Consider the following 55,747-nt stretch of genomic DNA (forward strand, 5'->3'; position numbering starts at 1 on the left):
CGCTCTCTATTTGACTTGTCTTCCACAGATGATGAATTGATAACCTTCCTATTAGTACGACGTTCAATCGCTTTGCTGTACGCTCCTACAAATACTGCACGTAATGTACTGGTAACTGTCAGTACACCTTCCTTAATATCCATAGCAATCTTGAAAATAATATTCTTAGCTGCTAAGAAATCTTTCATACTATCAATCTGTGAAGCTATTACAACTTTGTGTAATTCATCTTTTAAGTTATCTGCTAATGGCAATGAATGCATGAAATCAAATAGCATCTGCTGATACTCATTCATGTACTCTTTTTTCTTTTCAGCTTGCAAAGCCAATTCATTTTCCAAACACATAATATTATTTGCTTGTTTAGAACTTAAAAGATTAAAAGAGTTAAAAGATAGGTTTTCAGATTGTGGAGGGCAAACCGCATCATTACTAGCTTCATCAACTGTCTCTCGATGTTTCATTGTCGATGTGTCACTGTAAGGTAAAATTTTATAAATGCTTGCACCTTTGATTCCGTTCAACTTTGTTTGCGCTACTTTTTCGATGATGCCTAATTCAATCAATTTCTTGATTGCTCTCATGACTGTACTTCTAGATGTTCCAGTTGCATCAGCGATTGTCTCTGCTTTTAGATGCGAAGCACCTGGGTACATTAATGAACGCTGCGAAAGTGCGATCACGATGGCACGTTCTGATTCAGTTAAATCGTAGTAATGTGCTGCTATATGGTCCTTCACACTCTTATCCATGTCTGCTACTGAATCGAATGTTGTGTATGTTGCAAGATATTCGAATGTCATTTGCTTTTCACCTCATTTCATGAATAATTAGTTATATTTTTTCCTTATTGAATTAAATATATATCCAATTAGTTATAATTGCAACACTTTATTATAACTTTTTGGATATATTTATTTCCAATATGGATTAATTCATATATAATGAGGATATGAATATAACTGTTAGGAGGGATGATGATGAATGAAATGAGTGAAAAGATACGGATTGCCATTATTAAAAGAGGTATGACTTTGACGCAACTAGCTGAAAAACTAGAAGTATCTCAGCCGAACTTATCGAAGAAATTAAAACGAAATAATTTTAATGAAGAAGAATTACGTAAAATTGCAGGTTTGTTAGATATGAAGTTTGAGGCATATTTCGTGATGGAAGATGGTACGAAGATTTAAAAGACAAGGAAGTAATTAAGTGAACAAGCTAGAAGAAACAACAAAGGAATTACTAGAGGCAGGGTTTACAATAGAGGAAATTACATCTGCTTTCGAGGAAGTAATCAATAAAGCAAAACAGGTCGATATAGATAAAGCAGCAGATAACAATTAATGTTGTCTGTTTTTTTATGTATACTTTCTATACATACTTTCCTAAAATGGTAATTGAAAGGAAGGTTTTGTATATGAAGAAATTATTTTATATCGGAGCACTATCGACATTATTATTAACAGCGTGTGGAGAAGAAGCGACTCCAGCTAAGGATGTAGCACCTGATGAAGATCTGGCAGAAATTAAAGAGGAACCTGTTACAGCTGAGGTTAAGGAAGAAAATCCAATCGATAAAGTTGTTAAATCTGTAACAAAAGATAAATTTGAAGTTAAATCAAATGAAGGTATCGTATCTATTATTATAGATGATGAGAAGGCTCATGAAGGTTCTAAACGTACCATGTTAAATGATTCTGCTGAGATATTTGCGGGCTTATCAAAACTAGATGAAGTAACTTCTGCAACAATTAGATGGCAAGCGCTATTAACTGATCAATATGCCAATGAAGAAATGGGTGTAGTATTAGCAATTATGATGGACGAAGAAACGTTCAAAAAAGTTAACTGGGATAATTACGAAGCTTTAGATTTAGAAGCGATTGCACCAGGCTTCAAACAACATGAATCTTTAAATGACTAGTCACTCACCCGAGTGGCTTTTTATTTACATAAAAAACAGGCCTCACATTAATAATGAGTCCTGGTCATTTGCTCATATAGTTTATTAATAATTGTTCAACTTGAGTTTTCAACGCTTGTTTAGCATAACGAAACACTTCATCTTCCCCCGCTGTAGCTATGCACACTTCACTAAAATGGTCATCGATTTGTTGCCAACCGACAACTCGTATCTTTTGTTTAGCTAGTTGGTGCTTCAAATTGAAATAATCCTGTTTCACATTTTTCATTAAACTTTCCACGAAAGGTAAGTAGATTGCTTTCATTTTCAACTGCTCCAATGTTTTATAGTCACACTGCAAAGATTGAATCGCTAATTCTAAGATTATAAATTGATGCAGTTGATCACGTTGATAGAAATTAATCATACAACCTCACGCTCCTTGTTCAGAACTGGAAGTACCGCTAAAACATTATCAATAATAAATGTACGCTTGGCATGTTTAACGAAACAGAACGATTGAAACGAATCACCGACTAATTTAATGATTTTAATACGACGCTTTGTAACTTCCCCACTCTTTGATACATACATCATGTCAATCAATTGATTACGTTGCATAGCTTTTATTAATTGCTCCTTCACCTTCCACACTCTCCTTTTATAAACACGAACAGTTGTTTGTATATATAATAGAACAACCGTTCTTGTTTTGACAAGTGAAAACTTAAAATTATGTATGTACTTTCCAACTATTACCTAATAAAATATGAATAAGGGAAAGTGTCGAAAATAAGAGAAAGGAGATACTATGAAGAAAAAAATACACAAACAAATCTTTTATCGCGCGCCACTAGGTCAGGAAATAATACGAATAGATGGAGAGTATTTTGTATTGGATGGTTGGAACGAAGAAGTGTATTTACTTTCATATCGAAGTAACTACTTTGGAGCAAGGCTTGATGAAGAAAGCTTCGTGATTAAACCGATATACGAGGCAGATGAATTCGGAAACATCGACATAGATTTACCTGACGATTTCGAAATTATGAGATAAAAAAAAGACCAGCTTGGCTAATTTAGCTTTGCTGGTCATTGTCATTTATTTAGTTGCTCGTCGTTGTTGAACCGTAATATATAAACCGAGCAAACGATCAGTAGTCATTGTGCGATTCTTTAAATCATTTAAATGAACTTGTTGAATAATACCTTCTTTAACAGCTTGCGATAAAAATGCTTCTGCCTCTGTAAACATTGCTGGTGAACCCGGATTCCAATTTGTCATTTTAACTTCCTCCTTTGGTTTGTCTTCCACAATTAACTGAACTTGCATTTTACTATTACTTGGCACAATAACTTTTCCTAGTACATAACCTTTTGGCATTTTCCAATTCACTTTAACTTCAAAGTGCGGTCTGTCAATGTTACCCGTCCAACTGCCACCCCACGTAATACCTAGCTTTTTAGCAATAGCCCCTACTCGATTAAGAGTAGTTACATCATATAGAGATTGCGGAGGACCAACTGCGATATCCCAGGCTAAACGTGATTTATGATTGCTACTTAGCGTCCATGTGACAATCTGTCCTGGTCTTGTTCTGCCTAGCGCATACAAGTAGTTTTGGCGAACTTGGCTACGGTATGTTTCAGTAATAAAGATGTTTCGAATACCTGCCTTGTAGCACTCCTGAAATAGTAATCGACAGGCTTGTTGTGCTACTGGAGTTAATTCTGATAAGTCTCGACATGTAGTAGTTACACTCGTCATTTACCCTCACCATCCTTCGATTTATCATCATTATCCATTTGCAACTGAGTGAAAGCATTTGCTAAGAATTTTGGTACACGAATACCTAATTTACCTAAGTTCTCAATCATACTGATACCTTCCATACCGATTAAAAAGAGTATCATAGCATTACGCATGAAATTACCACTCTCCGTCGCTGTATCTAATTGCACTGCAGCAATCACCATCAATCCCATTGCTGTCTTTTTGATTAAGCCTTTAAACATCTTTTTACTTTCCGTTTTCTTGAAGACTAAACTCACCATGAATCCTAGTGCATAGTCGATAACCATGAAAATAACTAACGCTTTTATCAGGTGGTCGATACCTCCGACAAGGTACCCTATCCAAGCCATTGATCCACCTACGATTGATGTATATAAAGTATCTGTTTTCATATAACACCTTCCTTTTCCTCATAATAAAAGCCCTCCACAGATAATTGTGGAAGGCTTAAAAATTTATTGTATTTTTAATTAGTCTTACTTACTTTAATTTCTTATTTTAAAAAAGAGTACTTTTTTAATTTAAGAAAAATTAAATGTTACTGAACAATATGAAACAATTGTTAAAATACTAGATAATATTCCAAAACCTACATATTAATTATATAATATTCCTATTAATATATAAGGAGTTTAATATTTTGATAAATACACTAACGTCTTTACGATTTTTTGCAGCATTAGCAGTATTCTTTTCTCACTTAGCTATATTAACTACTTTTGATGAAACCAAATGGTTATTCGAAAGAATTTTATATCAAGGCTACTTAGGTGTTACATTTTTCTTTGTATTGTCAGGTTTTATTCTAACATTTAATTATTTTGATAAATTCAAGACAATAAGCAAAGCTAAATTAAAGACATTCTTAATAAATAGGGTAGCACGTATATATCCTGTATACGTACTAACTTTTTTATTATCAATAACTTTATTTTATTTTAATGGATTGCCATTTGATATTAAAACTCTGTCCTCAATAGCATTAGCAAATTTAACTTTGACACAAAGTTTTATACCTGATATGAAATATTATTTTTCTTTTAATTCTCCTGGATGGAGTATCTCTGATGAAATGTTTTTCTATTTATTATTCCCGTTTGTAATATTCTTAATGCACAAATTAAAATTTTTAAAAAACATTAAATCTCTTGTTATTATCTGTGTTTTATTTTACATTTCATGTTTTTTATTTGTTTGGTTTACTAAAGACTCACCGTTGGATCATTGGAAATTTTACGTATTCCCAGTTTTTCGATTTGGCGATTTTTTAATCGGTGTTCTTCTTGGAGTAGCTTTTAAACAATTAAATAGCATTTCTAAAAAAGGTAATTTCGCTTTATTTACATTCCTTGAAGGGCTATCAATTGTATGCTTTGTAATAGCTCTATATTTTGCTCCACATGTTCACGTTTCGCTTACATATGGTGTTTATTATTTACCATCATTAGCTTTAATTATTTGGGTATTCGCCCAACAGAGAGGCTTTTTTTCAAGGTTGTTAGTACATAGAAAACTAATTTATTTAGGTGAAATAAGTTTTTCTTTCTACTTGTTGCATAGAACTGTTTTTAAATATACAGAAAAAGTTCCTCTTTTCACATCTAATGCTTTAATCTATATATTAATAACACTAGGAATAACTTTGGCTCTCAGTCATTTAGTCTATAAATATTTTGAGATACCTATGAAAAACAGAATTAAGTACAAGTTTTCTAGATATTAATAAACTTAAAAGTCGGTTACTGCATTTTTAGCATTAACCGACTTTTAAGATATATCAAATGAATTACCTAGGGTACATATCTCTCCGTTTTTCAGACTCCTCGGATAAACCTTCTATTAAATATACCCAATTAAAGTTAATTCCATCTGATAACAACACTCCGTTGTACTCTTCCCCCACTGCAGTTATACACAATTGATTATTTATAATTGTAATAAAATAAGGTTTGCCTAAAAAATTGAGTTGCAAATAGATATTTTCCCAACTGGCTGATAAATCATCAGTTTTATATATCTTAGAATCCATTGCAGTGATATAAAAATATCCATCAAAATAATTTATATCCACTAGTTGATTTGTGCCGATCGGTAAATCATAACTTTCCACTAAATTATAATTAAAATCAACTTTTAAGATATTGTTAGTAGTTTCACATGCTATATAAAAATAACCGTCTATAACATTCATAGAGCGAGCATAGTCATGACCCATAAAATCTAAATTACCGATATGGTCCAGCACTAATTTATTATTGATATTTTCGTAACAATAGATTTTTTGTGCAAAGCTAGATAAAACATAAAAATGATTATTTGTATAAATAACTTTGTGAGGTCTTCCTTCAATACCTGGTATTGTTTGTATCCTCCTAAAATTTGAATCAAAAACCAAAACTTCATTACGTCCAGTATTATCAACTACATAGACATCTCCATCACTTGCAATCGAATGAGGGCCTGCGAATTCATAATTAATTATTGTCCAATCTTTTATTTCAACATCCAAATCATCACTATAGATAATACGGTGATGGTAACAGTCCACAATAAAATATTTACCATTAAGTTTATTCATTTGTGTTGGTACATACAGTTTATCAATTGGATATCTATAAGACTAAGAAAATCCGGCAATTTTAGTTATAGAAAATGAACTTTCTGCTCCTATCGAAAGTTCTACCCCACTGTCTTGATATGCACGAATTTCAATAATATCACCTACTTCCAAATACTCTACACCTGTACATATTGTTCTTATTGTTAGAGTTCCCACGTCAGAAGTTGAATTATTTTGATATGCTAGATAATTACCGTTTTTAGTAATGTAGATATTTCTATATCCTTTAGCCGTAGCACCTGTGATAACTACATTAGTAGTAATTAAATACTCACCGGACTTATTGATTATAATCGACTCATTATTTGGTTGAGATACAAATTTATCTGTATCAATCCCCATTACATCCCAACTAACATTAGTCCAAGTTGTATTAGGTAAAGTTTTCGGACTTGATGTTTTATATCTTGCACGAGGTATGTTCGTAATTTCAGCCAAGTGTTCAGTAACTGTCTTTTGTAATCCTGTCAAATTCTCACTACTTGCAGCACTAATGTCAGCGGGCGTTAAAGTAACTTCCCCTGTTCCATCCGGCTCTTTACCATTCACTTTAGACACAGCCCCCGAACCACTAGCCCCTTTATCCGCTAATCGATGCCAATGATCATTAGAAATCACCGGATATATTGGAGGTGGATTACCCGAACTCGGGGTAGTGTTAATATAGATATAAGAACAACCATCATCATAAACAATGTTGTTTTTTGAATATGTGACGCCGTTTTCATATACCCCCTTACTACCGAAGTCTTCAATTATGCTTTGAATGTTAGCTATAGCATCTATAGCTTCTTGTGCCGCATTATTAGCATAGCTCGTAGCACTTTGAGCATTCGAAATAACTGTAGTGACATCATTTATTGCTTTTTCCAAATCCTCAAGAATGATATTACTTTGATTAAAAATACTATTTAACTGGTCAATCAACTCTTGGACGTTTACATCACCAGTTAGAACATTTATTTGACCTTGCAAATTAGATAAATAATTTTCGATAATACCCCAGTTGTTATTTAATTTTTCACGTTCTTGAAATGACCAATTCGATGCTATTCTATTTAAATATGCCATCTTGTCACCTTCCTATTTATATAAAAATCTGAAATTAAAAACGATACTGTTTACAGTACCGCCTTCCACAGTTATATGATTATCACCCGGTGCCAAGGTTAGTAATTTATGATTGGTGTGCTTAAACGCACTCAAACTATTCTTTAAAGTCCGTATACCAACTAACTTCAATGAATCTGTGGAGGACAGAGCGTTATTGAATCTGTATGCATCACCTGTTATATGATTCGTGATTTGTACGTAGCTACCGAATGAACCTTTCAGTGTGATTTCTAAATCAGATTTACATGGATCAATAGCTTGATTACCAATGTTTTTCACCACGAAATTATTCGAGTTAAATGTGTAGTTGTATCGTGTATCATAATCAACACCTGAACCGAATCCCCATAAACCACTATCCCATTCACCATGATTTTGTAAATCTAGTGATGTGCCAACCGATTCAGCAAATAGATTATCCATCCGAAAATCTACATCAAAATCTTTCATACCCGGCGTTGGTTCTGTAGCCAATTGTTGAGCTAATCGCACTTTATAACGTTTGTAATGCTCGCGTTTGAAGATAATATAAAACGGTTCATCTCGGGCGAATAGAGCATTTAGTTCATCACGTAACAAGTAATAGCTGTAAATGTCGCTTACCTTATACATTAACGTTACTGGTATTGTACGTTGCTTAAATTGAGTACCGACAACTAAATCCCCTCTGCCTTCCACAGATTCAGTGAGGTGCTCTACTACAAGCGATGGAATACGATGAAATAAGCGTTTCACACCATACTTTTTTTCGACATCAATTCGAGTGTCATTTAAAAATTCGATAATCATGGCAGCACCTCTTTTTTAGTGATTTTAATCTTACGTAAATCACTAGCTATTTTTTGACGCTGGCGAAGATCGTTCTTTTTATTGATTTCTGTAATAACCATAGATTTCAAATACCTTTCTTTTTTACGTTCGGTATCTAACAACTTCTTTGTTTGTAAATCTACGTATATAACGTCAACGTTTCCTTCATCAGTTTTGCGAAGCATCTTGTACAAATTCATCTACCTCGCTTTCGTGCGTTAATTCTAACCTGACATCTTCATATCCCTTACGTTTCGCCTTAATCTCGTAAGCAAAAGGAATGTCGTCACCTTTCACAATAAAGTAATCAGTGTTCATTTCATCCACGTAAATTAAGCCTTTCCCGTACGGTGTGAGAAAGACTTCATAATCGATATTCGTATTAACTGTTTCCGCAAATAGTGATTCTATTTCAATGATACACATGCCGTCCACAACTTCGCCACGACCAATGTCGCCAAAATAATATTCTGCTGTTTCATAAGCCGATATATTCACATAACCAATTGAAGTAGGAACTGTACAGTTTTTAGCACCTTGAACATCAAAACTGCCCATAATTTCAACCGGCATCCATATTTCCAATGCTCCTGTTCCTGTGATACTATTCCTATCATTATAATTTTGAATGTTTAATGAAGAATTACCGTTATTCAAAGTTAATGCCGTACTGATTCCCCAGGTTTCTGTATCTATTGTTATTTTCTTATCATTACTAGTTGCTTCAAATCTTGACCCGCCCATGTAAATCCTAGGTAAATACGGATTGTTGTTTGTTTGAATAACGAATCCAGTTAATATTCCTGCGATAAGCTTTTTTACATCAATGGTATTTGTAGTTATGCGACCACCATCAATCGTTGTAACGCCTTCACTGTTAATTGCACGGATAAGACCCGTTACATCGATATTATTTGCTTTTAATTGACCAATAGCACCTGCAGATAAAACAAACCCATCGGCTGTAATAGCTTCTCTGAAAGTTGCCCCTCCATTATCACTAATGCCAATACCTTTTGAATTTATCAATACTAATCTATTCGGATTGTTTGGATCGCGAGCAATAATGCCATTATCAAAAATCAATTCCGTAGCTGCCGATTGTAAAGCTTCAGTTGCTCTTAATACAGCATCATCGAGTACGTTGTAAGGTAATTTTTGTTCACCATTTAAAATGGCATCCACATTATCTTTTGTTTTCTGAAACCCTGCCATTTCACTAGATAAGCTATTTCGGAAGTTGCCAAATGTATATTCAGCAGGCTTTGATGATTCAGGGTAATCTACAATTTCAAGTACACGTGCTATTAAATCGATACCCAATGGGTCGTAAATTACAAATAATCTATCACCTTCAAACAATTGCTCTGTTAGTACTCCCATCTTTTTAAGTTCCAGGGCATCTACTTTAAAACTAACCTGTGGCTTATCTATTAATTCCGATTGGATACGCGCTAATAATTCCTCATAAACTGTGTATCGCTCATCGTATATAGGCTTTGCATCTCGTATGCCATAAACAGCAGCCATTGGTGAAGTATATTCAGCAGTCACTACATAGCTACCATCTTCATTTTTCTTCCCAAAGCCACGTATACGAGTTGAAAAATTATTTGTATTCACATACTTTTCGAGTGTCTTAATGTTGTATCCGTAACGTATTTGAATTTCTGTATCGGTACCAATTTGACGATAAAGCTTTAAATGTTTGTTGTTTATTTGAACTTCTGCACCAAATACATTTAATGCTTTTTGAACCAATGACAATGAGTTGTCTTCACCAAATTTCTCGAATATTGCACTAGAAAACGAATCAATAACCTCGAAAGTATAACCCGTGCCATCTAATGCAAAAGTTAAACATGATTGTAGATGTTGTGTATTTTCTAAGTAGTCGTATTTATACATATCAACCAAATCGAAAAAGATGTGAGTGGCTTGTACTGTTTTTATAGGTGTGATCCCTACAAGTATTTCCGTCAAATCTTTAATGCGATATTGTTGACCATCGTATTCAACAATGCTTTCTTCTTCCACAAGAGGATAGGCATGTTCATTTTTATCACTTCTTAAAATAGCGAATGATAACGAATAATCACCATTCACTTTTCTAGTGCGTTTCAACCCGTTGTAATCTACTAATAACTCTGATTCTCCGGCTAAATTTGTAATGATCACGTTATCACCCCTTACTGCCTTGTAATCGTAATTGATTATTTAATCTGTTGCCTAATTCGCGCTCAATAATATCAACCATCGCCATTATATCCGGCATTGAAGCATTTCCGGAATAATTCAAATTGACATTAACGGGCATTGAATTGTGTGTTGTATTCCTAGATTGAATAGCTTGATTTCCAGTATTGATATTAGCTGACTTTGCAGCGCTACTTGCTAATGATCCATACGCATTATTCATCGCCTTTTGTAAACGACTTTGCGATTGTTCCATCCCTTTGATTAAACCTTCATTGACGTTGACACCAAAGCCCATTGTTACCCTTGAAGGACTGTGGATGTCCAATGCGGATTGGATAGTATTTTTCACTGAATTTGCAATCTCTAAAGCTTTTTTCTGTATTGAATCAGCTGTGGAAGACAAACCTTGCAAAAGCCCATTACCAGCATCAATACCAACCTGTTTCAAACTAGAAAGTTCTGTTGACGTTGATTTTGTAAGGGATTGGATTTTAGTGTTCCATTCTTGTTGTAATGTATCTAGCTGTTTATTAGCTACGTCACGCAAACCTTTGATTTGCTTATCAGTATCATCCTTCATACCAACAAGCTCTGTTTCAGCTTGTGTACGTGCTAGTTTAGATTTTTCTTTATATAGTTTGCTGTACTGCGTTAGTTGAGCATCCGTTAATTGATTTAAAGCCATAAGTTGTGGAAGTGCATTCGGGCCCATTTGACGTAGTTCTTCAATTAACCCTTTATCGATTGCCTTTTCAGATAACTTCTCGATTTCCACCTGCCACGTTTTAAAACCATCAACTTGCGAGCCTAAGTTAGCTAACAGTTCTTCGCCTGTAACATCAATTTCAGCTTTAAACGCATCAAAAAGCCCCTTAAATGAATTTAGGGACTGCGCTCGTTTATCAACTGCATCTGCATAAGCTTTTGTTAACGTTTCTTCTTGCTTGATTAAATCTTCATTGATTTTGTTAATTTGATTCGAGTAGTCAGTGTTGATTGCTGTAACCTCTTTGTTGATAGCCTGTACAGCTGCTTGATAGGCTTTCTGGGCTTCCACACGCTCTTTTGTGTATAGACCAAACTGATTGAGTGATTGCTCCCAAATGTACGCTTCATCGATAAGTGATAGTTCGTCCATTGTTTTTCTATCTTGGATAAATAGCTTAGTTTGTTCTAATTTATCTTTTTGTTCTTTAGCCATCAAAGATACTGATTCAGCTACAGACTTTTTCTCGATATCGGCAATCTTTTTAGCTGCATCTTCTTGTAATCGCTGAATCTTGATGTTTTCATCTTGAGTTGTTTTACGTTTCTTTGCATACGCATCACGATAGATTTTATCAACATTCTCTTTTGATCGTTGTTCGATTTTTGCAATCTCAGCATTTGCCGTTTCAGAGATTTTCTTTTCTTCACCTTTGTAGTGGTCCGTTATATCAAGCAAGCTATTAGTTAAATCAGTCATAACAGCATCAAGATTTTTCTTTCTGCCTTCCATACCGATTTCCATACCTTCCACAGTATCGGAACCTATTGCCATGAATACTCGTGAAGGCGAATGAATATCTAATAGTTTCTTTGCTTTATTAACAACGCCATTAACAACACCTGTTATAGCTTCGATAGCACCACTGGCCATGGAAGATATACCTTTTATAAGACCGTTGATTATATCCTTACCTACTTGAACTAGATTGATAGCTTTTAGCGTACTGACTATGTTTTTAGCTATGTCAGATACTGTTTTCTTTATTGACTCCCAAGCACCTTTCCAGTCACCATTGATGACCTTCATAGCTGTTGTAATTACGCCTTTCGCTAAGTCCATTCCGGTTTTTATTACACCTTTAATGACTTCAAAAGCCACTTTGACAAAGTTAGAAATTATAGGCCAAGCAACCTGGAATACGCCCTGTATCACTTTCATAGCACCTTGAATAACAGTTTTTATAACTTCGAATTGATTCTTCACTGAAGATACAATTGCTTCACCGTTAGTTGCCCAAAATTCTTTGAAATCAGCAATGATACTTTTACCTAAATCAATAGCACTTTTTAAGATAGACGAAATAACTTCTTTCACAGCGTTAAATGCAGTAGTTGTATATTCTTTGATTTGCCCCCATACTTCATTTACTCCATCCCTGAACCATTCAACTTCGTTGTATGCCGCAACCAAAGCCACTCCAATAGCTACAATTGCCGCTATCGCAAGACTTATAGGTGAAGCTATAGCTGCTATTGCCGCACCGAGTGGAGCAAATACAGCGCTTAATGCACCCATAGCTGCAGTTACAATACCGCCTGCTGATGCTATGGTTGGTAATATGGTTACTACCGCGCCAATCGCAGGCATTAATAACGCAAACGCGCCAACTAAAATTCCAACAACCGTTCCTATAGCTGCAATCGTTAACACTAATCCGGTATTTTCAGAAGCCCATGTAGCTATTTTTGCAATTAGTTCCCCTACGGTTGCTAATACTGGTGCTAATGCTTCTTTGATACCGCCTATTGCTACAGAAAGTCTATAAGCCGGGTCTGATTCCAAAGCTGACATATCACTATTTAATTCAGCGGTATTTTGCGCCGCTGTCCTGATATGTTCATTCATACCCTGAATAGTTTGAGATATTTTACCGCCTTGCTCTTCCCATAAAGTACCGTACATTTTTACACCGATTTCATTTCTCTTGGTGTCGTCATCAATCAATGACAATGCTTGGTTCATTTCTTGAATAGCTTGTACGCCACCCTGACCGCCTGAAGCGACTGCCTGACCCCATTTTTCTAATTGTTCAGCGCTGATATTTGTACCTTTGATTGCATCTTGCATAGCTTTATCAATGCCCTGACCGAATTCAGCGGCGACTATGCGTCCTTCCTTCAATCCATCCATTAATATGTCGATATTCCATGTCCTTTGTACCCTCGGTTTCCCGATATTTATAAGGGGAGTAGACTGTATCATTAACGTTGATATTATCTCGGTTACACCTTGTCAGTCGTTCGAGCGTAGTTCTTACGTTTTACGCTTCGGTGATTGTCTTAGGATAATTAAATCCCTTAGAGTTCCCCCGATATTCGGTGTTCAACATAGCATCACTGCTATGAGGGGCTATAAATTAACCAGTATCGACCCCTGCTGCAAATATGGCTTGGATCTGTTCACTGTTGTAGCCTGCCATTTTTAGTTGATTTCCGTATTCGGAAATAATATCTAGTTGTTCAGGCGGAAAACCAACGTCAAGCAATCCATTAACAAGTCCCAATGCTTCTTGTTGCGAAATTCCAAGTTCTTTACCGATCTCATGTGATTCCTGAATTAATTCTTTAAAATCAATTTCTTTGTACGCATACGCAATAGTAGCAGCACCTTTGATGATTTCAGCGTTCGTTTCTGCTGAAGCATCCTTATTCAAGGTCATTTGTCGGCGTACACCTTCATAGGCGGCTTCTTCATCACCTATTGCCGCTGTTGTTTCCATGATGGACTGTCGAACCGTTTTTGCATCTGCATCATTCAGGTTCATAGAAATTTCTAGTTGAGTATTCAAACTTGAAACATCTAGGGCCTGACTGATGACGGAAGCGATACCACCACCAGCTACGATACCAGCAGCCACACCTTTCAAACTATCGCCCAATCCATCAACAGATTGTTCAGCTTGTGCCGCCGCTGGTCTTATAGCTTCTAAATCTGCTCGTACATCGGTTAACGATGAGCCGTTATCAACATTACGTAAAGCTGCTCTCATTTCATCGATATCTACCCCTGCGCCAAGTGCCTGCCTACCCATTAAGCGTAATGCACGTTCCATTTGGTCAGCAGATGCAGAACCATCTCTAATTGCCTGTGTAAGGCGTGTACCCAGTGTTCCTGAGAATTGCTCAATGTCAGTGCCAGTTGCGGCAAAAAACGTCCCTAATTGGCGTGTAGTTTGTGCTAAACGTTCTTGTTCAGGTCCGATACTATTCAATCGACTTTCTAAGCTAGTCATTTGGTTTTCAGTGTTAACTAATTCGCGTTGGAACGCTCGGTACTGTTCGGCTCCGATGTCACCTCTGGCGAATTGCGCATCGACTTGTGCTTGAGCCGCTCTTAATGTATCCAACCTTTGCGCGGATGCTTGAATACTTTGTGCTAATAACTCTTGTTGCTGACGCACTAGTTCGGTATTGCCAGGATCTAGCCTTAGTGCACGTTCAACTTCCTTTAACTCTTTTTGTAAGTCTCTGGATTGTTGGTTAACATCTCTTAGTGCGTTATCTAGACCGGTCGTATCCCCACCAATCTCGATAGTAATACCTCTGATTCCGTTTGCCATTTATTTCACCTACCTTTATACAAATAAAAAAGCCACTCAAATGAGTGACTATAACCATGGAATGTCTTCAGCGTATTCCACTATTTTTTCGTTTTCTTTCGGCGGATGCTTAATATCCATATATTTGTCTATGTGGTCCAATGCCATGCCTACGCTCATTTGTTCCAAGTCATAAGCGCTAAGTTTACATATCCTACACCATGCAGAATAATAGCTATTGGTTATTTGCTCTTTGCCACTTTTCGCGGCGTTGTCATCTTTTTTCCCGTATTCATTAATTTCCCTAGCATTTCCTGAACTTCGTCAATAGCGCTTAAAATAGGGAATGAGTCAAAACTTTCATTCCAATTATCGATAGGCGGGATTTCTGGGTCTGCAATTTTTGCAGAAAGCCATAAAACGTTATTTAGTACAGAAACATTCATTCCCCCTTTCGACATGCTATTCATATCAGTAAAAAAATCGGTTCCGAAATGTTTTTTATATAAATCAGGAACGTTGCCATGTGTTTTTAATCTGATTTCTTGACCTTCAATAGTTACGATCTTTTCCAATTTAAATTCCTCCAATTAGTAAAAGAGCCGACCGAAGCCAGCTCTCTGAATAAGTTTTTTAAGGTGCAGGTACTGTTGGTTCTTCTTGTACCGTTTTAAACCAATTAGCAACTACTGTTGTGTTTGTTTCGTTCGAATCTAAACGATAACGCCAGTTCCCATCAGCTCGTGACATGAATTTACCTGAAATCGTTGGTGTTTGGAACTCGGTTGAACCTTGTTTTGTCGTATGTTCGCTCGATGGTACGCTGAATTTACCTTTGTAGTACCAATACATGCGTTTGCGACCACCTGTTAAGGGAACTTCAAAGCCTAATGCGATGTATGGGGCAACGTCATTTACGTTATCTAAGACACCGCCATTTGCATCAACAGTTTTACCTAGCAAAAACGCGTAGTCTTCCACAGATAAATCTTTGATGCCGATTTCTACATCGATATCGCCCATCGCTTCTTCAACTTCTGAAGCTTTATCGTCAGCATATAATGTTGCCGTTTCAACATTCGGTGTGATATTTGCTGTGATCGCTTCGCTGATTTTTTTAGGTGTATCATATGTTGTACCTTCTTCTGTATCAGTAAGTACTTTAGTTGCGTAAATATTTTTTAACCCTACTTGTGTCATATAAACGACCTCCTAGTTAATTAATTGAATTGAAAATGTGCATTTAAAAACTCCCTCGTCTTTGATGAATTGCTCATCATAGTCCCAAGGGAGTTCGTTTTCTTTTAGCATTGCTTTTATCTTGCCTTCTGCTGTTAAATTTTTAGTAGATGAGTATAACTCAATATCTACATAAGTCGATTCTGATACAACTGTATCATCAGCAGTAAACGTATCGCCATCCACAACTAAATAACAAATGAATGGTGGTGTTTGCACTGACTTAAAATGCGAGTAAGTGACTGGATAACCGAGAGCTTTTAACTTTTGTGCTAATTCTGTAAGTGTCATCCGCGCATCCTCACTATTTCATCGATTTTATCTTCTAAACTAATAGCCGCCTTTTCTGCAGCTGGTTGAATGTGTTTATAAGCTCTTACCCTGCCACCACCGACTTTGGCATGGCCTTTTTCTAATAAGTGAGTTAACCTGTAGTGATCTTCACTGTGGACAACCCACTTACCTCTTACTTTTCTCATTCTCCAAGATGCAGCATAATCGCCTGTCCTACGAGGAGTTAAAGGTCCGTTTTTTAATTCATCTACCGTTTCTTTCGATACTTCTTTTGTGGCTTTGTCGACATCTTCTTTCAAAACCAAACTATATCTTTGTAATTCTCTAGCTATTGCATCAGCTATTCCTGATATCGGAGTTGCCACCAACCCTCACCTCACAATACAGCTCAATGTTGCCATCATCACGTACAAAAGTGCGGTAAACAGAATACATCACTCGGTTGTATTCAAGTTCCTTTTCACCATCGTACTCATCGTGATTCATGATAATTGTCATTTCAGCTTTTAATCCAGCTTGCATCGTTGCTGTAAATTCCTTTTGACCGACACTTGAGCGACTACAATAAACTAACTCTGGTAAGAACACTTCGATTTCTTGTAGCAGTTCATCAAGAATAATTGTGGAAGACATCAAAAAGCACACATCATCTAGTGATACGTGTTGGTTGCTTCCTTTCGATTGTTTAAGGCTTGGCATTAGATACACCTACCTTTTGAATGATGCGGTTGTTGATGCGGAATTTAAGGTTACGAGACAAGCCTACATCTTCTTGCCGTTTGCGGTATTGCCAAACAGCATAATCTACGACGAGCTTAGCGTCCTCCACAGTTGATGCGGTGAGGTCGACGCCCATCTTTGATAATTCTATTTCTGCTGTCTTCACAGCATTAGAAAAATAGGCATCACGCAAATTATGTGTGATACCCAAATCTAACTTTAATAGTTCTAAACATATAGCAAGAAAGTCTTCAGACATCGCCCTCACCAACTTCTGCTATGAAGGGTTCACCGCAGTTGTTCATTTCTGTTGTTAACGACAATACTCTCTCTTTATCCACTCTACCTTTATGAGGGTATTTGTCCCCCACTTCATAGATATGATTTTTGTCGTGAGTATCTTTGAATCTTTTAATAACACGATATTTCATAAATTAACACCCTTTCATTTTTAAGGAGTTGGAGCATCAGGTGTGAATGTTACATAGTAACCCGCTGCTGTATCGACTGCTTTCACATCAAAGCGTACAAAGCCTGCTAATAATTGACCGTAGATGTCATTGTCAGTCCATTTTACAGAAGCTTGTTTGCGGTCAAATAATGTGATGAATTCGTAAGAATCACCGATGAACGCTTTTAAATCTCCTTCAGCTGCACCAATTACATCATCATCCAAGACAACAACTTCTTTACCTTTGATACGTTTACCAGAAGCAACCGTAATATCATCTTGCAATAGGTAACGGCCGTTTTTATCTTTTAGTAAATCAAGCACGTTGAATAATGAAGATGAAATGAAAGCTTTTACTGTATACACATTTTTGAAGCCTGTGTTAAATAGCGTAACGATGCCATCTAAACCTGTTACCGCTTTGGCTGGTGCTGTTTTTAAGATAGCTGCAATTTGTGCATTTTTTGTATTTAAATCTTGATCACGAATATCATCTGCGATTAATCCTGAAATATCGTAATCTGCATCATCGATAGCTTCTTGTGACACAGGCACATAGCCACGGTACGTTTCAATGTCATAAGTAACTTCATCGAATGTAGGTGTTGCAAGTTTTGGATTAGCCGCTAATTCTGCAACTGCTACGAATTTACCATTTGATTTTTTAATAATTGGGTATTTACCAGAACCACGATTTACCGGCACTCTACGAACGTACTGTGTTAAATCGAGAGTATCTACAAGTTCTTTTTTCGGCTTCATTAAATCTTCTGGAATTAACGCGCCACCTTCTACTGTTGTGAAATCTCCACGTTCTTGGAAAGTACCTTTTGCGCGAACAAATGCATTGATTGCTTCGCGTGTTTCTGTTTGATTTGGCATATTTCGTTTACCTCCTGCTTTTGGTTTTTTTCGATTAGAAGCTTCGAGCTCGCTTTCAAGCCCTGCGATTTCTTCTTCTAAAGAAGTTTTTTCTTCTTCTGCAACTTCGATTGCATCATCATTTTCTTTTACACTTGCTTCAATTGCTGTTAAATCTTCTTCTGTTTCCACGCCATCGATAGACGCTTCAAGCTCACTACGTTTTGCAAGTAATTCCGTTAGTTTGCCCTCCACAGTTAATAAAGAGTTACGTTTTACGTTCAGCTTAGCGCCGATTAATACTGGATTAGCCATTGGATAATCGCTCCTTCAATTGTTTTTTGCGTTGCTCAAATTTTTGTTTCTTCATTGCTTCGACATCTTTTTGACGCGCTGCAATGTCGGTTTGCGGATAGGCGGGAAAAGCCGTAATCGAAACCTCTAACAATTCCGCTTCGGTTACACGCCATTTGACTGTGCCATCATCACGTTGGATGTGTTCTTCTTTTGTAGGGTAGAAGCCAAACGAACAACCTCGTACTTTCCCGGTTTGTACTTTTCGATATGCACTCTTTGCATTTGGATCCTCTAAATCGATAACCGCGCGACCCCATAAACCGTGATTGTCAGACTTTAATTCGAGTGTTTTACTGCCTAGCGAACCAAGCACAACACGACTGTCGTGATTGTCTAAACACATGATGTCGGCACTACGTAAACTTTCCTCAAATGCTCCTGGTGCAACTTCTTCAAATGCTCCTGGCCACAACTCAGTCTCTTGGTCATACACAACAAAATAGCCTTCAATAACAGCTTCATTTTCGTTCTCTGTCGAGCGTGTTTTCAGCTCTGACGTAAAATGCATGTGACGTTTTTTAATCACTATTTTCACCACCCTTCAATTTATTTTGTTGGCCAAGCATCCCTGCCGGAATGTAGTTTTCTAAGATGATGAGCTCTTGCATTTCTGCATCTGGATCTAGTCCGACCCAATCACGTAATTCATTTCGTCGCATTGCATTACGGTCTACCATTTGTGTGCCTGCCGTAACCATTTCGGTTAAATCATAAGAGAATAGGCTCCGTGGGTTTAAACGGAAAAACCAGTTTGGATTGTAAAGTAAGTCCCGCGTTAAAGTTTGCGAGATGATTTGTCCAATTGCATAAATCCGAGTATTAATAAAATTGTTGTACTCTTCTTTTTTGAATTCGCCAACGCCCAAGAAAAAAGCCGGGACATCTAATAGTCCGGCCACTGTTTTTTTATCCAGTTCAACACCCTCATTGATCGCAATATCTTTCAATGACAAAGGCTTCACTTGATGCACATTAATTAAATCAGCTGGCACAACCCATGGTTTACCGCCATCTGTTTCATCAACGTACTTTTTAAGGATGTTGTCACGACCTTCTTTTGTAGCCATTTCATCTGTCATTGCATCAACGGCTAGAATTAATGAAGGCATGTACTTACCACTCATAAAACTATTTTTCGTTTTGTTTGCCTGCGCTAAATTTTTCACAATATCACGCAATGCCACTCGATAACCCATTCCTTTGTACGGATAATTTGGATTCGGATTTATTACGAAATGCAGTACTTCATCAGGCTTGTAATCGTTACCGTTGTAGTTGATAACATAATTACCATCAACATCATTAAAGGTGACTGCTTGCATCTGAAATGGCGTTAAATCATCAATTAAACCTGTTTCAGCATCAACTCCAATGTGGACGACAGAATTGCCATCACCATGTAACAACAAATCTGAAACGATTTTGTACAACCATCCTTTGCGAGTCATATTACGATGTGGCTCAATATCGATTTTCCGCGATAGTGCATTACGTACTCGCTTATCACCTTGCTCCGTATTCTCCATTAAATGAATGGTCATGTTAGATACCAGGTCAGCTATTTTATTCACCGCAATCACAACGTCTGGATGCTCTGATAACTTCACGTAACCGACTGTATCGACATCACCAAACGAAAACGGGATTTGCATGACGCTTTTTTCTTCTGTTTCTACCGTTGACCGCTTCTTGAACGGATTTCGCATTTTCACACCCCCCTTCCACAGTTGATGAAGTGGCAGTAGGCTAACTCTCCAACCACTGACCAGCACTTGATGCTTTGTCCATATCTTCTAACATCTGCACGGCCGCAAATACTGCAGCATCGAAAATATCAATGCGCTGTTCAGTCATTACTTTTTCATACTGGATCATGTCATCTGTCTTTTCGACAGCTGATACGTTTTGCACGCAATACTCAAACGCTTGCGAGTGCAAATAATAAAGGTTTCCGTCTTTTGCTTGTTTCTCCAAGCGACGAAAACCCTCTGATTTTTTATAGAAGTATTGTGGTTGATCTACGATTTTGAAGCCTTTCTTTTTCATACCAAGGAAAAACTCTCGGCCAAACTTTCTATCGAAGCCAACCTTTTTTATTTTGAAACCAATCTGCTTCATCTTGACGAACCAATTGATAATGTCTGAATAGTTGACCGTCGGTGTATTACACATCGTTAGCCAACCATCATCTTTCCAACCGAATAACGGTATGCCATCGTCTTCAGCTTTCGTGGTAGCAGCCACAATTGGGAACCATGCATGTGTAACGGTAATATCAATACCTTTATAATGTCCGTAAAGTGCCGCTGCTGTTAAGTCATGCATCTTGGATAAATCGGCTCCACCATACCAAGTGATAGGTAACTTTGCTAATTCTTCGATTGTCCATTTATATTTACTATCAGATGCTTTAAATTCATCGACATTGAAATAAGCACGGATTGCTGAAGTATATATATTCAATGATTTTGCTAAGAAATCTTTTCGTTGCTGTGGATCATTTTGAGCCTGTAATGCATCATTCAACATGTCTTGTGGACGAATAGAAACGCCATAAGCAGGATTAGCTTTTTCGTGTTCTATCGGATTTGTATAATCCACTTCGCCTTTTTCATCTTCATCTGCTTTTGCAATGAAAACGAAATACTGTTCATCAACTACTGTGCCGTCCAAAATCTTTTTGCAATACTGTAAACGTTGGTAACAGAACGAACTCATGTTATCGCCTGCCGTTGTAATCCCAATCATCAACTTATTCGTATAAGCCTTCATTGCTTCTTTAATAATGTTGTATTGTTTCGGTGATTTATAGGCGTGCATTTCATCAGCAATTCCAATATTACAGTTCAATGAGTCTTGCTTATCTGGATTGGCCGCTAATGCTTGAATGTACAATGAACCGTCACCAAGATCACCGCTGATACTGTGCTCCTGGTTATTATCAATCACTCGGAAATTATCTCTCTCACCCATTTGATTTAAATTAAAATTGATGAAATTGAAACTTTCGAGCGCTTGTTTTAATGCTGCTGCAACGATGTATACTTTTGAACCCGAACGACGATTGAGTATTCCAAGCGCCCACGCTAATGCTGCCGCAAATGATGTCTTAATGTTTTTACGCGGGATATAAATAAAGGCCTCTTTAAACCGACGAATTTCAGTACCGGCATGAAAGAAACCTAGCAAATTATAAACTTGGTATTTATGAAATGGCTCCAATAAAAAAGGCTCACCGCGTAATGGTGTGCCGTCTAATCGCTCGCCTTGAGCATGTACGAATGTTTTTTCAATAATGCCTATAACGAATTCTGCGTCCTTTGGATTAAACTCATAGGCTGGATTTTCTAAATCACGTAAAAAACGTTCGCATCCTTGAATCTGCTCCTTGTTGGCCGGCTTGGTTCCCTCCACAATTGATAGGGCAAAGCGCATTACTAGATCGTAATTCTTAAATTCACTCATGACGAATCACTCAATGCTTGAATCAATTTCGATTTCGGTTTTTCTTCTTCCTTCTTACGCACTGGTACCTCTGGTTTCTTCACACGCTCATATGCTCTAGGATTCAAACAAAGTAAGTCCGAGTATTTAGCGAGATCTTTCCTCAAAGCTTCCATAGCCATGTAAATCGGGGCTTTTCGTTCGTTTGTGGCGCCAGCTTTATTTGTATGAGAGTCCGTAAGTTTGTAACCTGAATCAGCAAACTGCTGCTCAAACATCTTATACTGCACAAGCATATCGACATAGACGTCAATCGTATGCTCAAAATCTTCGCGATATACCCCTAGATGCTTCATGTTTTCAATCACTGTTTCTCGTAGTTGTTTTTTCACTTGGTCGCCACACCCCCTTTCTTAAATTATTTCCAGCGCTCTATTGGAAATAGTCCACCCCCTCGGTCCTCCTGTTTCAATTTAAGAGACTTTAAAGGCGGGGGGATACCTTTGATACCCTTTCTCGCCAATACTCTCCTAACGTTGTGAGAACGTCTGCTGTGCGGTCATGCATTTTCTCATGGCATGTGCTGCATAAGCTTAATAGGTTCCAGGATTCCAAGCGCCACTGCGGATATGACTCCAATGGATTAACGTGATGCACTGTCGTTGCTGTTCGGCTCTTGCCGTATCGTTTACATTCTTGGCATGTGTATTCATCACGGCGTAATACTTTGGTTCGTTTACCTCGCCATGCTTTTGATTTGTAGAAGTTCATTAATCCGAACCTTCCAATCGTGTTGGTAGTTCATCATCTTCAATCGGTTTACCGCACTTAAAGCAAGCGACAAATAACGTTTCGTTATCTATTAAGATTTCTTCCTTTTCATCACAGCCGCAATCACATTGCCATGCATTATCGATCGCATCCAACTCAACAGCTAATGCTTCTGTATGTTTAGCGATTGCTCGTAACTTCTGTTGCAACTTCTGTGTGTCGAGCTTCACTTCGATGCCACCTACATCACCTATGACTTTCTTAGGTTTTACCGATTGAGTTACTAACCCTACCGATGTAAGTTTGTCATCAATCATTCTCATTTCGTGTCTGAAGAAAGATGAATAATGTCCACTGGCTGTATAGTCTTGATAGCGACGAACGTCTTTCTTAATGTCTATCAATCTATCGTTAGTCAATAGTAATTTCACAATGTAAGTTGTTGTATAACCTACTGCACGACCTGTCGGAACTTTATGTGGTTGGTTCAATAGATAAGCTCTTTGCCATTCATACAATTCAAACCCTAATGCTTTTTCGATTAACGGAATAAGTTTTTCTGTAATCTCCATTCGTTCGCCCTCCACAATTCATGATGATTTGCTCATTAGCTTTTATAGTCTGTTTCAGCTTTCGACTTTATATCTTCAAGACCGCACACCCTATTCACACCCCGCGATTAACGCCTACGATTACTTGATGGTCGATAGGATATGCAGTATTCAAGGCATAAGAAAAAGCCACGCTCGAATGAACGCGACTTCGTGTGTATTAATATTTAACAATCGAATTCTTTAGTATGGTATTTACGCCTTGAATACCACAGATAATGCCTTCCAAGAAATGATTACCCTCTTCCGGCTCTTTATTCGCTTTCCTTTGTTCTAGTTGTTCTTCAAACTTTTTGATATGCTTTTCATTCTCCGATATAATTTCGTAAATGATTTCTAACTCTAATCCCCTATTAGATATACCATCCACCTCCCATCCACAATAATTGTATGTGGAAAGGAAGTAAGAGTATGTAATATATTTTTGATATAATAAAAAGCCGCAACTCGTAGTGAGTGCGACTTTCTGTATTATTTGAAATCTCTAAACGCCATTAATTCAGTTACTTTTCTTTCGATGTTCTTCAAGGAACGATAAGTTTTTTCGTCGTCTTTATAGTCGTCTTTTAAAATTTCTAATTCGAATTCAATTTCTTTTTTAGCTCTAAGGAAATTACTTCTATTTTCTTCGTTTGTTAATACTTTAGTTCCCATACTCTGCACCTCCCGTCCACCTACATCATAGACTGGAAAGGATTAACTGTGTAATATAATTTTGATATAAAAAGAGACTACCCATAACTAGTAGCCTCTCACGCTTGTTTGTAGGTGGTCGTACAAGCGAACGACTTATTATTGTAAGGAAATTTATTGTACGCATTTCCGTGCGCTTTTTGACATTACCATCATATAACGGAATTTCAATAGCTTACATAGCCACTACTTGCTGCAAGTTTTGTGTAGGTTAATCGTATATTGCTAATCTAATCTGATGTGCAAATTTAATCATCTTCGTTATCTCTGAATGTTTTCGATAAATATAAGAAGAACTATAATTTAATTCTTCTGCTATCTCTTCAAGTGTCATGCCATCCACATACTTCATTTTTATTATCTTATGCTCAATGCCTTTGAATTGCGTGATTAAGGTAATGAAGTTGGAGCGTTCTTCTTTTTGTATGGCTAATTCTTTTTCTATACGTTCAATGCGTTCTTCAAGTTTGGCGCCATCTGATTCAGCAGTTAGTTTAACGCCTGCTAGATCACCTTCAACCCATCGCTTTAATTCACGTTGAGAACGTTCAAGATTGAATTCTAAACGAGCAATAGTATCTTCTATCTCTTGGTAATCACGCAACCATTCGTACATGTGCAGCACCTACCTTGTATATTGATTTCCTTAAAATTAAGCTGTAGCATCGTCACATACTACGACTTTTTATTATTGATCTATATCACAGGCACTCGGCTAATCACGTTCACTTTCAAATCATAATATATAGTGTAAAGTGATTTAACTTTACGAAAACCTCTCCTGGTTTGATAGATTGGGTCACTTTTAATGAGAGTGACCCTTTTACATATATTAATCCTCACTTAACTTCACTAATCGTCTGCCTTTACGTTCGCTAGTACGCTTTTGATAAGTTGGTGTCATATAAAATTTGATCGTTCTTTCACCGACTTTAAATTCTTCAGCTAACTTTCTGATTGAGCCGATTGATAACAGTTCATCACCTTTGTACAGTGCGTATTCAGTTGCCATTGAATCACCACTTACTCATATTGTTCAGCAATCAAAATTCATTAGCGATGCCATAGTTAGTTGCGAAAGTATCAATATAATCTGCTAAGAAATCACCTAATTGGTTGTAAAACACATCATCATTTTCAATGCCGTTAGCGAATTTTTCTATTTCCTCTGCTGTTAAATCAATCTTTCCTTCGTCTTTCATAACACTCAATTGATGTCTGATAAATACTTTAAATGCTTCTCTTGTGTTCATTTTTATCTCTCCCTTTCTGTTACTGCACATTTTTTATCTACTACACCGTATCTACACGCTTTTTACTATCCTCAGCATTAATTGCCTCCGGACGACGAATTTTCAATTTATCAATATTCATTTGCATAACTTGTCCGTATTCGTAACCATAATGTTTAGCAATAGCTGCACATAGAACGAACACTTCGTTCAGTGATTCGTGAGGGAAAATAACTTCCTTGCGATCATATACATCCTTTTTAGTGAATTCCGAAATTTCTTTGCAGTTGATAAGTAATTGTGATATCCATTCTTCAACTTTACCGTTCGGAGTCGGATATTCAGTCGGTAACTTCAATTGATAGATAGATGCTAAACCTGCAGCGTAATGTGTAACGTCACCAAGCTCTAGGATAAATTCTTCTAGATCCTTTTCGAAAACTATACCTTTCATATAACATTCAAACACTTCAACAGCTTCGCCAATAAGTCCTAGTGAGTAGTTTGATAACAACCAATTCATTTCCGTATAATTTTTAGGTCTACCTTGAAACGGAAATGTGCGTCTTGATTTAAATTGATATTCATTTATGTTCATTAATTTTCTCCATCCTTCTACCAGTACTTAAACGTCTACCCATTGCATAATTGCGTAATGTTGAATCGTTAAGTCCTGTTATTTTTGCTATTTCTGGAATGAAACCTGTTGCGATTAAAATATCATTTTCGTAATACTTGTATTTGACCGATAGTTTCTTACACTTGAAACCTAAATCACTGCACTTAGTACGCAAAGATTTTTCCGGTACTTTCAAAATTTCAGCTAATTCTTTGTAGGTGTATTTATGTGCATTCTCTTCGATGATTTTAACCATTTCTTTAGTCCATACTACAGCTGGTTTCTTTTTGTTCTCAGGATAATCGTGGTCTTTCATAAGCTTCTTGTTGCGTGGTCTAAGTAATTCTTTCAACACTTGACCCAATTGATTTATCAACTTACAGTTAGAGCAATTTTCAGCATCTTCTGCTGATTGGCATTTACATTTCGGTGTGAGCGCATCAATCTTATCTAATATTTCAATACGCATTTTACGCATTTGAATATCCATCATTTATCCCACACTTTCTTTGTGTGCCAACCTTCATTCGTGTACTGCTGCACCCATTTATGTTTATATGGCATAACGACGCTCGCTTCACATCCATTAACGATTATTGCCATTTCGATATAGCGTGTATAAGGATTTGTGATCGCCTTCCACAATCTATTCTGTGGACGACCTGTATTCTTCACCGACTGAACAATAGGAATCCCATTGCGCATGTTCATACACTGGATATCCCTTATAATTTGATATCTAGTTCATTTTTGAACCAGGTTTCGATTTCATAATATTCTTCTTCGCTAATTCCCCAATCCTCAATGAAATCCATCAAAGAATCGCGTCGAGCCTCTTTCATTAATGCGTACATGAATGCATTTAATTTATTCGGTTTCATCAAAAAGCACCCCGTTTCAAGTAGTTTTTCATCTGATAGAAAAAGTGATAGTAAATAAAATTCCCACTAAACTTATTGTCTAAGTAGACAATTTCAAAGCCGTAACGAGCCTTGAAAGTATTCAACGAGCCAAGTAATGCAAGTGGGTCGTATTTACTTCTATAGGTTCCGTTTAGTATTTTTTTGTAGCCCTCTGGATCTTCTAAAAGCAAAGTGAATGGTGCGCTTTGTGACCTTATTAATTCATTTTCAAAGCGTGTACGTTCGTCTTTTCCAAGGTTGCCTACAATCTCATCTACACTAGCTTTACGCTCAACTCGGCTGTTTAAATAAATATCACGTTGGATGCCCAATTCTTCATTTTTAGGAATCATTGCCGTGTAATCGCCAGTATCGAGTTTTTTTAATTTGATTGGCACATCCTTGCTGCGTAAATATTCAAGGATATGACCATTTACTTGTTCACGCGTATCCACCACAATTGTGAGTGTTTTTAGGATTTTGTTTAATTCCGTATCGGTGTAAGCGTAATGTATCATTGAGTATCACCTTCAATCACACGTGTGAAAAATGTGAGTGCGCATATCATATAAGCGCAAAACATTTCGAACTTGCTAGGTTGATAGTCGAATAAAACAAAAATCGCTACTCCTAAATGAACTAAACTCATAAGGATAAAAATTGTTTTCATTCATCAGCACCACCTAGCAATTCAGGATTTTCGTAAATGTTTCCTAATACAGCAATTTCATTTACCTCTGACCATAATGGAATTGCGTCATGTCCATTATCAACCCACCAACGACCTTCGAACATTTTCACTTGGCCTATGAAATCCTCGTTAACTGAAACAACAGGTATTTCAACTTTTACAACATCCCCCTCGTAAATCACCTTGCTGTTTTTGTCTTTTAAGCCTGTGTATTCGCCAACACTTTCTGGATAAACTTCAATCCAACCACTTTCGGTAAAAATAAATGTTTCACCAGGCTTGCCTACTTCTTCGGCGAATTCCTTTGTAAATTTGGTTGTGTGAACTCCTGTGCCATAAACCCATTGGTCACCAACTAGTTCTTCAACTGCATACCCTCGAATCTCAATCTCTCTCATTCTCTTAACCTCCTATGTGGCTTTTGCCTATCTATCGCTCCGTTTAACAAGAGATAAATACCAAACCGATACGTTTATCACTCTCGAACCGAAACCCCTAGAATCGACTGCAAATCACTTATTTTGATTAGCGTATAAAATAGCTCGTTCGTATATTTTTTGTTTCATTACATTTGATTCATCATTTTCAAATTGTCGATAGTCTGAATAGATATCGTCCCATCCGTTCTTGGCTAATGATTCTTGCCATTGGATGAATAATGTTAGCGATTCGCTGTCCGTACATATCCATTCATTCAGCTTTGGATTGTCTTGCCATCCACAAGCTTGATGCACCATTTTTCGAATTGTAATATTTACAGGTGAAGCATCTTTCCAACTAGCAAACCATTTTTCTATTTCCGGAAATACTTTTTCAGCAGCACTCATAATTTCAGCTGGTACACGATCGTTGTATTTCAATTCAATTTCATCAGTCGGTAATAAATTCATTTCCGCACCCGATTTCCAAATTCCGCTTAATACTTTTAAAACTTGCAATCTATCACCTCGTTATCAAAGGTTGTTGAAAAAAGCCAATAGTTAACGGAAGTTATTAAACAATAAACCCCTTCACCCTTACAGCCACAAGGGTTTGAAAGAATACAGTTAATTTCGTTATCCGTTTTGGGTATTACTGCTCTATATATATCTTTATATATTTTTTTATTTTTTTAATTAACCTAAAAACAAATAACTAAAATAACTAAAGTAGTAAAAAACAATTCTTGAACCCTTGTTATTACTGATTTTCGAAAAAGTTATTGAAAGTTATTCAACAATCAAAATGGTTAGTAAGAGAGCTTGAAACCACCTGTTTCTACGTTTTCAGTAACCACTTTGGTAACTGGTTTTCGTTCATTTAAGGTAATTCCTGTCAAAAATGTTTTATTTCCAGTACCTTTGGTTTTTCCGAAACCTTTTGTTTCCAACATTCGATAAAACGACCGATTTCCAATTCGACGTTCTCCTGATTTAAAGCACCAACTGTCATAGACACTGTATAATTCCTTCGCTTCAATTCGGATCGCTTCGTTTTTCGGTTCATCCGTATAACAAATTTCATCAAGGAATGGTGCTAAAATATCCATTTCCTCTTTGTAATTTCCTGTTGCATCCACTACCACTTTCGGCTCTTTTAACCCTGACTGCTGCCACTTCAAACAACCTTCGATTGCCCAATTTAGAATCCCAGACATTTCGAGCGACAACTTTTCTTCGAGCTTTTTATCGCGTTCATGCGGTTTTAAATTCAAAATAAATGGAATAATTTTGACTCTTCGCCATATACCTTCGTCCACACCACCGATAATTGGTTTGTGGTTTGTTGTAAAGAAAACTTTAAACTCTGGAATAAATTCAAAGAATTCTTGTCTTAAGAATCGAGCAAGAATTGGCTCTCCACCTGTAATTGTTTTTACAAGTGATTCTTGTAATTTCTCGCCTTCCTCCGATTCAACCGCCGAAACAAATCTCGCGCTGGCCAACCTTGCAATATCATTATTTGCACCTTGATCTTTTTTCTTGATGAACGTATCTGATTTAGTTTGCAATCCGTAATCACCCATTAAATTTTTAACTGTATTTACAAATGTCGATTTACCATTGGAACCACCACCCACAAGGAAATACATACCCTGCTCGGAAATATCACCAGTTAATGAATAACCGATTAAACGTTGCATGTATTCAATCAAATCTTTATCACTTTTAAAAATTTGATCCAGGAAGTTTAGCCATGTTGGACATGTAGCTTTTTCATCAAAAGGAACATTTGATATTTTTGATAATCGCAACTCACGATCATGTTGCTGCAGCTTGCCATCGCGTAAATTAATAATTCCGTTATCTACGTTGAATAAATATTTATGGCGGTCAAACTCTTCACGTTCAGCTGGTACTAACGGCATTAAATCTTTAATGCTATTCATACGGATATTTCTTTTTCCGCAACTACGCGCCCATTTTACTTCTAATTCGTTTTCTGATTTCTCGAGCTCACGTAAAACTTTATTTGCTATACGCTCAATCTGCATCGCTCGGTCAACTTTCCACCGTTTACCGTCCCACAAATACCAATGTCCTGTATCCCCAACAAATCGGATAACATGGCCATATTCGTATGCGATACGTTCGGCGTTACCTAATTCATTTAACCGGAATTTCTTTTTAGGCTTCTCCACTTCATCCGCTGCCACCGCATCACTGTGGAAGTCAATGTTAAACTCCGCATATTCTTCTTCATGCTTGTGGTCCAACACAGTTGTAGTAGTGGATGAAATAGCTTCTGCAATCGTTCTTTCTCCATATGTCTCACCTGTATCACTAAAATGGATTCTGTCCCATTTATCGCGCATCAGGGATGTTTCTCTAAACATCGAATCCATTCTCGAAGCGCTTTTACCTGTCCAGAATGCAAGATGATTGGCTAGCGATAAATCACTAGAAGAATGGTCATCGTTTATTAAATTACCGTTATACAACGAACGTATTTCATCGCCGTTTTTACTGCGGAACATTTTCTCCCAAAGTGCATCGTTTGATAGTTTGATTTCATCTTTTTCAAACTCCGCTAAATTTACACGCCCTTGCACGTCGCTATCGTCGAAATACTTTTCAAATATCTCCGCTAATTCATCTGTACGATCATAAATTTCGTTAGAATTTTCCCGGTTGCCTGTCATCGTAAAATAGCGTCCGTATTGGTATATCTCCAATCCATGCTTTGCATTTTTACGTCCAGTACCCACCACAGACTGTGGAAGGCTACCTTTGATAATGATATGAACGCCTGTACCACTCACACTAAACTCTGTGTAGCTGTCTAATGTATCTATAATTTCTTTAGCAAAAGTGTTTATTATAGGATTCGTTTTTTCTGTATCATCAGCGCTGTACGTAACACATTTATCTATGTCCACACCTATATAGTTATCTTGTCTACTGAATACAAAACCGACACCATCTGCATTTGACTCCGTATAAAACTTAGCTGCTGTTGCAAACGTAGACCATGTACGACGGTCGTTACTCCTAGCTTCATTCCCATCTACTTGATATGGGATTTTTGTATAACGCCCACCTTTTTCTTCTGCCTTCCACAGGATCCATTGAGGTAAAAGCCGTAATTCTGACGGTATTTCATTAAAATTAATTGGTGCTTTCACGTTTTCACCTTCATTCACTGATGCCTTTTATTTTTACTCCCATATCTTCGACACTCGAATAACATGCCTATCTTTTTCGAGTATTGATATATCATTGCTAGAAGTTTCAATTGAACTCCAACCTTTGTAGTGCAGTTCTTCGATAATTTTTATGTGACTCTCTTTATTAGTGGAATACAGTGAAGTGACATAGTCATAATAGCTCCCATCTACATCTTCGAACTGTGCATTCCAATTGATTGCGCTTATCCTTATCGACTTTAACCTAGCCATAAAAATCACCTTCGTTTACTGTTTTTAGGTATAAAAATAGAGAAGTCCGCTAAAAACAGACCTCTCTATGAAATTTTAATTAAAATGGAAGATCATCTTCACCAACAACGATTGATGGTCCAGTTGATTGAGGTGGATTCACTTTTGATTCAGCTACAAATGTAACGCGTGGATATTTACGCTCCTTATCGTTTTTATCCTCCACATGCTTGATATACACCAGTACAGATTTCCCAATAATATTTTTAACTACTTCATTTAAATCAAGACTTTGCTTACCGCTATAACCGCAAGCTACTAAGAATGAATTTCTTTTCTTTTCCGTATTTTCAGCGTATTCAGGGTTAGCACTACTTAAATAAAGTGTGTTATAAAGAACTTTTGCCCCTTGGTGCTTTTGTTCAACGTCTGAGCGAATTTCAACATCAAACCCGATTGAATATTGACCTTGCCACTCTTTGGCCTCTGTATTGATAATAGAAGCTTCGTATTTACCCTCTGCTACTAATTGAAATTCACCTGATGAAACGTTTTCTGAATCGAAATTAATTTTAAATGACATAATTATTTTTCCCCCTTGTTATCTGTGGAAGGCATACTGCCGACATTTAATAATTCTTCTTGTAAACAACCTTTACGATTATCTAGATGATTTTTAGCAAAAATACTTTGGTTACCTTCAAGCATGAAACCACGTTTACCATCTGCTTTTTTAACCAACCTCGCCACAACATGTTCAATGCCCATGATGTGATTAACAATTTTTTCTCGAATATCAGGAACAAATTGATTGTATTGTTGACCATCATCATGGGTGATGGATCGTGTTGTTTCCCATGCTGTGAAAATTACATTCGCATCTAATCCATTGAATGTTTCTACTAATTTCAAAAGATGGTTATCTAGCAATGCGTAATCTTTCAGTTCAGGCATTCCACTTTTTGTGTTTTCGCCTTTATTGAGCAGCCACAACTTTTGATAATGCGTTAAATTATCAACGAAAATATTATCGTAATTTTGAATATTAGCTTTTGCTAATGCGTAAAACTGAAGAATACTTTCGTGCGGTTTTTCACCGTCAATTTTAGCTACATCTACATTTGAATAACCTTCTAATACCTGACTTGTACCATCTATATCAAGCACTAAAGTTTTTCCTGGTAAAAGTCCAGCAACGGTTGTTTTACCGTCACCAGGCTTTGAATACATAATTATTTTGGCTTTTTGACTCCTAGTGATATCAGCGCCGTTTGTTAATTGCATGCCTTCCACACTCCTAATCTTTTAATATGGCAAGTCCTCATCGGGGACATCTTTTTTCTCCGCGAATGGATCTTCGAATTCCGGTAAATCTTCATCAGCAGCATCCACTTCTTCAATGCTCATTTGACCATCTGGTGCATCATCCGGCTTACCTTCCATAACCTCTTTAGGTGTGCCGTATTGATAAGTTAAATCAACAAGGAAATACTGACCGTATTTGTTATATTTCTCGCTGATTTTATTCATGATAAGTGCTTCATTTTCTTTAGCAGCAATTACGATTTCTTCTGCTTCTTCACGTGTATCAGCGTAGTGCTGCTCTTTTTGATTGAGTAATTTCTTCAAGTTATATCCCCCTATCGAATGCTTAACGATTGATTTTCAACAAGTTGAGCACCTTCTATTTGCTCACCTGCTTTAAGTGCTTTTGCTAATTCAGAACGACTAATTGTTTTCTCCACCTTAATAAATTGTGGAGGGATAGTGGCATCGTTCTCAATTTGTACTGATGTAGATTTACGGAAACTGAATGTGAATTTTTCGGTTTTCACTCGGTTGCCTTCCACAGTTAATAAGGCATCTGTCATATTTGATTTAATACGAGCAAGATTACTTTCAGTAGCCTTACGACGATCTGCTAAACGTTTTTCTTCAGCTTTGATACCAGCAATATCTGATTCGATATTTTTAAGCACCATTGCATATCCCTCTAGTTTCTCACCGATTTCGCCTTGAATTTGAGAGAGTGCTAGTTCAAAACCTTCTACATCATTTTCTTCGATGAAATTTTGAAGCATTTTGTATTGGTCAGTTAATTCGTAAAGAGTAGCCATTTATTCAACACCTCCATAAATAGCGTTTGTATCGTTGATGATTCTTCCATACTTAGCTGTATCTGATTCTAATTGACATGTTTTAAATTGAATAAAATCCGGTGCAACTTCTCGGTACGCACCTTTTGTTTTATATTGTTCGACAATCATTCCATAAACAGCTTTTGTAGGCTGTACCGCCTGTTCAAACTTACTCACATCAAGATTTAACGCTCTACCTAATGCGATAGCTTTACCGATATGATCATTGAATACGTCGGATGGGTTGCGGTAAGCTGCACCGAATTGTATATCAACTTTGCCGCTAGACCATTTTTGACGGAATGTTGTGATTGCATTTTCTACTGATAAATCGAATGTAAAGCCCTCGCTATTTTCCTCAACAAACTTCTTCGCATCCTCAATAATCTGAGCACGTTGTTCATTTGGTGATAATGGTTTATCTATTTCAATTGTGATGCCTCGAATTTTTGATTTGTCTTCCACAATTAATTCGTAGACGTCTACTGTTTTAGTTGAGCGACCATTATCATAAATCACAAATTTCACGTCGCATACTGTAGTTCCGTCATAATGTCCCACTCCATGAGATGTTTCGCGATTAACGATATAAGGCTCATTCATATTTGCGTTATTAGGACACATTTTTGAATTAAATACGACTACATCCCCAACCTCTGCTAAACGATCAACCTTGCGATATTTAGCACCTTCAAATTCGATGATGTCCTCCACATTATTAGTTGTGGAAGGCTCACAAAGTGGTGAAAAATCAATATCTTGACGACCACGTAATTCATGTACGATTAGCTTTAATTCAGATACTTCTTTCTCAAGTGCTGTGATGCGTTGGTTTTTGGTAGGTTTTGATTCTGCTAATTCAACACGGTTAAAATAACAACCTATTGATTTTCCTTTACCAATATAATTGATACCTTCACTCCAAAAACCTGTAACTTCTACGATGTCCCCTTTTTTGTAATCCATATAATCCTCGATGAATCGAACCTTATCCCCAACATTAAACTTTGTCATTTCGCATCCTCCTGTGGTAAAATACCAGTGTCATTCAATATTCGCTCGCTCTCGATTGCCGTCGATTGCGAGTTTTTTTGTGCCTCGATTTGGGCATTCTGTGCATCTTCGATGTCTTGATGATATTCACTTTCACGGTCGTACTCTGCGTGTGTGTATCCTATACGCATGTAATCACCTACTTCGACTCAATCTCATTGATGAGCTTTGTAGCACCCTTTGGACTGAGAATTAATTTACCGCCTAGTAATCTATAATTAGATTCAGATACTTCTCCAGTAACTGCACATGTCATATTAGGCATATATTTTTTTAAGATGATTTTATCATCATCCACATAGATTTCTAGTGCGTCTTTTTCAGCTATGCCTAGCGTGCGGCGAAGTTCGATTGGAATTACTACACGACCTAATTCATCGACTTTACGAACGATACCTGTTGATTTCATACATTTTCTCCTCCTAATTAGTTAATTGCATAAATAGTTCACGATTTCCGGTAGCAAGCGCAGTATCAATTAAATGTTGTCGATTCACTTCTTCGATTTCACTAACTAATTCAACTGTGCTTTTATTTAGCAAAGTTCCACCTTCACTTACTAGCAAACCCTCTTTAATTGCCATTAACATTGCAGCACGTTTAATTGCGTAATAGATATCTTCAGTCATATATTTTCACCTCCGTTTTCCATTAATACATCTTTGAATATTGATTCAATCTGTTTATCTGTTGAATGGTAATACGTATAATCAAAGCAACCATTTTCAGCTTGCCCCTCTATCCCTTTAACTAGACCTGTAATTGGTCATTAATGGGATTACGCTTCAACTGCTGGATCATCGGCATTTGCGTAGAATCCTTCCGTGTATGCTTTGACTTCTTCTACTGCATCAATAATGCCGAATATACGTTGTTGCAAAAGCTTGTACTCTTTTTGCTTGATTGATAGATGGTTGTCGAATGGTAAGTCTGGTTCACCTTCCATTGCATCTATTGCGATGTCTAAGAGCTTGTTGTTCTCCTCTTTTTGCATTTCTTCAAGATGCGAAATGAGTTTGGCCCGTTCTTCCACAATTCTTGCTTCGTGGTCAGGGAATTCAAGTGCAGTTTTCAAATCAATTAACTTCACACCCGTTACATGTTGAGCTGTTTTTTCATCGTGGAATAGACCTTCATTCCCGTTTTCATCCACAGTGCGAACATAGAACAATTCATCACAATGATAATTAATTGATAGAACTGACAACTTCGTACCTTTAACATTTAATACTGCTTTCATATTGATTCCCCCGATAGATTGATAGATTTATTTTTGACGTGCTGCTACTGTCTTTTCCATTGCCTTTTTAATCAAATCCTTCTTAACCTCAAACGATAGTGTCAGCCATTGTTTTGGTTGGATTTTCAATTATTATCACCTTCCTATGAAGTATGGATAGTATCACCCACATATTGAATGACTTCATCCCACAGTCTTTTTATAGTTTTCGTGCCGTCACCCCAAGCCTGTAAAAGCTCCAGCGCTTTTTCTGGATTTGTCTTAGATAGTTCAGATAGCTTTACAGGTAAGTACGCATTTTGGCGCACCCTCTCTGGATCGATTGGAAAAGAATTTGTTGCCATTGAATATCGCTCCTAAAGTTTTAAATGGATAAAATTTTACGAATATGCTTTATGTGTTCCTGAGCCTTCGGACCATCTTTACGCCCACGAATAATATCTGATAGGTAAGCATTTGAAATACCGACCATTTTAGCTAATTCCGTTTGACTCATCTTTCTTTTAAATAATTCAGAGCGAACTTGAACCCCTAAATCTTCTGACATATTTAAATCTCCTTTCTTGCAACTACCTCACTCGAATGTCATTTGACTATTACAACCGTCAATTTCCATTTGCAATGATGTGGAAGGCCTCCATAATTTAATGAAATGTAATGCTTCATCTTGTTTAACTTTTGGAATATCGCCGTATCTAGGCACCTTAAAATGCTGTTTAAACTCATTCCAAAATGCTGAAAATACTTTTCTATTAATCTGCGTGTAGGCTACCGAACCTTTACCACCAAGTGCCTGTACAACAGATTGATTAGCAGCTCGCTGTATATTTTGTTGTTGTAACGAGTCAATTCGCATACTACCTTTTAGGTAATCCACATCAGTTTTGATTTCTTTGATAGCTTTTTCATGTTGTAATGCCGCTTGTAGTGCAACTTCTAAGCTACTGATTTGCGGTGATTGTTTAAATTGCTTTTCCACCTCAATGAAATATTGTCGAGCTTGTTTACCTTTTTCATTGCGTTGTATCATGGATATTTCTTTTGCCATGTCGATTTTTAAAGCGTGGTCTTGGGATGGTCTACCTCCTGTGCTTTCTTCCGAAAACGGAATAAAGTCTACGCCTTCCACAAAACCGTACTCACACATACGTTTAAACCAAGTTGTATAATTTGAACTCACTTCCAAAAACTCATGAAGTTCACGACCACTAACGATAATTTCACCTGTGTCATTTTGTGATGTTTTGATTAAATCCATTATTTAATAACCTCCTACTCATTCATACTGACGTTGCTACCGTCACATAAGCTATAAGTTCGAATACTATACCGTCATTGTCTCGGTATCACAGCCCTTTTCCGAATTATCAAATAATAAGCTAAATTATTAGCTAATTTCGTTGACTATTTTTAGTCTTTAATATAGAATGTAGACATAGCTAAATAAGACTTTTAAAAGCCTTTAAACCAACATTTAAACCGTTCCCCAACGAAAAATGTTTATAAATAGGTCGTATTTTTTATTGTCTTTTTAGCCAATAAATTAGCTTATGAACAAAGTATATTAGTCTTAGAACTAAAAGTCAAACAAATTTAGTTAAAAGACTAATATCTTCTATCCATAAGCCTTGAGGATGGTTGATATGACTTCATTTGATAGGTTAAAAAAACTTTGTGAAGAACAAAAAATTTCTATTGTAGAATTAGAAGAAAAATTGGATTTTGGAAAAAACTCTCTTTATGGTTGGAAAAAGAAAGTCCCTAACGGTGCTAACCTAGAGAAAGTAGCAGATTTCTTTAATGTTTCCGTAGACTATTTACTCGGACGTACTGATAAGAAACGTTACTACGATTTAACTGACAAAGATGAACTGGCTATTCAAACTGAACTTAAGAAAATAATCGATGGCGATGACGTAGATAATGCATTCGCTGCTTTTGATGGAAGAATTTTAGATGAATTGGATGCAGAAGATAGAGAATTGTTAATTGCTTCTTGGGAAAATACTTTACGATTAACTAAACGTATGGCGAAGCAAAAGTTTACACCTAAAAAATATAGAGATTAAAGTACGGTGGTGTTTTTGGTGGATATTAAAAAGATTGTAGCGCAGTTAGTTGAAAAATACGATACAAGTGATCCTTTTAAGTTGGCTGATCTACTAGGTATAGTTGTTGTTTTCGAGCCATTAGGTTCGATATACGGCTATTATAGTAGATCTCACCGTACAAAAGTAATTCACATCAATGAGAATTTACCATTAGAAAAACAATTGTTAACTGGGGCCCATGAACTCGGACACGCTGTTCAACACCCCGAAGCGAATACTGCGTTTCTAAAGAAAAATACGTTGTTTTCTACTGACAAAATTGAAATAGAGGCTAATACATTTGCTGTTGAGTTATTATTACCAGATGAATTATTCAAAGATCAATGTTATTCAGGTTTTACCATCTATGATGCAATTGAAGAAAAAGGAGTTCCAATCGAGCTGCTATCTTTAAAAAGCATAGATGGTAAAAAAATTTTACCCTAAAGCAGGCATACTTTTACATTAAAGGTATTTATCATTCGAATTGGCAAAATGAAAATTATAAGGAGAAATAGGATGAAAACTATAATATATTATCGTGTTTCCACAAAGCTTCAAGAAGATAGATATAGTTTAAAAGCGCAAAAAGAAGAACTCACCAGATATGCAAATAGTCAAGGTTGGGAGATTGTTGCGGAATTTAAAGACGTGGATAGTGGCGGGAAACTCGATAAAGAAGGTCTTAATGCTTTAATGGATTTTGTTGAAGAAAACTCTGTAGATGTAGTTCTATGTGTTGACCAAGACAGATTAAGCCGTCTTGATACACTTAATTGGGAATTTCTTAAAGACGTCTTACGAGACAATGGTGTAAAGATTGCTGAACCTGGATCTATTGTAGACCTTAAAAACGAAGATGATGAATTCATCTCTGATTTAAAAAACTTAATAGCTCAACGAGAGAAACGAGCTATTGTACGTCGCATGATGCGTGGTAAAAGGCAACGTACGCGTGAAGGTAAAGGTTGGGGGGTTACTCCATCTGAATACCTTTACGATAAAAGCACAGGAACTTATACATTAAATGAAAAATGGGCTTGGGTTTATCTCTTTATGAAAGAAGCGTATATGGAGAAAAACATGGGCGATGAAGCAATCGCCGCGGCGTTAAATAAGATTACTAAAACTCCTAACGGAAACTCATGGTTAAGTTCAATTGTATCTTATAAGTTAACCAGTGAAGTTTATTGCGGACGGATGATAAAAAAATTCGCCAATGGAGAAAAAATAGTAGTCGAAAATGTTTATCCAAGATTATGTACAGATGAAGAATATCAAAAAATAATCGAAAAACGCAAAAGTAAATATCGTCGTAGACCTGAAGGTGAACCGCAGTTGTTGCGCCGTGTAGATATGACGTGTGCTTATTGCGGTAAAAAAATGGCTATTCGCATGTCTGGTGTAAAGGGTCAGTGGTTACATTTTTATGTTACCCATCGTTCCGACTGTCAGTTAGAGGCCATTAATACAATTCGTGTTGAATCAAACTTAATCAAAGCTTTAAAAGATATTGTAAAAGAGGAATCTTTAGCAAAACAATATATACAGATTGAATACGGTCCTGATGACTTACAACAAATTGAAAACGAAATTAACATGTTGCGTAAATTAATGGGCGATGCCAAAGCCAAAATTGACCGTCTTCTTCCTCTGTATCTTGATGGTAAATGGTCAAAAGAACTTCTCAACTCACAAAAGACATTGCTTGAAAATGAATTAGAATTACATGAACAACGACACAATCAACTAGCTAATAAACAAGATTTAATTAAATCGAATTTATTCAACTACGATATTGTTATGCAATATTTAGGTGTGGCAGAACGATTTGACACCCTTTTAGAAAAGTCTGAACAAATGCAAATGATAGGACATCTATTCCCTACTGCCACTGTATATGAAGACAAAATTATATTTAACAGCTTATTACCAAATAATATTCCGTTGGATATCCGTGTTCCAATCGCCCCTAATCCATACGAAAAAGCGAAAATCATTAGTTCGGGTGCAGATCCACAAGGTAAATATAACCGAATGCAACAATACTTAAAGGATAATCCAGATGCCTCTGTGAAAGGTGCAGCGGATGCATTGAAAATCCCCACAAGTACAGCATATAGATTAGAAAAGAAATTTGGTAAATTAAAAAGTATAGATTATTAACTTGTATTATAAAGCTACGAAAACTAAAAATCCCCCTAATTCCCATGGTTTTATGCAATAATATATACAATTGACTTGTCAAAAAAGGGACAATTAGGATGAATTTTTCTGTGCTAGCTTCTATAATAGAGAGAGCGAATGTAAAGAGGTGAACGGATTGGCGTTAGAAGGTTGGTTTTTATGGTTTATCTTATTTTGGGTAGTAGTGCTAATTTCATTAATGGGGATTGGCGGATTCTTCATGTTCCGCAAGTTTTTAAAAGCGCTACCAAAACAGGATGGCAAATCAGATTTAGATTGGCAAGAATTTTATTTAGATAAAACTATTCATTTATGGGGACAAACTGAGAAGGAATTGTTGTATGAACTTGTTAGCCCTGTACCCGAACTATTCAGACAAGTCGCAAAAGAGAAAATTGCTGGGAAAATTGGTGAACTAGCTCTAGAAGAAAAAGCCCCTGCAATTAACAATGATTTAATTATTCGTGGCTATATTCAAGCTACACCGAAGCGAGATCATAAGTTTTTACGAAAAAAATTAGATGAACTCCAAATTGACGTTGCTCCATACGAAAGTCTATTCGATTAATAATAAATAGAAATGCCACACTTTCTTAAAAGTGTGGCATTTCTATTTGATTTGATTATACCCGATTTCTTTATACTTCAAATTTAAAATGAAGGCTTATTTTCTGCAAGCAATTTCACAGTGAGAAAACGGTACAAAAATTAATACCAATCCGATAATCGTAGTGAACGCATTAAAATCTTAGCCATTTGAGCACGTGTAAGGTTGTTGTATGGGTTGAACTTTGTACCTTCTCCACTATTTAATACGTCATGCGATGCAAGGTACTTAACTGCGTCTTTTGCATAGTCACCAATGCGGTCCATATCATCAAGAATTACATTGCCTTTTGGTGTCGTATCAACACCCATATACTCAAGCATACGAGCGATCATTGCTGCAGCTTGCTGACGAGTAAGTTTCTTTTCGCCCCCGAAAGTACCATCTGCAAAGCCTGTAATGATGCCTGTCTCATATAGCGCTTGAACTTGGTCTGCATACCACTTGCCGCTCGCATCTGGGAACTTATCCGTGTTGCTTGACGAATTTAATTCTAGGGCGCGTGCAATCATAACGCTGAATTGACCGCGTGTAATATCATTATATGGGCTGTACGTCGTTGCAGTCGTACCATTAACGATTTTGTAGTTGTATAATTCTTCGATTTCATCACGGCTGAACACGTTAGCGATGTCCTTGAAATTAGGCACAGCACGGTCTGTTATGAGTAATCCATCTAGATTTTTTGTTTTGATTTTCATCTTATTATCTTCTACGAAATGCGGTACATTTGTATATACACCATTTCCTTCATCTCGAATTACACGCTTCTTATCGTAGCTGCCAAGACCATTGGAGATTGAAGATTTATATTCTTTATCGTCAATTTTGAGAATAATAGAATCAGCAGCTACAACAATTTCAACTATTTCGTCAGTAGATGGTTTGTCTCCTTTAATTGAAATAATCAAGTCGCCATTTTCATTTACTATTAAATCTCCAGTAGGCGGTGTTGTTTCTGTGCCATCACCGTTGTCTCCTCCATCAGTTGGCGGGTTCGTGCCTCCAGCGTTGCCATTATCTCCGCCACCAGTTGGTGGTTTAGTACCTCCACCGTTAGAACCGTTGTTTCCACCTGAGCCACCGTTGTTAGAGTCTTTAATAGAGAAATCACTTCCGCCTGATACAGAAACAGTAGGAATGCTATGCTCAACATTAGCCATAGTAACAATCTTTAAAGAACCATCTACAGGTACTACGTCAAAACTTTCACCTACAGTACCTTTTAAAGTCATTGAACCAATATCTAGGTTATCATTTTCATCTAGTAAACTCTTTGTACTAGTTACATAAATATCTACTACGTTCTTACCTTCATCGTACACATATCTAGAATTTACGTCTGATTTCCCTTCATTCGAGAAGTTCAGAGTATCTAGTTTTACGTTCCCATTTATTTTCAAGCTAACTTGATAAGCCTTCGCGATTAAGTCTACGTCTTCTAAAAGCAACTGCATTGTCTTACCGTTTACTTGTTGACGGTTTAATTTTACATCTAACGTATTAGCAGAAGCAGGAGTTACCACAGAAGCAGCTAATAAACCTGCTACAGATAATACGTTAACAAACTTCTTGATATTCATCTTCTGTTATCCTTTCTCATGCATAAACCTTAATCCCGAAAGATTAAGGTTTATGGTTTGCTTCGTTAGTTTAGTTATTACTTGATTTCTTTAAAATCTTTGTAGATGTCTAACCCTTGAACTCCATGAGTAATCGTTGATTTCTTCATGAAGCTTCTAGTAGAGCTATCTGTAAACTCAATTTCAGGTAAGTCAGTAGGAACGTCGATATATAACGTATCACTTACTAATCGTTGACCTTCTAGCGTAATTGCATCATTTACTCGATACATTTCTGTCATTACCTTAGAAGGTAACTTTGGAAGTTTTTCTAACTGCTCAGGAGTAATCCACGTAATATACGTACCTTCGCTAATTTCACCTAGCTCTGCATTGTTCGGTAATTCAGCCATGAAGATTGTTTCACTAGACATGATGTCACCGTTTTGGTCACGCAGAAGACTTGCGTTAAATGCAGGATGTCCTCGGTAAGAACCAGTAATAATCAGTGAACCCTTAGGGATTTTTTGATTGTTTTCTCTATCGTAAACAAAGTCTGATTTTAATGTACCGATACCATCTTTATATAAAGCCTCTCTCGTACCAATCTCGATGTTATCTCCTGGTGGGGCGATAATATCTAGCTCAGGTATCGCAACCGTTTGCGCACCTTTTGCAACAATCTTCACGTAAGAAGCATCGTAAGACCATAATTGCTTACCGCCATCAGAGCCTTCTTTATTGAAGTAGATTGTTTCCTCGTCTTTAGAAGCGTCGAACGTACCTGAATTTGCTAACGTCCAGTTCTCTTTATCAGTACTTACGTACACATCATAACCTTTAATCGCATTTTCAGCAGGTTTCTTATAACGGAATCCTACTATAGGTTGCTTAGCATCCATACCGATGATAACGTGACCGTCTGCATTTTTAGGTTTAGTTCCTGTGAATACACTATCATTATCATTGTCGATAACTTTATTAACAGAAGGATCTAAGAATGCACCATGATTGTTGTTTTCATCTGTTACATCTTCGTCACTCGTCATGTTTGTTTCAACTGACCAACCTTGCTTATCCATTGTACCGTCATGAGATATTTTGATAGGATCTAGCTTTTTTACATCCGTTTCATTTAAGTGATAGTCAATTGCTTTAACAGAGTATTCGACAACTCGGTTGTTAAGAGCTCCTAGAGAATCCTTAAACGTATCTTCTGTAGTAAACCCTATAACTTTACCGTTACGGTAAATCTCGTAACCTAAAATTTTATCACTCTCTTTATTTACACCAAGATTTAAAGTAATATCTTTATTTTCAATCACAGAATCTTCAGGGACTTTTTGGTCAAGAGAAACAGTAACTTCTGTATCGTCTGCTATAGCTCCTACCTTATCGTTCAATACTTTACGACGCGCATCGTCATTTAAGTATTGAATACTGCGAGACTCTTTTTCATAACCTTTATCACTTAAGTACTTCTTCGTCGCATCGTCTGGTCGAATACCCCAAGCATAGAAGAAGTCACTTAAATCTTTACCAGCTGCATCAGAAGCTACTCGAACAAGTACCTGTTCTTTAGGTAAAGCACTCTCTTCCGCAGTTAATGTACGTACGCGTTGAGAAATCTTCGCAAAGATTGAATCATTAGTAGGGTCACTATCCGTATCCGTTTGTAACATTAACGCAGTAGGGTTCTTATCGTATGCTAAGTGCAACTGCCAGTACATCCCTAATTGGGCAAATACATCAGCAGGAAGACTGATTGTACCACTTGTTACTTTCTCATAAATCTTTTCGTATTTACCGCTATCTTCTAAACGAGACGGCGTTCTATCGTCAAACGTTTGAGCTAACAACGCAATAATATTGTTCGTGACTTCCGCAGTACCGATTGTAGGCATATCTGTCATATGACCAATTTCGTGAGCAATACCCCAACCAAATAAATCTCCTGAATCTTTTACAGTACCATCAGCATTAAACGTGAATGGTTTACCCGTAGTTAAACCTGGTACGGAATCATATTCAATACCTACGTGATTACCTGAAGCGTACATGAAAGCTCCGATAAACATACGTTGATATTTAATATTTGCACGACTCTTCGGATAAGCGTGTTTTAACTCGTCTCCCTCAACCTTACCGTTGTTATCGAAATCAGGGTTTTTACTTACCCCACGCTCTGCGTACTTCAAGTCCATCATCTGTTCCATAGCTTTTAATGAATCATACAGTTGGTCAACTTTAGCATCCATTGAAGCAGAACCTTCTAAACCTTCCCATACAGCAGTAGCCGATACGTTAAACGTTGCTTTATCTAGCTCGATATCTGTTGTATTCATGACACTTGTCTTTTTATCGTACAGGTATTTATTTTCGCTTGTATTTTCTTCCGTTGGATACATGCTAGGTAGCTTATCTACGTAAGCTTGTAAGTCCGTAATGTACTTACGGATTTCAGCTTTAACTTCATCTTGTTTAGACTCATCATTAATTTTACCGTATAGGTTCAAATGCGGAATCTTGGTAGCACCCATGACACGTACTTTAATGTCTCCCTTAGTAGGAGAACCGCTTGGATAACGAACGTAGATGTTTCCACCTTTTTCTACATCCATGTCATGAATCTTAGGAACTTGGATTACGTTACGTCCTTTTTTTAGTTTTACAGTCTTTTGGTACTTACCACTTTCACCGTAAACCTGCGTAAATACTAACTCAGGTAGAGTCCCGTTAGAACCTACATAAACCGTTAGATCATCACCGGCTCTAGCTGATAAACCTAAGGCTTGGTTATCATTGCTCATTCCGATGTTATTTCCTGTATTTGTGATACCTTGATTAACAACCATAATCTCGGAATCTACTTGAGAGTCAGTGTATAGTTGCTCTGCGTAATCCAGTTCACGTAGAACAGCTTCTCTGTACGGGTGATATTCTCCACTTACAGCGTCCACTGTATTTGCTCGTTCACGTAATTCGTTAATAGTATCTAAGGTTACTGTAGTATTTAACTTAACTAGTAAGTCATCTTCGAAAAGACTGCGTACATCTCGTTCTAAACTATCATAATGATAGAACTTCATCTCAGAAATAGAAATCGTTCCATCACCATAAGCCATACCTAATGCAAAGTTTACTTGAACTTTATCCGTCGTTACTGGTCCATTTAAGCGAACTTCGTAATAAACCTTACCGTTTTTATCCCTCTTTGTATTGAAGTAAGCAGGTTTCTCTACCATTTGACCGTTCTCTTGAACACGTACTTTTACATAACCGTACTCATATTTTTGAGATACATCAGGCGTTACTACAATTGTGTCTAATGTTTGCGCAGAGTCAAACTCTACAACAGGAGAAGGTTTACCTTGGTTGAATCCCCCTCCATCCCAACTCTTATAAATCCAAGACGAGCTATAATCGTTATCTACGATAGCGAACTCATCATCTTTCACTGCTTCGGCAGGGTAAGTTACACCTTTAATATGTTCTGTAGGTTGGTTAACACCTTTAGACACGTTAATCAATTTATAATCAGGTGTAATAGGCGCTTTTAGGTCAATTGTTTTACCTTTGTAGATTTGAGACTTACTACTTACACCGTGCTCATTCACAGCAGTTAAATAGATTTCATACTCTGTATCGTCCTCTAAGTCCGTGATCGTGTAATTTAACTGTTTTAAATTCTCTACAGCTTTCGGCTCTTCATCTGAACCTGATTTTTTATAGTACAAGTTGAATGTATCAGCGTTTTTATGCTTCGACCAATTTACCTCTAAACCTTTATAAATCCCTTTGATACTTACCCCCTCAGGAGCCTCAGGTTTTCCTGTTGGTTTAGGAGTAGCCTCCATTTCCTTAGAGTAACCACTTGTCCATTCACCATTCATAGATTGAATAGAGATTTTGTAAGGTTCGTAGTTATCTAAGCCTTCGAATTTTACTTGTGTTTTATTTGTTTGAAGAATCTTTGTTGTTTCTTTATTTTTGATTTTACCTACTAACTTAACCTCGTAACCATCTACGTTAGGTTCTGCATTCCACTTAACTGTTAGCTCTTCGCTAGCTTCTACAATTTCAGTAATTTCAGGGATATTCATCTCAGGAGCAGGGATTTCCTCATATACGTTGTTAAGGAATTCTACCTTACCGATTTCAGCTAACTGAGCATCTTTACTAGTTGTTTCCGTTACGACAATCGTAATTTTTTTAACAGCTACTTGACCTTTTAAGTCAATTTGGATATTACCTGCCGAACGGTTCATCTTAGCAGAATAACCTACAGCGTTTCGGTACGCTTCGGTTCCGTAATAAGCCTTCGATTCTTTACCATGCTCATCCTCGATTAATACATAACCTGCAGAAGGAGCTGCGTCACTATTCGGTACAGCAATGTCGATTCTGTCCATTTTTACAGGCTCGTCAAACGCCATACCAATTTGAGCAGGTTGGTCAGGCGTTACCTCTACACCTACAGACTCTTTACCTGTCATCAAGTTTTCAATTGCTGTGTCCAACTTATCTGTTGGAATACCTACTGAAGAAGCTGCATCTAACTTCATTTTATTCGTGTCCACAATAGGACTAGTTTCAACGATTAATGCACCAGTAGATGTCTTATTTAAGCTCTCTTGAATGTAACTTAAATCAAGGATACTTACAGCACCATCTCGGTTTAAGTCGAACTTCTTAATAGTGCTAGCATCCGTAGCCTTTATGTTATCAATTAACGCATCATAGTCTTTTTGAGTTACTTGACCGTCTTTATCAAAATCACCCATTAAGAAGTTATCTTTATTACTTAACGTTACACGTTGAGAGTAATCTTTAAGATTTACTGCTAACTCGTCCGTTGTTTTAAATCCTTCACCGCTTAAAGATAAAGAATACTTTCCTACAGGTAGCTCTTTAAACATTACAGAGTAGTAGTAAACCTTTTCAGCGTTAGGGTCTAATTCTGCCTTGGTTTTATCCAGTTTTTTAATTTCATAATTGATAGTCTTACCATCGATCTGTAAGGTACTAGTTTTTTTACCTAAAGTTACGTCGTGTTTTTTGCCCTGAGCATCCGTAAGAGATAAGGTCATACCTGTTAACTCTTCGGTAGTATTCATAATAGGTAAAGCGAAGTTTACATCTACTTCTAAATTACCTACTAATATGGAAGCATCTTTATTCGGTTTTGCTTCCACAGGACTTGCGTAGACAGGTACACTTGTAGCTAAAATACTAAATGCTGCTACGCTTGAAATCGTCTTTTTCATTGTCTTTCATCCTTTCACAACCGATAAATCCGATGAAATCGATATATTAGAAAAATAAAATATATCGTTTTTATTTCATCGGATAACATTATATACACTTTAACAATTTAAATCTACGCCAAAATATTAGGTATTTATGCTTATTTCGAGTGTTTCCGCGCCTTTATCGAGCATATACGAAGTTATATAGTTATTAAAACTATTCTATTTATTCCTCATTGACTAAAATGTATATATTATGTAAATATAGTGTTTTGTGGGATGGTTAATATTTTTAAAATGAAGAAGGTGATTTCCACTGCTGGCAAGCGTCTAGCTGCTTCGGGACAACAAAAAAACTCTAAGCTATTTTAATATTTCGAGTTGAAAACCTATTAAACTATAGTTTCCCAATTATTTTAGTGACTTTTCGCGTTCCAAAATGTAGTATTCTATTTTCCATAGTTCCCACTTTTGGTTTTCTTAACGAGATCTAGCGTTTCTTTAAAATTCTCTACAGGTATAATTACTACAGTATATCCACGATTCTTTTTTATGTTTCATAGCTTCGTTGCTATTTTCCTTAGGTACGACAAAATACGGTAAATTTTCTTTAACGACACTGTTTAACTTGTTCTTCAATTGATTGTCCCCCGCTAGCTAAAAGTGACTTCCCCATCGTACCTAAGCACTCTCCTACTGTCACCAAAAGTTCATAAAAATTCAATCATTTTATTATTTTATTTTTCAGATAATTATGTATAATTAAATTAGAACGACCGTTCAATTATTAGGAAGAGGTATTACTTTGAACAAAAGACGTTATGACAGCGAAACTGCAAAACATGAAATAAGAAAAGAAGCATCAATTTTATTTGCTCAAAAGGGCTATAACCAAACCTCAGTTGGCGATATCTCAAAAGCTTCTGGTTACAGTAAAGGACATATTTATTATCATTTTGAAAACAAAGAAAAGCTGTTTGTCCTTTTAGCTCAAGAAACTATGCAAGATTGGTATAACATGTGGATACAAAAAGAACCCACATACTCAACAGCTACAGAGAAGTTGTATGGGATGGCAATACACGTTCTCTATAACTACCAAACGCCTTTATTAAAATCAGGTCAGGAATTAGCATCTAATCCGAGCTCAAGCCCAGAATCTATACAAAAACTAATGGAATTAGCAATTACCCCAATGAGTTCTTACCGTGCGATTTTACAAAAAGGTGTGGATAATGGGGAATTTATAGCTGGCAATATTGACGAGTGGACTGTCTTGCTTGGGACATGGTTGGGGGGGTTATGCCAACTTACAAGTGCACAAGAATTGAAATCCCTTGAACCTCTATTTAATCAAGCCATTACAATCTTTTTAGGGTCAATCCGAAAAGGAGGAATTTAACATGAAAGTTGGATTAATTGGTGATAGTTTAACAGATGGTCGTCCTGGAGTGTCTTTCTCAAATCTCTTAAAAGAAAAGTACCCTAGCATTACTTTTATCAACCTCGGAAAATCCGGAGAAACTGTTAAAAGTCTGCATACTCGATTAACCAAAACAACATTAGAAACTGATTATGATCTTACCTTTCTTTGGATTGGGGTCAATGATGTCTATTCTAAATTGCTTAAAGTGCAAGCACAGCCTGTCGCAAAAGACCACGAGGAATTCCAAGAATACTTCACTAAAGTTATAGAAACGGTGCTCGCCTCTTCTAAACATGTTGTTGTCGTATCACCAGCAGTCGTCGGGGAAAATACAACAAATGATGCAAATAAAGAATTAAGAGAATTGTCTGCCCTAATGCAATCAATTTCTAGTATTCATCCAAATACAAGCTTTTTGAATTTGCAAACTGTGTTTGAGGAACACTTGTCCAATGTTAGGAGTTCGGAATACATTGGCACAAGTGTTATGAGCGTTATGAAGGATGTACTGTTTTACAAGAACCCTACTCGTATTAATCAATTATCAACAAAACGAGGACTTCATCTTACTTTAGATGGAATTCACTTAAATAGTAGTGGGGCTGCGATTGTTGCGGAGGAATACTCAACCCTGATTGATCAACTTTACTATACAAAAATCATAGTGAACGAGGTGTAAAATATGGAGGAGAAAAAGAAAGTTGCCATTGTGACTGGTGGGGCTTCTGGAATTGGCAGGGCTATTTGCAGTGAACTAGTTTCAAATAATGTATTCGTAGTTATTGCAGACATTAATGTAAACGAGGGAAAGTCCTTTGAAACTGAGCTCAATAATAAGAACATCAATGCTAGGTTTGTGTATGTAAATGTAACCGAGTGCACGAGTTTGGAACAAGTCATTACTGAATCATATCAGGAGTTTGGCAGGTTGGATTATCTGTTTAACAATGCTGGGATGGCTATGTACGGTGAACTCTATGATATGTCAATTGAAGACTGGAAAGAAATCATGGACGTTAATTTATGGGGAGTTATTTACGGAACTCAGGTTGGATACAAGATTATGAAAGAACAAGGTTTTGGACATATCGTTAACACAGCATCTGCTGCAGGACTTGGACCTTCCCCTATATCTTCAGCCTACTCTACAACAAAGCATGCTGTTGTTGGGCTTACCACATCTCTTCATTATGAAGCAGCAGAATTCGGTATTAAGGTAAGTACCCTTTGCCCTACTTTCGTTGATACCCCTATTTTTGATGATGCGAAAGCTATTAAGATAAATAAATCAATCATTACAAACCAATTAAAAAAACAAAAGAAAATGTCCCCAGAGCAATTAGCTAAAATCACGGTAGATGGCGTTCATAAAAATAAACCAATCATATGTCCTATGCCAATGAGAAAGACCATTAATGTCCTCACTACAACCTTTCCATCAATACAAAATGCTTTGATGCGATTAGTTTGCAGAGTAAGTAGAAAAGCACGTATTTCATAACCAATATTCCCCAAGCTACTCGACTCTCGAAAAAAGAGTTAATGCCATTGTAGAGTTAACTCTTTTTTTACTTAAAATCAACGACATATAAAATATTATCGTTCTAGTTAACAAGAATTGAAAAAGCACTATACACCAATAATGCTGCCATCACAATATTGAACTGTTTTCTATATTGTATTAAGAGCTTTTGAAATACCGATCCAAATAGTCCCCAACTAAATGTACTCGTTACACCAACTGCCCCTAAAAATAACGCAAAAAGCAGATAGCTAAAGTATGAATCATAATAAGGCAAAATGAAGGTTGCTACTACTGTGATCCCAAAAAGAATGCCTTTTGGATTTACAAATTGCAACAAAACACCGATTAAGAAAAAGCTCTGATGTTCTTCCTCTTTTTCCCCATCACTATCTTTACTCATCAGGATTTTATATGCCAGATACAACATGTACCCGACACCCAAAATAGTTAATGGAAATTCAATGATTGGCATAACACGAGTTAAGACAATATTAAAAACACTACATAATAAGATAATCACAAAAAATCCAGTACCAACCCCAAAACTAAACCTCACTGATTTACCCAAGCCATGTTTATTCGCAAACGCCATCGCCATAATATTATTAGGACCTGGTGTAAAGCTGGTAATAATCACAAATAACAAAAATGAAAATAAAGGCATCATTAAACCTCCCCTATGTTGTATGCTATAATGTCCAAAACAAACAATATAACGTCGTTCGTTTTATTATACATAACGGTCGTTATATTGTACATAGTGTAGGAGTGATTATTATGGAGGAAATCCATCTAGTTCTTGCAAGAAATTTAAAAGCGATCCGAGAGAAGGAAAAGTTGAGCTTAGAAAAGGTTGCTCAATTGAGTGGCGTCAGTAAAACGATGATCGGTCAAATTGAAAGAGGCGAGTCCAGCCCAACTTTAACAACTATTTGGAAAATCGCGAATGGCTTAAAGATTTCCTTTACATCCCTCATCAACAATCCGCAGCCGGATACGACAGTTGTTTTAAAAGATGAAATCCAAGTATTGACTGAAGACAATGAAAGGTATCGCGTCTACCCCTCTTTCCCCTTTCAAGAGGACAAACGTTTTGAGATGTACACGATTGAAATTGAGAAGGAAGGCACATTAAGTTCCGATTCTCATAAAGAAGGAACAGAGGAATTTATCACTATCTTTGACGGAGAAGTAACGATCGAAGTTATCGACGGTCAATATACACTACAAAGTGGAGATTCAATCCGATTTAAGGCGGATAGACCTCACACGTATACTAATTCTGGAGAAACATTAGCCCGATTGAGTATGACAATCTATTACCCAGCCTAATCGTGATTAAAATTATCAAGGAGAGATTCAAGAAATGATTTATTCAATTTTGTTATTTATATTTGCTGGACTTGCTGAAATCGGTGGAGGTTATCTCATCTGGTTATGGTTAAGAGAAGGCAAACCCTATCTATGGGGCGTTTTTGGAGGAATATCGTTAGCTTTATATGGAGTTATCGCAACCTTTCAATCGTTCCCGTCATTCGGTAGAGTTTATGCTGCCTACGGAGGCATATTTATCATACTTTCCGTTTTATGGGGTTGGGGAGTTGATAAAAAAACACCGGATTTTTATGATTGGTTAGGTGCCATTATATGTTTAGTTGGTGTTTCTGTGATGTTATTGGCACCACGTCAGTAATCCAATGCCTATCTTGTTCTATTTATTACTTGTGACGGAAAAGACAGTTTTGTCAAACAGATTTAAAAAGCTGTCCTAAAAGTTAATTGTCATTAGCTTTTGAGACAGTCCATGTCTTTTTCTAAAACGTATTTTGGCAACAAAATACCCAAAGTATGAATTTTCACTTTACAAACTTATACATTAATACGTCATCTACGTACTCATGGTCACTCAATTTTATTTCATTAATTTTTCTTCCTTCTTCGATAAAACCCATATCTTTATAGAAAGCAATGGCGTTTTCATTTGTTGAGAATACGCCTAAACAAACTTTTTCAATTAGTGGATTTTCCTTGGCCCATTTTAATAATTCCTGCAGGAGCTTCTTGCCAATGCCTTGACCACGATATTGTTTATCCATCATCATACCGAAAGTTCCTGTATGTGCAATTCTTTTCCGTACAGGGGCTCGAAATACTAACCAACCAACAATACTATTGTCAATTTCAGCAACTAAAATCGTCTCATACTCATTGATTAGCCTCTCCTGAATCCACTCTTTCTTACCCTCTAGTGATTGGTTAAACTCATCAATAGTTGTCATTAAAAACTGTTCTTCAGTGATAACATCTTTTTGTATTTCTAGTATTCTAGCTGCATCATTAATTTCTGCCAATCTAATTGTAGCTGAATTCAAAGAAGGTCCCCCTTTTTAATGATCCTTGCCTAATGTTGAAAATTCGACTTCCAATATTTATTGGCAGGAGATCTTTACAGCTATTATAGTCTAGATAATGTACGACTTTCAAAATCCTTCAATAATTACAGATATGCAGAATTTGATGAAAGAAGATTATTTACTACTTCTTATACTATAGTTCTTATCGATAAATCCTTCCAAGTTTTATCCCATTCTTTTTCTTGCATACGTTTTATATAGATGGCTTGAAGTTCACTACCCTTTTGAAAATATGGAGTGGGACGAACAATCTTATTAAACAAATCCTCTAACCCGTATGGAGCCATCACTTCAAGTTCACTTTTTTGAAGTCTTACAGCAATTGCAGTTGGTATTTCTGTAAAATGAGCAACCCCATCATAAGAAGAAGTGTACGGGGCGAAACTATTTTTCATATGCATACGTGCTTGGTTTTTTACTGACCATGGTTGGTTTGGTAGTAAAGCTTCAAGTTTCTGTTCAAAGCTTTTTTCTATGTCCCACGAAGTATCCGTACTATCAAAATAGATAACATCAATATCATTGATTGGCGTATTGATATTATGTAAAACATCCCAAACTTTATTGCGAATAAGTCCAGCGCTAACCCAAGCGTCACTTAGGTTTAATTCTTCAACCGCTTCTAAAATTGACATTATAGAACTGTCATTTTTTATAATATCTATTAATTGATCTTCATAATTGCTCATATTAACTCCCCTTTCCAAGTTTCTCCTGTAACTACTTCATACGTAAAAGAGTTGTCTCAAAAATTACTGAGACAACTCTTTAGTTGGTATTGGTCTTTATAAACCATCTTATTTATATAAATGGTCTAGTGCTTGATAATCTTGCTGGTAGCGTCCACCGTCTGCTACTTCTGCATGATACAGCGCCTTTAATGCATAGTTTTTTTGCAAATCCATGTCAGCCATTAGTCCTTTTAGGCGGTCATGTAATTCACGATTTTCTTTCACTAATTGCTGCATCTGTGGTTTAAAATATTTCAAGTTGGTAATCTCCCTCAATTTATAACATACCTACTAGTATAGCACGATTTTTTCCGAAAGACTCGTGTGAGAAGTTACAAGCACTTCATTGTTAAAGGATACCCTATCCCAATCCAGGTGTAGCCTAATGCTATGTTGTTCTGCCTGTGCTCTCAAGTTCACTTCATCATATTCTATACTCTACTCTTCTAAAAAGTAATTTATATACTTATTTAATATAGATAAGTGCCGATATGTAGTCTCCGTATAAAAGTAACACTATCTCTTCTAATTTTTTAAAATGCCTCGATTTATAACGTGCATATTTAAAGGTATTGTTTCTAAATCATTAAAGAGTTGATTATTTCACCCAAAATCCAATGAAAAGATCAACTTAATAGATATGATGCTACATAAATTATTCGTTGCTTCTTTTCATAAAAAGACTATAATAAAAGGATTATAAACGATGGTAAACATTTGCAAATTATTAGTTTTTAAGTCTGGAGAATAGAAAAATGCATACAAATAAACGTTCAACAGTTATTTTAGTAGCTTTAACAAACTTTATCCTCTTCTGTCTAATTCAATATTTATTCGTTTTTTCTGAAAGTGAAAGCATTGATTTCATCAATTTTCAATTTATTTACTTTCCTTTAATCATCATGTCTATTAATCTAATTCTTTGGTTCAGTAGATTTAGAATTGTTTTCTCTTTACATTGGATTTGTATTTATGTAGGTTATTCGGGCTCCATCCTTACGTATTATTTTATAGAATATTTCAATGTAGTTCCTCAGCAAGATGGCCCGCCTGGTGAGGCATATTTCGATTTATTTTTACTTACTACTGTACTTGCTACATTACAAATAATTATCTTACTTATTTTAAATTGCCTTACTTTTTTATTTAAATTAGGATTTTCTTATCTGGTAAAAAGATAAATCCATCAAATCTATATCTCCTATCAGAGAAGAACTCAATAACCAGTACCTACAATACAATATTCTAAACTTCCTATGCAAAAAAGAGGCCTCCTAATGAAAGGAAGCCTCTTTTTATGGTTACATCATTAAAAATTAAAGTTTTACGATGTTTGTAGCTTGTGGTCCACGTTGGCCGTCTTCTACTGAGAATTCAACTTTTTGACCTTCGTCAAGTGATTTGAAACCTTCACCTTGGATAGCTGAGAAGTGAGCGAATACGTCGTTTCCGCCTTCTACTTCGATGAAACCGAAACCTTTTTCTGCGTTAAACCATTTTACTGTACCTTGTTGTGTCATTTAAATGACCTCCATTAATTGTATTAAATAACATCATATTCCTTCAAAAGAAGGAATTCACACATTACAAAAAGTATCGAACAAAACATGATTACTCTTTGTAATATGTGAATTCTTTTTTTCTTGTAAACGATCTTATTACATTAATTATATAATATAAAATCATATTTGTCGAGTGAAAAGTGAACTTATTAACTATCAATAACTTTAAAAGTTAATTTCAGAAGAGACATTAGTATCGCATCTTTTTCTTGTTGGCAGCCGTCACGCAATTAAACCAAGGCTTATTACAATCATTGAGACGTTGATATCAGGGAACCCACGCTTTTGTTAGCAAAAAATAATATCAACTGAAAACAAAATGAATGTTCGTTTCTAGTTGATATTATTTATTTTACATTTTTATTTACTAACTATATCTAGGCACCAACAGAAATTATCCCATGCAGAATACCAGCCGTTGAAAAGTTCAGACGAATCATCCCAGCGTACTTCGAATTTCTTGTGACCATCT

At 36.5% G+C, this 55,747-nt stretch carries 73 protein-coding genes (2 of these 73 running past the window's edge); 14 read left to right on the forward strand and 59 right to left on the reverse strand.

The window, feature by feature from the left end:
* A protein-coding gene (locus tag ACIQ2D_RS08545) for a helix-turn-helix transcriptional regulator (protein WP_402862335.1) crosses the window boundary here: on the reverse strand, positions 1–803 show its 5' portion. The gene continues 97 nt to the left of window position 1, outside the view; the window shows 803 of its 900 coding nt (coding positions 1–803); its start codon is at positions 801–803; the stop codon falls past the left edge of the window.
* A gap of 177 nt (positions 804–980) precedes the next feature.
* Between ACIQ2D_RS08545 and ACIQ2D_RS08550 the strand changes: the two genes are divergently transcribed.
* From ACIQ2D_RS08550 to ACIQ2D_RS08560, 3 genes are all read left to right on the forward strand, one after another.
* Positions 981–1,193 carry a helix-turn-helix domain-containing protein gene (locus ACIQ2D_RS08550; RefSeq protein ID WP_402862338.1) on the forward strand — a complete coding sequence of 71 codons (213 nt, stop codon included), beginning with the start codon at positions 981–983 and terminating at the stop codon, positions 1,191–1,193.
* Between the two features lie 19 nt (positions 1,194–1,212).
* Positions 1,213–1,347: a hypothetical protein gene (locus ACIQ2D_RS08555; RefSeq protein ID WP_402862341.1), complete on the forward strand. Its 135-nt coding sequence runs from the start codon at positions 1,213–1,215 to the stop codon at positions 1,345–1,347.
* 73 nt (positions 1,348–1,420) lie between these two features.
* Positions 1,421–1,927, forward strand: a complete 507-nt coding sequence (locus tag ACIQ2D_RS08560) for a hypothetical protein (RefSeq protein ID WP_402862344.1) — start codon at positions 1,421–1,423, stop codon at positions 1,925–1,927.
* 64 nt (positions 1,928–1,991) lie between these two features.
* Here ACIQ2D_RS08560 and ACIQ2D_RS08565 read toward each other — a convergent pair whose 3' ends face one another.
* A complete protein-coding gene (locus ACIQ2D_RS08565) occupies positions 1,992–2,333 on the reverse strand; it encodes a YhjD family protein (protein WP_402862347.1) in 342 nt (113 codons plus the stop codon).
* Positions 2,330–2,551, reverse strand: a complete 222-nt coding sequence (locus tag ACIQ2D_RS08570; RefSeq protein ID WP_402862350.1) for a transcriptional regulator — start codon at positions 2,549–2,551, stop codon at positions 2,330–2,332. Before ACIQ2D_RS08570 ends, ACIQ2D_RS08565 begins: the two co-directional genes overlap by 4 nt.
* Before the next feature lie 166 nt (positions 2,552–2,717).
* Here ACIQ2D_RS08570 and ACIQ2D_RS08575 point away from each other — a divergent pair, with 166 nt between their 5' ends.
* Entirely contained in the window at positions 2,718–2,963 is a 246-nt protein-coding gene (locus ACIQ2D_RS08575) for a hypothetical protein (RefSeq protein ID WP_402862353.1), read from the forward strand.
* A 45-nt stretch (positions 2,964–3,008) separates the two neighbouring features.
* On the opposite strand, the gene ACIQ2D_RS08580 is transcribed toward ACIQ2D_RS08575, so the two are convergent.
* Both ACIQ2D_RS08580 and ACIQ2D_RS08585 read right to left on the reverse strand, forming a co-directional pair.
* The gene (locus tag ACIQ2D_RS08580) at positions 3,009–3,674 is read right to left on the reverse strand and encodes a M15 family metallopeptidase (RefSeq protein WP_402862356.1); all 666 of its coding nucleotides are present in this window, start codon (positions 3,672–3,674) and stop codon (positions 3,009–3,011) included.
* A complete protein-coding gene (locus tag ACIQ2D_RS08585) occupies positions 3,671–4,093 on the reverse strand; it encodes a phage holin family protein (protein ID WP_402862359.1) in 423 nt (140 codons plus the stop codon). Before ACIQ2D_RS08585 ends, ACIQ2D_RS08580 begins: the two co-directional genes overlap by 4 nt.
* A gap of 248 nt (positions 4,094–4,341) precedes the next feature.
* Between ACIQ2D_RS08585 and ACIQ2D_RS08590 the strand changes: the two genes are divergently transcribed.
* The gene (locus tag ACIQ2D_RS08590) at positions 4,342–5,424 is read left to right on the forward strand and encodes an acyltransferase family protein (RefSeq protein ID WP_402862362.1); all 1,083 of its coding nucleotides are present in this window, start codon (positions 4,342–4,344) and stop codon (positions 5,422–5,424) included.
* Between the two features lie 63 nt (positions 5,425–5,487).
* Here ACIQ2D_RS08590 and ACIQ2D_RS08595 read toward each other — a convergent pair whose 3' ends face one another.
* The 46 genes from ACIQ2D_RS08595 to ACIQ2D_RS08820 form a co-directional block, all read right to left on the reverse strand.
* On the reverse strand, positions 5,488–6,279 hold the full coding sequence (locus ACIQ2D_RS08595) for an NHL repeat-containing protein (RefSeq protein WP_402862365.1): 792 nt from the start codon (positions 6,277–6,279) through the stop codon (positions 5,488–5,490).
* Between the two features lie 42 nt (positions 6,280–6,321).
* A complete protein-coding gene (locus tag ACIQ2D_RS08600) occupies positions 6,322–7,392 on the reverse strand; it encodes a hypothetical protein (protein ID WP_402862368.1) in 1,071 nt (356 codons plus the stop codon).
* 12 nt (positions 7,393–7,404) lie between these two features.
* Complete coding sequence (locus tag ACIQ2D_RS08605; RefSeq protein WP_402862371.1) at positions 7,405–8,223, reverse strand: distal tail protein Dit; 819 nt, start codon at positions 8,221–8,223, stop codon at positions 7,405–7,407.
* Positions 8,220–8,438: a hypothetical protein gene (locus tag ACIQ2D_RS08610; protein ID WP_402862374.1), complete on the reverse strand. Its 219-nt coding sequence runs from the start codon at positions 8,436–8,438 to the stop codon at positions 8,220–8,222. Before ACIQ2D_RS08610 ends, ACIQ2D_RS08605 begins: the two co-directional genes overlap by 4 nt.
* Positions 8,413–10,422 (reverse strand): phage tail protein, encoded by a 2,010-nt coding sequence (locus ACIQ2D_RS08615; protein ID WP_402862377.1) that lies wholly within the window; start codon positions 10,420–10,422, stop codon positions 8,413–8,415. The genes ACIQ2D_RS08610 and ACIQ2D_RS08615 overlap by 26 nt, the downstream gene beginning before the upstream one ends.
* 4 nt (positions 10,423–10,426) lie before the next feature.
* On the reverse strand, positions 10,427–13,342 hold the full coding sequence (locus tag ACIQ2D_RS08620; RefSeq protein ID WP_402862380.1) for a phage tail protein: 2,916 nt from the start codon (positions 13,340–13,342) through the stop codon (positions 10,427–10,429).
* 226 nt (positions 13,343–13,568) lie between these two features.
* A complete protein-coding gene (locus tag ACIQ2D_RS08625) occupies positions 13,569–14,771 on the reverse strand; it encodes a coiled-coil domain-containing protein (protein WP_402862383.1) in 1,203 nt (400 codons plus the stop codon).
* A gap of 221 nt (positions 14,772–14,992) precedes the next feature.
* Complete coding sequence (locus ACIQ2D_RS08630) at positions 14,993–15,325, reverse strand: hypothetical protein (protein ID WP_402862386.1); 333 nt, start codon at positions 15,323–15,325, stop codon at positions 14,993–14,995.
* Positions 15,326–15,383: 58 nt separating this feature from the next.
* Positions 15,384–15,950, reverse strand: a complete 567-nt coding sequence (locus ACIQ2D_RS08635) for a major tail protein (RefSeq protein WP_402862388.1) — start codon at positions 15,948–15,950, stop codon at positions 15,384–15,386.
* A gap of 12 nt (positions 15,951–15,962) precedes the next feature.
* On the reverse strand, positions 15,963–16,280 hold the full coding sequence (locus ACIQ2D_RS08640; RefSeq protein WP_402862391.1) for a hypothetical protein: 318 nt from the start codon (positions 16,278–16,280) through the stop codon (positions 15,963–15,965).
* Positions 16,277–16,648, reverse strand: coding sequence for an HK97 gp10 family phage protein (locus ACIQ2D_RS08645; protein ID WP_402862394.1), 372 nt, complete (start codon positions 16,646–16,648; stop codon positions 16,277–16,279). Before ACIQ2D_RS08645 ends, ACIQ2D_RS08640 begins: the two co-directional genes overlap by 4 nt.
* The gene (locus ACIQ2D_RS08650; protein ID WP_402862397.1) at positions 16,620–16,982 is read right to left on the reverse strand and encodes a hypothetical protein; all 363 of its coding nucleotides are present in this window, start codon (positions 16,980–16,982) and stop codon (positions 16,620–16,622) included. The genes ACIQ2D_RS08645 and ACIQ2D_RS08650 overlap by 29 nt, the downstream gene beginning before the upstream one ends.
* Positions 16,969–17,262 carry a hypothetical protein gene (locus ACIQ2D_RS08655; protein WP_402862400.1) on the reverse strand — a complete coding sequence of 98 codons (294 nt, stop codon included), beginning with the start codon at positions 17,260–17,262 and terminating at the stop codon, positions 16,969–16,971. Before ACIQ2D_RS08655 ends, ACIQ2D_RS08650 begins: the two co-directional genes overlap by 14 nt.
* Positions 17,255–17,434 carry a hypothetical protein gene (locus ACIQ2D_RS08660; RefSeq protein WP_402862403.1) on the reverse strand — a complete coding sequence of 60 codons (180 nt, stop codon included), beginning with the start codon at positions 17,432–17,434 and terminating at the stop codon, positions 17,255–17,257. The genes ACIQ2D_RS08655 and ACIQ2D_RS08660 overlap by 8 nt, the downstream gene beginning before the upstream one ends.
* A gap of 20 nt (positions 17,435–17,454) precedes the next feature.
* Positions 17,455–18,630 (reverse strand): phage major capsid protein, encoded by a 1,176-nt coding sequence (locus ACIQ2D_RS08665; protein WP_402862406.1) that lies wholly within the window; start codon positions 18,628–18,630, stop codon positions 17,455–17,457.
* Positions 18,623–19,198: an HK97 family phage prohead protease gene (locus ACIQ2D_RS08670; RefSeq protein ID WP_402862409.1), complete on the reverse strand. Its 576-nt coding sequence runs from the start codon at positions 19,196–19,198 to the stop codon at positions 18,623–18,625. Before ACIQ2D_RS08670 ends, ACIQ2D_RS08665 begins: the two co-directional genes overlap by 8 nt.
* A complete protein-coding gene (locus ACIQ2D_RS08675; protein WP_402862412.1) occupies positions 19,191–20,378 on the reverse strand; it encodes a phage portal protein in 1,188 nt (395 codons plus the stop codon). The genes ACIQ2D_RS08670 and ACIQ2D_RS08675 overlap by 8 nt, the downstream gene beginning before the upstream one ends.
* A 40-nt stretch (positions 20,379–20,418) precedes the next feature.
* On the reverse strand, positions 20,419–22,137 hold the full coding sequence (locus tag ACIQ2D_RS08680; RefSeq protein WP_402862415.1) for a terminase large subunit: 1,719 nt from the start codon (positions 22,135–22,137) through the stop codon (positions 20,419–20,421).
* Positions 22,134–22,508, reverse strand: a complete 375-nt coding sequence (locus ACIQ2D_RS08685; RefSeq protein WP_402862418.1) for a P27 family phage terminase small subunit — start codon at positions 22,506–22,508, stop codon at positions 22,134–22,136. Before ACIQ2D_RS08685 ends, ACIQ2D_RS08680 begins: the two co-directional genes overlap by 4 nt.
* Before the next feature lie 91 nt (positions 22,509–22,599).
* Positions 22,600–22,887 (reverse strand): HNH endonuclease, encoded by a 288-nt coding sequence (locus ACIQ2D_RS08690; protein WP_402862421.1) that lies wholly within the window; start codon positions 22,885–22,887, stop codon positions 22,600–22,602.
* Positions 22,887–23,459, reverse strand: coding sequence for a hypothetical protein (locus tag ACIQ2D_RS08695; protein WP_402862424.1), 573 nt, complete (start codon positions 23,457–23,459; stop codon positions 22,887–22,889). Before ACIQ2D_RS08695 ends, ACIQ2D_RS08690 begins: the two co-directional genes overlap by 1 nt.
* A gap of 199 nt (positions 23,460–23,658) precedes the next feature.
* On the reverse strand, positions 23,659–23,868 hold the full coding sequence (locus ACIQ2D_RS08700; protein ID WP_402862427.1) for a hypothetical protein: 210 nt from the start codon (positions 23,866–23,868) through the stop codon (positions 23,659–23,661).
* A gap of 101 nt (positions 23,869–23,969) precedes the next feature.
* The gene (locus tag ACIQ2D_RS08705; RefSeq protein WP_402862430.1) at positions 23,970–24,152 is read right to left on the reverse strand and encodes a hypothetical protein; all 183 of its coding nucleotides are present in this window, start codon (positions 24,150–24,152) and stop codon (positions 23,970–23,972) included.
* 250 nt (positions 24,153–24,402) lie between these two features.
* Positions 24,403–24,807 (reverse strand): sigma factor-like helix-turn-helix DNA-binding protein, encoded by a 405-nt coding sequence (locus tag ACIQ2D_RS08710; RefSeq protein ID WP_402862433.1) that lies wholly within the window; start codon positions 24,805–24,807, stop codon positions 24,403–24,405.
* Between the two features lie 216 nt (positions 24,808–25,023).
* Positions 25,024–25,203: a hypothetical protein gene (locus tag ACIQ2D_RS08715; protein ID WP_402862436.1), complete on the reverse strand. Its 180-nt coding sequence runs from the start codon at positions 25,201–25,203 to the stop codon at positions 25,024–25,026.
* Positions 25,204–25,234: 31 nt separating this feature from the next.
* Positions 25,235–25,444: a hypothetical protein gene (locus tag ACIQ2D_RS08720; RefSeq protein WP_402862439.1), complete on the reverse strand. Its 210-nt coding sequence runs from the start codon at positions 25,442–25,444 to the stop codon at positions 25,235–25,237.
* Between the two features lie 40 nt (positions 25,445–25,484).
* Complete coding sequence (locus tag ACIQ2D_RS08725; protein ID WP_402862442.1) at positions 25,485–26,021, reverse strand: nucleoside triphosphate pyrophosphohydrolase family protein; 537 nt, start codon at positions 26,019–26,021, stop codon at positions 25,485–25,487.
* Positions 26,008–26,535: a hypothetical protein gene (locus ACIQ2D_RS08730; protein WP_402862445.1), complete on the reverse strand. Its 528-nt coding sequence runs from the start codon at positions 26,533–26,535 to the stop codon at positions 26,008–26,010. Before ACIQ2D_RS08730 ends, ACIQ2D_RS08725 begins: the two co-directional genes overlap by 14 nt.
* Positions 26,532–26,753, reverse strand: a complete 222-nt coding sequence (locus tag ACIQ2D_RS08735; RefSeq protein WP_402862448.1) for a hypothetical protein — start codon at positions 26,751–26,753, stop codon at positions 26,532–26,534. The genes ACIQ2D_RS08730 and ACIQ2D_RS08735 overlap by 4 nt, the downstream gene beginning before the upstream one ends.
* Positions 26,754–26,767: 14 nt before the next feature.
* The gene (locus tag ACIQ2D_RS08740; protein WP_402862451.1) at positions 26,768–26,923 is read right to left on the reverse strand and encodes a hypothetical protein; all 156 of its coding nucleotides are present in this window, start codon (positions 26,921–26,923) and stop codon (positions 26,768–26,770) included.
* Positions 26,923–27,462 carry an ERCC4 domain-containing protein gene (locus ACIQ2D_RS08745; protein WP_402862453.1) on the reverse strand — a complete coding sequence of 180 codons (540 nt, stop codon included), beginning with the start codon at positions 27,460–27,462 and terminating at the stop codon, positions 26,923–26,925. Before ACIQ2D_RS08745 ends, ACIQ2D_RS08740 begins: the two co-directional genes overlap by 1 nt.
* 148 nt (positions 27,463–27,610) lie before the next feature.
* Entirely contained in the window at positions 27,611–28,033 is a 423-nt protein-coding gene (locus ACIQ2D_RS08750; RefSeq protein WP_402862456.1) for a YopX family protein, read from the reverse strand.
* A gap of 114 nt (positions 28,034–28,147) precedes the next feature.
* Positions 28,148–28,573: a hypothetical protein gene (locus ACIQ2D_RS08755; protein ID WP_402862458.1), complete on the reverse strand. Its 426-nt coding sequence runs from the start codon at positions 28,571–28,573 to the stop codon at positions 28,148–28,150.
* 290 nt (positions 28,574–28,863) lie between these two features.
* Positions 28,864–31,239, reverse strand: a complete 2,376-nt coding sequence (locus tag ACIQ2D_RS08760) for a phage/plasmid primase, P4 family (RefSeq protein ID WP_402862461.1) — start codon at positions 31,237–31,239, stop codon at positions 28,864–28,866.
* A gap of 352 nt (positions 31,240–31,591) precedes the next feature.
* Positions 31,592–32,074, reverse strand: a complete 483-nt coding sequence (locus ACIQ2D_RS08765; protein ID WP_402862464.1) for a DUF669 domain-containing protein — start codon at positions 32,072–32,074, stop codon at positions 31,592–31,594.
* Between the two features lie 2 nt (positions 32,075–32,076).
* The gene (locus ACIQ2D_RS08770; RefSeq protein WP_402862467.1) at positions 32,077–32,775 is read right to left on the reverse strand and encodes an AAA family ATPase; all 699 of its coding nucleotides are present in this window, start codon (positions 32,773–32,775) and stop codon (positions 32,077–32,079) included.
* A gap of 21 nt (positions 32,776–32,796) precedes the next feature.
* Entirely contained in the window at positions 32,797–33,120 is a 324-nt protein-coding gene (locus tag ACIQ2D_RS08775) for a hypothetical protein (RefSeq protein WP_402862470.1), read from the reverse strand.
* Between the two features lie 11 nt (positions 33,121–33,131).
* A complete protein-coding gene (locus tag ACIQ2D_RS08780) occupies positions 33,132–33,608 on the reverse strand; it encodes a siphovirus Gp157 family protein (RefSeq protein ID WP_402862473.1) in 477 nt (158 codons plus the stop codon).
* Positions 33,609–34,643 (reverse strand): hypothetical protein, encoded by a 1,035-nt coding sequence (locus ACIQ2D_RS08785; RefSeq protein WP_402862476.1) that lies wholly within the window; start codon positions 34,641–34,643, stop codon positions 33,609–33,611.
* Positions 34,640–34,813 (reverse strand): hypothetical protein, encoded by a 174-nt coding sequence (locus ACIQ2D_RS08790; protein WP_402862479.1) that lies wholly within the window; start codon positions 34,811–34,813, stop codon positions 34,640–34,642. The genes ACIQ2D_RS08785 and ACIQ2D_RS08790 overlap by 4 nt, the downstream gene beginning before the upstream one ends.
* Before the next feature lie 8 nt (positions 34,814–34,821).
* Complete coding sequence (locus ACIQ2D_RS08795; RefSeq protein WP_402862482.1) at positions 34,822–35,091, reverse strand: transition state genes transcriptional regulator AbrB; 270 nt, start codon at positions 35,089–35,091, stop codon at positions 34,822–34,824.
* 13 nt (positions 35,092–35,104) lie between these two features.
* Positions 35,105–35,311, reverse strand: coding sequence for an IDEAL domain-containing protein (locus tag ACIQ2D_RS08800; RefSeq protein WP_402862486.1), 207 nt, complete (start codon positions 35,309–35,311; stop codon positions 35,105–35,107).
* 149 nt (positions 35,312–35,460) lie between these two features.
* A complete protein-coding gene (locus ACIQ2D_RS08805; protein ID WP_402862489.1) occupies positions 35,461–35,922 on the reverse strand; it encodes a hypothetical protein in 462 nt (153 codons plus the stop codon).
* A 143-nt stretch (positions 35,923–36,065) separates the two neighbouring features.
* Complete coding sequence (locus tag ACIQ2D_RS08810) at positions 36,066–36,266, reverse strand: hypothetical protein (protein ID WP_402862492.1); 201 nt, start codon at positions 36,264–36,266, stop codon at positions 36,066–36,068.
* 20 nt (positions 36,267–36,286) lie between these two features.
* Positions 36,287–36,469, reverse strand: coding sequence for a helix-turn-helix domain-containing protein (locus tag ACIQ2D_RS08815; protein ID WP_402862495.1), 183 nt, complete (start codon positions 36,467–36,469; stop codon positions 36,287–36,289).
* A 27-nt stretch (positions 36,470–36,496) separates the two neighbouring features.
* Positions 36,497–37,180: an ORF6C domain-containing protein gene (locus ACIQ2D_RS08820; protein ID WP_402862498.1), complete on the reverse strand. Its 684-nt coding sequence runs from the start codon at positions 37,178–37,180 to the stop codon at positions 36,497–36,499.
* A 385-nt stretch (positions 37,181–37,565) separates the two neighbouring features.
* Between ACIQ2D_RS08820 and ACIQ2D_RS08825 the strand changes: the two genes are divergently transcribed.
* The 4 genes from ACIQ2D_RS08825 to ACIQ2D_RS08840 all read left to right on the forward strand — a co-directional run bounded on the left by ACIQ2D_RS08825 (position 37,566) and on the right by ACIQ2D_RS08840 (position 40,767).
* Positions 37,566–37,991, forward strand: coding sequence for a helix-turn-helix domain-containing protein (locus ACIQ2D_RS08825; protein ID WP_402862501.1), 426 nt, complete (start codon positions 37,566–37,568; stop codon positions 37,989–37,991).
* Between the two features lie 18 nt (positions 37,992–38,009).
* Positions 38,010–38,459, forward strand: a complete 450-nt coding sequence (locus ACIQ2D_RS08830) for an ImmA/IrrE family metallo-endopeptidase (RefSeq protein ID WP_402862504.1) — start codon at positions 38,010–38,012, stop codon at positions 38,457–38,459.
* Positions 38,460–38,531: 72 nt separating this feature from the next.
* Complete coding sequence (locus ACIQ2D_RS08835) at positions 38,532–40,178, forward strand: recombinase family protein (RefSeq protein ID WP_402862507.1); 1,647 nt, start codon at positions 38,532–38,534, stop codon at positions 40,176–40,178.
* Positions 40,179–40,326: 148 nt separating this feature from the next.
* Positions 40,327–40,767 carry a DUF2621 domain-containing protein gene (locus ACIQ2D_RS08840; protein ID WP_402862510.1) on the forward strand — a complete coding sequence of 147 codons (441 nt, stop codon included), beginning with the start codon at positions 40,327–40,329 and terminating at the stop codon, positions 40,765–40,767.
* Positions 40,768–40,907: 140 nt separating this feature from the next.
* Here the strand turns inward: ACIQ2D_RS08840 and ACIQ2D_RS08845 are convergent, their stop codons facing one another.
* Together ACIQ2D_RS08845 and ACIQ2D_RS08850 are read right to left on the reverse strand one after the other, a co-directional pair.
* Entirely contained in the window at positions 40,908–42,389 is a 1,482-nt protein-coding gene (locus tag ACIQ2D_RS08845) for an S-layer homology domain-containing protein (RefSeq protein WP_402862513.1), read from the reverse strand.
* Positions 42,390–42,466: 77 nt separating this feature from the next.
* On the reverse strand, positions 42,467–47,635 hold the full coding sequence (locus ACIQ2D_RS08850) for a M60 family metallopeptidase (RefSeq protein WP_402862516.1): 5,169 nt from the start codon (positions 47,633–47,635) through the stop codon (positions 42,467–42,469).
* Between the two features lie 787 nt (positions 47,636–48,422).
* On the opposite strand from ACIQ2D_RS08850, the gene ACIQ2D_RS08855 reads away from it, so the two are divergent.
* Genes ACIQ2D_RS08855 through ACIQ2D_RS08865 form a run of 3 tightly spaced genes read left to right on the forward strand, consistent with a single transcriptional unit; the run spans position 48,423 to position 50,544 of the window.
* The gene (locus ACIQ2D_RS08855; RefSeq protein ID WP_402862519.1) at positions 48,423–49,019 is read left to right on the forward strand and encodes a TetR/AcrR family transcriptional regulator; all 597 of its coding nucleotides are present in this window, start codon (positions 48,423–48,425) and stop codon (positions 49,017–49,019) included.
* Between the two features lies 1 nt (position 49,020).
* Entirely contained in the window at positions 49,021–49,722 is a 702-nt protein-coding gene (locus tag ACIQ2D_RS08860; RefSeq protein ID WP_402862522.1) for an SGNH/GDSL hydrolase family protein, read from the forward strand.
* A 3-nt stretch (positions 49,723–49,725) separates the two neighbouring features.
* On the forward strand, positions 49,726–50,544 hold the full coding sequence (locus ACIQ2D_RS08865) for an SDR family NAD(P)-dependent oxidoreductase (RefSeq protein ID WP_402862525.1): 819 nt from the start codon (positions 49,726–49,728) through the stop codon (positions 50,542–50,544).
* A 103-nt stretch (positions 50,545–50,647) separates the two neighbouring features.
* On the opposite strand, the gene ACIQ2D_RS08870 is transcribed toward ACIQ2D_RS08865, so the two are convergent.
* Positions 50,648–51,232 carry a LysE family transporter gene (locus ACIQ2D_RS08870; RefSeq protein WP_402862528.1) on the reverse strand — a complete coding sequence of 195 codons (585 nt, stop codon included), beginning with the start codon at positions 51,230–51,232 and terminating at the stop codon, positions 50,648–50,650.
* A 113-nt stretch (positions 51,233–51,345) separates the two neighbouring features.
* On the opposite strand from ACIQ2D_RS08870, the gene ACIQ2D_RS08875 reads away from it, so the two are divergent.
* Both ACIQ2D_RS08875 and ACIQ2D_RS08880 read left to right on the forward strand, forming a co-directional pair.
* On the forward strand, positions 51,346–51,900 hold the full coding sequence (locus ACIQ2D_RS08875; protein ID WP_402862531.1) for a helix-turn-helix domain-containing protein: 555 nt from the start codon (positions 51,346–51,348) through the stop codon (positions 51,898–51,900).
* 34 nt (positions 51,901–51,934) lie between these two features.
* Positions 51,935–52,261 (forward strand): YnfA family protein, encoded by a 327-nt coding sequence (locus ACIQ2D_RS08880; protein ID WP_402862534.1) that lies wholly within the window; start codon positions 51,935–51,937, stop codon positions 52,259–52,261.
* Between the two features lie 163 nt (positions 52,262–52,424).
* On the opposite strand, the gene ACIQ2D_RS08885 is transcribed toward ACIQ2D_RS08880, so the two are convergent.
* The 5 genes from ACIQ2D_RS08885 to ACIQ2D_RS08905 all read right to left on the reverse strand — a co-directional run.
* Positions 52,425–52,940 (reverse strand): GNAT family N-acetyltransferase, encoded by a 516-nt coding sequence (locus ACIQ2D_RS08885; RefSeq protein WP_402862537.1) that lies wholly within the window; start codon positions 52,938–52,940, stop codon positions 52,425–52,427.
* A gap of 170 nt (positions 52,941–53,110) precedes the next feature.
* The gene (locus ACIQ2D_RS08890) at positions 53,111–53,671 is read right to left on the reverse strand and encodes a nucleotidyltransferase family protein (RefSeq protein ID WP_402862540.1); all 561 of its coding nucleotides are present in this window, start codon (positions 53,669–53,671) and stop codon (positions 53,111–53,113) included.
* Between the two features lie 108 nt (positions 53,672–53,779).
* Complete coding sequence (locus ACIQ2D_RS08895) at positions 53,780–53,971, reverse strand: hypothetical protein (protein WP_402862543.1); 192 nt, start codon at positions 53,969–53,971, stop codon at positions 53,780–53,782.
* A gap of 1,058 nt (positions 53,972–55,029) precedes the next feature.
* On the reverse strand, positions 55,030–55,233 hold the full coding sequence (locus ACIQ2D_RS08900) for a cold-shock protein (RefSeq protein ID WP_038187584.1): 204 nt from the start codon (positions 55,231–55,233) through the stop codon (positions 55,030–55,032).
* 402 nt (positions 55,234–55,635) lie between these two features.
* A protein-coding gene (locus ACIQ2D_RS08905) for a hypothetical protein (RefSeq protein WP_402862546.1) crosses the window boundary here: on the reverse strand, positions 55,636–55,747 show its 3' portion. Its footprint extends 152 nt past the window's final position; only the last 112 of its 264 coding nucleotides appear in the window; its start codon lies off the right edge, out of view; its stop codon occupies positions 55,636–55,638.

The organism is Lysinibacillus sp. NPDC097287, from assembly GCF_044761695.1.
Classification (GTDB): Bacteria; Bacillota; Bacilli; order Bacillales_A; family Planococcaceae; genus Lysinibacillus.

Bases quoted from the DNA above. Each gene is read 5' to 3' on its own strand.
- ACIQ2D_RS08865 (WP_402862525.1), top strand. From the start codon at position 49,726: ATGGAGGAGAAAAAGAAAGTTGCCATTGTGACTGGTGGGGCTTCTGGA.
- ACIQ2D_RS08585 (WP_402862359.1), bottom strand. From the start codon at position 4,093: ATGAAAACAGATACTTTATATACATCAATCGTAGGTGGATCAATGGCT.
- ACIQ2D_RS08725 (WP_402862442.1), bottom strand. From the start codon at position 26,021: ATGAACATAAATGAATATCAATTTAAATCAAGACGCACATTTCCGTTT.
- ACIQ2D_RS08560 (WP_402862344.1), top strand. From the start codon at position 1,421: ATGAAGAAATTATTTTATATCGGAGCACTATCGACATTATTATTAACA.
- ACIQ2D_RS08575 (WP_402862353.1), top strand. From the start codon at position 2,718: ATGAAGAAAAAAATACACAAACAAATCTTTTATCGCGCGCCACTAGGT.
- ACIQ2D_RS08620 (WP_402862380.1), bottom strand. From the start codon at position 13,342: ATGGATGGATTGAAGGAAGGACGCATAGTCGCCGCTGAATTCGGTCAG.
- ACIQ2D_RS08565 (WP_402862347.1), bottom strand. From the start codon at position 2,333: ATGATTAATTTCTATCAACGTGATCAACTGCATCAATTTATAATCTTA.
- ACIQ2D_RS08650 (WP_402862397.1), bottom strand. From the start codon at position 16,982: ATGCCAAGCCTTAAACAATCGAAAGGAAGCAACCAACACGTATCACTA.
- ACIQ2D_RS08720 (WP_402862439.1), bottom strand. From the start codon at position 25,444: ATGAACACAAGAGAAGCATTTAAAGTATTTATCAGACATCAATTGAGT.
- ACIQ2D_RS08735 (WP_402862448.1), bottom strand. From the start codon at position 26,753: ATGAACATGCGCAATGGGATTCCTATTGTTCAGTCGGTGAAGAATACA.
- ACIQ2D_RS08675 (WP_402862412.1), bottom strand. From the start codon at position 20,378: ATGCGAAATCCGTTCAAGAAGCGGTCAACGGTAGAAACAGAAGAAAAA.
- ACIQ2D_RS08660 (WP_402862403.1), bottom strand. From the start codon at position 17,434: ATGAAATATCGTGTTATTAAAAGATTCAAAGATACTCACGACAAAAAT.
- ACIQ2D_RS08790 (WP_402862479.1), bottom strand. From the start codon at position 34,813: ATGCGTATAGGATACACACACGCAGAGTACGACCGTGAAAGTGAATAT.
- ACIQ2D_RS08815 (WP_402862495.1), bottom strand. From the start codon at position 36,469: ATGTCAGAAGATTTAGGGGTTCAAGTTCGCTCTGAATTATTTAAAAGA.
- ACIQ2D_RS08780 (WP_402862473.1), bottom strand. From the start codon at position 33,608: ATGGCTACTCTTTACGAATTAACTGACCAATACAAAATGCTTCAAAAT.
- ACIQ2D_RS08595 (WP_402862365.1), bottom strand. From the start codon at position 6,279: ATGAATAAACTTAATGGTAAATATTTTATTGTGGACTGTTACCATCAC.
- ACIQ2D_RS08600 (WP_402862368.1), bottom strand. From the start codon at position 7,392: ATGGCATATTTAAATAGAATAGCATCGAATTGGTCATTTCAAGAACGT.
- ACIQ2D_RS08845 (WP_402862513.1), bottom strand. From the start codon at position 42,389: ATGAATATCAAGAAGTTTGTTAACGTATTATCTGTAGCAGGTTTATTA.
- ACIQ2D_RS08870 (WP_402862528.1), bottom strand. From the start codon at position 51,232: ATGCCTTTATTTTCATTTTTGTTATTTGTGATTATTACCAGCTTTACA.
- ACIQ2D_RS08875 (WP_402862531.1), top strand. From the start codon at position 51,346: ATGGAGGAAATCCATCTAGTTCTTGCAAGAAATTTAAAAGCGATCCGA.
- ACIQ2D_RS08550 (WP_402862338.1), top strand. From the start codon at position 981: ATGAATGAAATGAGTGAAAAGATACGGATTGCCATTATTAAAAGAGGT.
- ACIQ2D_RS08715 (WP_402862436.1), bottom strand. From the start codon at position 25,203: ATGGCAACTGAATACGCACTGTACAAAGGTGATGAACTGTTATCAATC.
- ACIQ2D_RS08690 (WP_402862421.1), bottom strand. From the start codon at position 22,887: ATGAACTTCTACAAATCAAAAGCATGGCGAGGTAAACGAACCAAAGTA.
- ACIQ2D_RS08800 (WP_402862486.1), bottom strand. From the start codon at position 35,311: ATGACTGAAGATATCTATTACGCAATTAAACGTGCTGCAATGTTAATG.
- ACIQ2D_RS08635 (WP_402862388.1), bottom strand. From the start codon at position 15,950: ATGACACAAGTAGGGTTAAAAAATATTTACGCAACTAAAGTACTTACT.
- ACIQ2D_RS08820 (WP_402862498.1), bottom strand. From the start codon at position 37,180: ATGGATTTAATCAAAACATCACAAAATGACACAGGTGAAATTATCGTT.
- ACIQ2D_RS08695 (WP_402862424.1), bottom strand. From the start codon at position 23,459: ATGGAGATTACAGAAAAACTTATTCCGTTAATCGAAAAAGCATTAGGG.
- ACIQ2D_RS08750 (WP_402862456.1), bottom strand. From the start codon at position 28,033: ATGAGAGAGATTGAGATTCGAGGGTATGCAGTTGAAGAACTAGTTGGT.
- ACIQ2D_RS08705 (WP_402862430.1), bottom strand. From the start codon at position 24,152: ATGGGAACTAAAGTATTAACAAACGAAGAAAATAGAAGTAATTTCCTT.
- ACIQ2D_RS08655 (WP_402862400.1), bottom strand. From the start codon at position 17,262: ATGTCTGAAGACTTTCTTGCTATATGTTTAGAACTATTAAAGTTAGAT.
- ACIQ2D_RS08580 (WP_402862356.1), bottom strand. From the start codon at position 3,674: ATGACGAGTGTAACTACTACATGTCGAGACTTATCAGAATTAACTCCA.
- ACIQ2D_RS08825 (WP_402862501.1), top strand. From the start codon at position 37,566: ATGACTTCATTTGATAGGTTAAAAAAACTTTGTGAAGAACAAAAAATT.
- ACIQ2D_RS08850 (WP_402862516.1), bottom strand. From the start codon at position 47,635: ATGAAAAAGACGATTTCAAGCGTAGCAGCATTTAGTATTTTAGCTACA.
- ACIQ2D_RS08890 (WP_402862540.1), bottom strand. From the start codon at position 53,671: ATGAGCAATTATGAAGATCAATTAATAGATATTATAAAAAATGACAGT.
- ACIQ2D_RS08765 (WP_402862464.1), bottom strand. From the start codon at position 32,074: ATGTCATTTAAAATTAATTTCGATTCAGAAAACGTTTCATCAGGTGAA.
- ACIQ2D_RS08730 (WP_402862445.1), bottom strand. From the start codon at position 26,535: ATGATGGATATTCAAATGCGTAAAATGCGTATTGAAATATTAGATAAG.
- ACIQ2D_RS08860 (WP_402862522.1), top strand. From the start codon at position 49,021: ATGAAAGTTGGATTAATTGGTGATAGTTTAACAGATGGTCGTCCTGGA.
- ACIQ2D_RS08680 (WP_402862415.1), bottom strand. From the start codon at position 22,137: ATGAGTGAATTTAAGAATTACGATCTAGTAATGCGCTTTGCCCTATCA.
- ACIQ2D_RS08605 (WP_402862371.1), bottom strand. From the start codon at position 8,223: ATGATTATCGAATTTTTAAATGACACTCGAATTGATGTCGAAAAAAAG.
- ACIQ2D_RS08805 (WP_402862489.1), bottom strand. From the start codon at position 35,922: ATGAAAGCAGTATTAAATGTTAAAGGTACGAAGTTGTCAGTTCTATCA.
- ACIQ2D_RS08770 (WP_402862467.1), bottom strand. From the start codon at position 32,775: ATGCAATTAACAAACGGCGCTGATATCACTAGGAGTCAAAAAGCCAAA.
- ACIQ2D_RS08785 (WP_402862476.1), bottom strand. From the start codon at position 34,643: ATGACAAAGTTTAATGTTGGGGATAAGGTTCGATTCATCGAGGATTAT.
- ACIQ2D_RS08900 (WP_038187584.1), bottom strand. From the start codon at position 55,233: ATGACACAACAAGGTACAGTAAAATGGTTTAACGCAGAAAAAGGTTTC.
- ACIQ2D_RS08880 (WP_402862534.1), top strand. From the start codon at position 51,935: ATGATTTATTCAATTTTGTTATTTATATTTGCTGGACTTGCTGAAATC.
- ACIQ2D_RS08795 (WP_402862482.1), bottom strand. From the start codon at position 35,091: ATGAAATCAACAGGTATCGTTCGTAAAGTCGATGAATTAGGTCGTGTA.
- ACIQ2D_RS08665 (WP_402862406.1), bottom strand. From the start codon at position 18,630: ATGGCTAATCCAGTATTAATCGGCGCTAAGCTGAACGTAAAACGTAAC.
- ACIQ2D_RS08835 (WP_402862507.1), top strand. From the start codon at position 38,532: ATGAAAACTATAATATATTATCGTGTTTCCACAAAGCTTCAAGAAGAT.
- ACIQ2D_RS08745 (WP_402862453.1), bottom strand. From the start codon at position 27,462: ATGATACATTACGCTTACACCGATACGGAATTAAACAAAATCCTAAAA.
- ACIQ2D_RS08810 (WP_402862492.1), bottom strand. From the start codon at position 36,266: ATGGCAACAAATTCTTTTCCAATCGATCCAGAGAGGGTGCGCCAAAAT.
- ACIQ2D_RS08625 (WP_402862383.1), bottom strand. From the start codon at position 14,771: ATGGCAAACGGAATCAGAGGTATTACTATCGAGATTGGTGGGGATACG.
- ACIQ2D_RS08710 (WP_402862433.1), bottom strand. From the start codon at position 24,807: ATGTACGAATGGTTGCGTGATTACCAAGAGATAGAAGATACTATTGCT.
- ACIQ2D_RS08640 (WP_402862391.1), bottom strand. From the start codon at position 16,280: ATGACACTTACAGAATTAGCACAAAAGTTAAAAGCTCTCGGTTATCCA.
- ACIQ2D_RS08740 (WP_402862451.1), bottom strand. From the start codon at position 26,923: ATGAAACCGAATAAATTAAATGCATTCATGTACGCATTAATGAAAGAG.